Genomic DNA, 43054 nt, shown 5'->3' on the forward strand with positions numbered 1-43054 from the left:
TTGAAATCTTGAACATGGCGCCAACTCCTGAATGGTGTTGCAGGGAGACTAGGACGCATGCATCCCTTCTCGCCACTCAAGAATCTTTTGACCATGATCACCGGGCTGCCTCGCGCGATTGCAAAAGTCGTACGAGGGCTGTTCAGTGCTTGGCGTGCCAGTCGTCGCCGTGCTTGCGGTAGCTTCTCTTGACCGCGGCCCAGGCCACCCTGAAGGCCAGGGTCTCGCGCTGCTCGCCGCGGTCGGCGTACTCGTCGAAGGCCGAGTTGAAGGCCTCGCGAAAAATGTCCTGCGCATGGCGAGGAAGGTGCTCGCGCACCGCGGCGGGGAGTTCCTGGTTGCTGGCGTAGGGCATCGCGCACTCCGGCACGCCGGCCGCGGCGGAGCAGCCGCCCGATGAAACAAGTGGTTACGATGCTAGCCCTCGCGCAGCGCCGGGACAAGAGGAATCCCGGTCGCGCGCAGGGAGGATGTGGAGGCCGCGAACGAATCGGCCTGGCCTTGCTGCAGCCTGAAGCGGGCCATCGCCTGCTGCAGGCCGGCGGCCTGCGCGCTCATCTGCTCGGCCGTGGCGGCCAGTTGCTCCGAGGCGGAGGCGCTTTGCTGGGTGGCGGCGCTGACCTGGGCCACCGCCTGGTTGATCTGCCCGATGCCCAGCGCCTGTTCGTCGCTGGCGGCATGGATCTCCTGCACCAGCTCGGAGGTCTTGAGAATTGCCGGCACCATTTGTTGCAGCAACTCGCCGGCGCCGGTCGCCTGGCGCACCGAGCCGCCGGCGAGTTCGCCGATCTCGCGCGCGGCCACCTGCGCGCGCTCGGCCAGCTTGCGCACCTCGGCGGCCACCACCGCGAAGCCCTTGCCGTGTTCGCCGGCGCGCGCTGCCTCGATGGCCGCGTTCAGCGCCAGCATGTTGGTCTGGTAGGCGATGTCGTCGACGATGCCGATGCGCTCGGCGATGGCCTGCATGTCGGCCACCGTGCGCTGCACCGCGTCGCCCCCGTCGCGCGCCTGCTGCGCGGCCAGCTGCGCGATGCCGGCCGTCACGCGGGCGTTGTCGGCGCTTTGCCGCACAGAGGCCGCCGATTGCTCCAGCGTGGCCGAGGTCTGCTCGATCGACGCCGCCTGTTCGGAGGCCCCCTGCGACAGCGACTGCGAGGTGCTGGACACCTGGGCGGAAGCGGCCGAGAGCTGGTTCGCGCCGGCCCGCACGGAGTCGATGGTCTGGGTCAGGCTGTCGACCATGGCGCCCAGCGCGCTCAGCAGTTGCCCCGTCTCGTCGCGCGCGCCCGCGGCCACGCGTACCGTGAGGTCGCCGGCGGCGACGCGGCCCGCCACCTGCACCGCCTGGGCCAGCGGGCGCGTGATCGCACGCACCAGCAGCAGGGTCAGGCCCAGGCCCAGCAGCAAGGCCGCTGCGCCGGCACCCGCGCCGACGCTCCACGCGCGCCGCGACGCGCCGTCCACGCGATGCAATACCTGCGCGTTGACCTGCTGCTGGTCGTGCATCAGGCCCAGCAGCCGGGCGCGGGTGTCGCGCCACGCGGGCGTCTCCTTCGCGTTGAGAAGTTGTACCGCCTGCGCCTGCTGCGTGGCGGCCAGCGCGACCACCTGGGCGGTCAGGCCCAGGTCCATGGCGTGCGAGGCGGCGACCCGCACGAGCACGCCGCTGCGCTGCGCATCCGCGCGCGCCAGTTCGCGCGCCCGCGCCAGCGCGTCGGCGAACCTGGCCTGGCCGGCCCGCAGGTTGGCGTAGGCCTTGCGGTTGGCGGGGTCGAGAACGATGTTGCGCAGGGCCTGTCCGCTTTGCAGGCCCTGCGCATACATGGTCTGCAAGGCCTGCCCGTAGGCGACCTCGTTGCGGATGTAGTCGCCGAAGGCGGCGCGCACCTGGCTCATGCCGGCCAGGCTCACGCCCAGCGCAACCAGGAACAGCAAGGACATGCCGCCGCTGGCGACGAGCAATTTGGTGCGGATCTTCAAGTTCCTGTACATGGCAGTCGAGGCTGGCACGCGGCCGGGATCACGAAGACTCCAACTCTATTACATATTTACTTTCTTATATATACATTGTCGGGTTTTCACGGAATCGGCGACGCGGCGCGGGGCGCCCTTCAGGCGCCGTAGCCGCGCAGCGCCTCCTCGGCGACCGGGGGCACGCTCCAGGACACACCGCGGCGCAGCAGGTCGTCGAAGTCCTCGGCGGCCAGCGGCCGGCCGAAATGCCAGCCCTGGAAGGCGTCGCAGCGGTGGCGGCGCAGGAACTCGAGCTGGGCCTCGGTCTCCACGCCCTCGGCCACCACCTCCAGCCCGAGGCCCTTGGCCATCGCCAGGATGGTCTGCACCACCATGGCGTCGTTGCGCACCTCCGGCAGGTTGCGCACGAAGGACTGGTCGATCTTCAGTTGTTCCAGCGGCAGCCGGGTCAGGTAGGACAGCGAGGAGCTTCCGGTGCCGAAGTCGTCCAGCGCGAAGCCCACGCCCGCGTCCTGCAAGGCGTCCATCTTCGCCACCGCCTCGTCGATGTTCTCCAGCATCAGGCTCTCGGTGATCTCCAGCTTGAGCCAGGAAGCCTCGACTCCGGCGTCGCGCAGGCAGCGCAGCACCGACTCGACGAAATCGCCCTGCCGGAACTGGCGCGAACTCACGTTGACGGCCAGGCGCATCGGGCGCTCGTGGAGCTCCACCCAGCGCCGCAGCTGCGCGCAGGCCATCTCCAGCACGCGCAGGCCCAGGGGCACGATCAGCCCGGTTTCCTCGGCCACGCCGATGAACACCCCCGGCGCGAGCAGGCCGCGCTGCGGATGGTTCCAGCGCACCAGCGCCTCGGCGCCGATCAGGTAGCCGTCGTCGTCGACCTGTGGCTGGTAGTGCAGCACCAGCTCGCCGCGCTCCAGGCCCGCGCGCAGGTCCGTCTCCAGCGCGTTGCGGGCGTTGAGCTCGGTCTGCATCTGCGGCTCGAAGAAACGCACGCTGTTGCGCCCGGCGTTCTTGGCCCTGTACATGGCCAGGTCGGCATGGCGCAGCACCGACTCCATGGTCGCGTCGCGCCCGCGAAACAGGGTAATGCCGATGCTGGCGGTGCAGTACAGCGACTGGGCCCCGAGCTGGTAGCGCCGCGCCAGTGCCTCGCGCAGGGTCTCGCCCACGCGCTCGGCGTGGCGCCCGGCGGCGATGGCGTCGCTGCCCAGGTCCTCCAGCAGCACGACGAACTCGTCGCCCCCGAAACGCGCCAGGGTATCGCCGGCGCGCAGCGCCGAGCGCATGCGCTCGGAGGCCTGCAGCAGCAGGTCGTCGCCGAAGTTGTGGCCCAGCGAGTCGTTGACCTTCTTGAAATGATCCAGGTCCAGCAGCAGCACCGCCGCATGCTCCTCGCTGCGCCGGCTGGCCGCCAGCGCGTGCTCGATGCGGTCGTGCAGCAGGCGCCGGTTGGGCAGATCGGTCAGCGGATCGAAATAGGCCAGGCGGTGGATCTCGCGCTGGGCCTCCTTCTCGCGGCTGATGTCGGACAGGGTGCCGACGTAGTGCGTGACTTCTCCGGCGCCGTTGCGCACGGCGGAGAAGGTCATCCAGGCGCTGTACAAGGAGCCGTCGCGGCGGCGGTTGACCACCTCGCCCTGCCAGTAGCCTTCCTCGCGGATCAGGCGCCATACCCGCCGGCGCAAGGCGTCGTCGCCGCCGGTGGACAGCAGCACCGTGCTCGATTCCTCGCAGGCCTGCTTCTGCGTATGCCCGGTGATCGCGGTGAAGGCCTGGTTGACGCGCTGGATGTTGCCGGCGGCGTCCAGCACTACCAGGCCTTCCTGGGACTCGAAGGCGATGGAGCTGATGCGCAGCTCGTCCTCGGCGAGCTTGCGCTCGGTGATGTCCACGACGCTGAGCACCCATTGCGCCGGCGCTTCGCCCTCCCCCGCGGCGGCGAGTTCGGCGATGTCGCATTCGGCCCAGAACCCATGCCCGTCCGCCCCCTGCAGGCGCAGTTGCAACGGCGCGGCGTCGGCCGCGACCGCATGGGCGCGGCGCCGCGCGAGGGCCGGCAGGTCCTGCTCGTGCACGATGTCGTCCAGGCTCCTGCCCACCACCTCGCCCAGCATCTGGCGGGCCTGGCGGTTGCCCTGCAGCACCGTGCCGCTTTCGCGGTCCACGCCGAGCAGGCCGCACGGCGTGCTGTCGAACAGGCTGCGGAACTTGTGCTCGGAGGCGGCCAGCGCGGCATGCGCCTGCTGCAGCTCGCGCCGGTCGCTGGCCTCCTGCAGCGCGCGGGCCAGGGCCTCGGGGATGCGCGCGACCGCGTCCTTGGCGACGAAGTCGGTGAGTCCGGCGCGCAACAACTCCACCGCGCGTTCCTCGCCGATGGAGCCCGACACCAGCAGCACGGGCAGCAGGGGATCGGCCGCGCGCACCATGCGCACGATGCGCGCGATGTCCATGCCCGGCAGGTGGTAGTCGGTGAGCACCGCGTCCCAGGGTTCCCGCAGGGCCTGCTCCAGGGCCTGGTCGTCCTCGACGTGGAGGCAGCGCCCGAGCACCCCGCGGCGTTCCAGCTGGCGGCGCAGGAGCAGGTAGTCGGCCGGGCTGTCCTCGATGATGAGTACGTCGAACAGGGGCTTCATCGCGCAGGCCCCGTCCGGCGTTCACGCTCCCCCTGGCAAGCCCCGCGCCGGCCCCTCGGGGCTGGCACCGCATGGTTGTTGTGTCGGTCCATCTTGTTCCAGGCTCGCAACGAATCGCACCCAAACGGCAAGACGGCGCAACACCCGGACAGGCATGCGCCGATGGATCCTTGGTTGATGGCCACAACTGTATACGACTCCGCTGACTTGCACCGAAGTCTCGCGGCGGCCGGGGGCCCGGGCCGAACACGCCCCGGCGCGGGCCCCGGCGCCCGGCGTGGAGCCCAAACGCCACGCGCTCAGCGCGCGGGCGCGGGCGCGGCCTCGAGCTCGAGCAGCGCGAGCTTGCGCGCCACGCCGCCGGCGTAGCCGCGCAGCGCGCCGTCGCTGCCCAGCACGCGATGGCAGGGCAGCAGCAGCAGCAGGGGGTTGGCCCCCACCGCCCGCCCCACCGCGCGCGCGTGCTCGGCGCCCAGGCCCAGGCGCGCGGCGAGTTGCGCGTAGCCCACGCGCTCGCCGTAGCCCAGGGTCTCGAGCTCGCGCCACACGCGGCGCGCGAATTCGCTTCCGCGGGGCTCCAGCGCGAACTCGAAGCGGCGCCTGCGTCCGCCGAGGTATTCATCGACCTGGCGCGCCACCTCGGCCACCAGCGGGGGCGCCGAGGCATCGGCGTCGCAGGCCAGCTGCGCCAGGGTGCCGGGCGCGGCGTCCTCGAACAGCAGCGCGCCCACGGACTGCCCGCGCAGGCCCAGCAGCATCGGCCCCAGGCGCCCGGGAATGCGCCACCAGGCCAGCGCCTGCGTGGCAGCCGGCAGGCGCCGCTGCGCCGCGCGCGCGGACGCTGCCGGGGACAGGGGCAAGGTTTCGCGGGTGTTCACGATCGGATCTCCGGGAGTCGCTGCGCATCCCCATGCGCATCGCCATGGACATTCGCAGGCGCCTTCGCCGGGACCTGCGGCCGCCGCGCGGGCGGCCGCAGGGCCGCGGCCGGCGCAGCCGCCGGCGCGGCCTGGCGCGCCAGGTACATCGCGGCGTAGGCGCGCCAGGGGCGCCAGGCCTGCGCCCGCTGCAGCAGCGCATCGGCATCGGCGCAACCCGCGGCGAGCTGCAGCGCCGGGTCCTGCGCGGGGAAGGCGTCGGGCCAGCCCAGGGCCTGCATGGCCACCCACTGCGGCGTGGCCCCATCCATGCCGGCCAGTTCCTGCAGCGCCTGCACCGTGGGCTCCAGCGGGGCCCAGGGCTGCAGGTCCAGCAGCCCGGCGCGCAGCTGCGCCGCGGCCGCCAGCAGCGCACGCGCGCCGCCCAGGGACATGCCGCAGGCGAGCAAGGCGGCCTCGTCGGCTCCGGCCAGGTCCTGGGCGCGCGGGAACAGCGCCTGCAGGCCGGGCGGCGCGCCGTCGAGGACGCCGGCCTGCGGCTGGGGCGCGAACCGGCGGGCGATGCAGGCCAGCACCGCCGGAGCGGCCGCGCCCTCGCGGCGCACCAGCGCACGCACCAGGGTCTCGAATCCGTCGGGCGCCCCGGGCACGCGCATGCCGGGGGCCCCCCGCGCCAGTTCGCCGAGGCGCTCCTGGACGGCCGCCGGGCTGGCTCCCAGGTCGAACATGCGCCGCAGGCGCGCCAGCAGCAGCGCCACGGCCGGTGCCAGGTTGACGCTGGCGCGCACCCGCAGGCAGCAGGCGCCGGCGTCGTCGCGCACCTGCACCCAGCCCTCGCAGGGGCCTCGGGGTCCGTCCAGGCGCAGCGTGCGCGCGTAGCGTCTGTCCTCCACCCGCTCGACCCCGGGCAGCGCCAGCGCGCGGGCCTGCTCCAGCCAGGCGGACCAGTCCAGCGGGGGGCGGTAGGGCAGCACCAGCTCCAGCGCGGCCTGCGCGCGCGCACTGGCGCCGCGGCGGATGCGCTGGGCGCTCAAGCCCCAGCGCTGCGCCAGCACCGCGTGGAAACGCCGCAGGCTGCGAAAACCGCAGGCCAGCGCAACCTCGGACACGGGCAGCGTGGTCTGGGTCAGGCATTGCTTGGCCAGCAGCAGGCGCTGGGTCTGCGCCAGCTCCAGCATGGACACGCCGTACTCGGCGCGGAACAGGCGCCGCAGGTGCCGGGCGCTGACCCCGACGCGCGCGGCCAGCTGCGCGGTATCGGCATGGTCCAGGAAACCCTGCTCGATGAGCAGCGCCGCGGCCTGCGCGAGCCGGCCGGGAATGTCGGGCAGGCCCCAGCCGGGGGCCAGCTCGGGGCGGCAGCGCAGGCAGGGGCGGTAGCCGGCCTTGTCGGCGGCGGCCGCGCTGGGAAAGAATTGGCAGTGCTCGGGGCGCGGCGTGCGCACCGCGCAGATCGGGCGGCAATAGACCCCGGTGCTCGACACTCCGACGAAAAACCGCCCGTCGAAGCGCCGGTCGCGCGAGCGCAGCGCGTCGAAGCATTGTTGGGGATCGAGTTCCATGACCTCACTGTAGACCCGGCGCGCCGCCTCGGCGCGCCGGATCCGGACCTGCGATCCCCGCGGCGCCGCTCAGGCGTAGCCGCCGATGCGTCCTTCGCGGAAGTCGCGCACGGCCTCGAAGATCTCCTGTTGCGTGTTCATCACGAAGGGGCCGTATTGCACGATGGGCTCGCGCAGCGGGCGTCCCGCGACCAGCAGCGCGCGCGTGTCCGCCGAAGCCTCCAGCACCACGCCGTCGGATGGCGCGTCGTTGGCCAGGATGGCCATGCGCTGCGCCGGAACCGACTGGCCCGCGATCGCCAGTTCGCCGCGGTAGACGTAGACGAAGGCGTTGTGGCCGGCATCCAGCGGCTGCTCGAAGCGGCTGCCCGCGGGCAGATGCAGGTCGAGGTACAGGGGCTGCGTGGTGTCGCGCTGCACGGCGCCGGCCACGCCGCCGCTGTGCCCGGCGAGCACCGCCACTTCCACCCCCTGCGCGGTGCGCAGGCGCGGGATGTCCTGCGCCTGCACGTCGCGGTACCAGGGATCGCGCAGCTTGTCGGCCGCCGGCAGGTTCAGCCACAGCTGGAAGCCTTCCATGACCCCGCTTTCCTGCTGGGGAATCTCGGAGTGCACGACGCCGCGCCCGGCGGTCATCCACTGCATGCCGCCGTTTTGCAGCAGGCCTTCGTTCCCCGCGCTGTCGCGGTGCAGCATGCGCCCGGCGATCATGTAGGTGATGGTCTCGAATCCCCGGTGCGGATGATCGGGAAAGCCGGCGATGTAGTCGTCCGGGTTGTCGCTGCCGAAGGCGTCGAGCATCAGGAAGGGGTCGAGGCGGCGCTGCAGATCCTGCGTGAGCACGCGGGTCAGGCGCACGCCGGCGCCGTCCGAGGTGGGCTGCCCGCGCACCAGGCGTTCCACGGTGCGCGCACGGCGCACCGGCGAGACGGCGTCGGTATCGGGCATCGGGGAGGTGTCGAGGGCTTGCATGGCGGATGACTCCAGTGGCTTCCGGCGCGCCGCGCCGGCGGGGTTGGAAGCGCGAGAAAGACTCAGGACAACACGGATTCCAGATCGGCCTGGGCCTGCGCGAGGGCCTGCTCGGCGGCCTCCGGGCCCATCGCGAAGCCCTCGGCGTAGATGAAGCGCAGGTCGGTCATGCCCAGGAAGCCGAGCACGGTCTTCAGGTACGGCACCTGGGCGTCGGCCGCGGTGTCGCGGTAGCGTCCGCCGCGCGCCAGCGCCAGGTACACGGTCTTGCCGCTCAGCAAACCCTGCGGGCCGCTCTCGGTGTAGCGGAAGGTGACGCCGGCGCGGGCGATGGCGTCGATCCAGTTCTTCAGCTGGGAGGGTACGCCGAAGTTGTACATGGGCACGCCGATCACCAGCACGTCGTGCGCCTGCACCTCCTGGATCAGCGCGTCGTCCAGCGCCACGCGCGCGGCCTGCTCGGCGCTGCGCTTGTCGGCAGGAGTGAACAGCGCGCCCAGCGCGGCCTCGTCCAACATGGGATGGGGAGTGGCCGCCAGGTCGCGCAGGCTCAGGCGGGCCTGCGGCTCACGCTGCAGCAGGCGCTGCGTGACCATGTCGGCGATACGGGTGGAATTGGCGCCTTCGCGCCGGGCGCTGGCGTTGATCTGCAGGATGTTCATGCCTACTCCGTTTCGGGGTTCAGGGCGGCGCGGCGGATTGCCGCGCGCCATGAAACGAAATCTAGGCGTTCCGCCTTTGATTTATAAGACGGCCAAATGGATAATACTGTTCCACCCATGGGACAATCCACCGACCTATCCGGCATCGAGCCCAACGATCTGCTGCTGTTCGCGCGGGTCGCCGAACTCGGCAGCCTCAGCCGCGCGGCCGCGCGCATGGGCTGGCCGAAGTCCACCGTGTCGCGGCGCCTGGCCCAGCTCGAGCGCCGCCTCGGGGAACGCCTGCTGCTGCGCACCACCCGGCGCCAGACCCTGACCGAATTCGGGCAGTTGCTGCTCGAGCACGCGCGCGTCGTGGCCTCCGAGGTGGAAGCGGTGGCCCTGCTGGGCGAGCAACGCCGGGCCGAACCCTCGGGCCGCCTGCGGGTATCGATGCCGGCGGATTTCGCCAACCTGCTGCTGGCCGACAGCCTGGCGGCCTTCGTCGCGCTGCATCCGCGCCTGAGCCTGGAGCTGGACCTGTCGCCGCGGCGCGTGGACCTGCTGGCCGAAGGCTTCGACCTGGCCGTGCGCATGGGCGAACTGCCCGACGACGCCTACCTCGCGGCGCGCGCGCTGGCACGCTTTTCCAACGGGCTGTACGCGTCGCCGGACTATCTGGCCGAGCACGGTGAACCCCGCCATCCGGATGAACTGGCCGGGCACGCCGCCGTGCATCTGCTGACCCGGCAGGGCACCGGCATGCCCTGGCTGCTGCAGCAGGGCGGACACATCTGGCAGGGCCTGCCGCCGGGCCGCGCCAGCGCGAACTCCCCCGAACTGCTGCTGCGCCTGGCCCGCGCCGGAACCGGCATCGCGGGGCTGCCCGATCCCTTCGCCCAGGCCAGCGTGCAACGGGGCCTGTTGCGCCGCGTGCTGCCGGGCTGGAGCCTGCCGCTGCATACCGCGTGGGCCGTGTTCCCCGGCCGCAACCCCATGCCGGCGCGCACGCGAGCCTTCGTGGACATGCTGCTGGCTGCCCTCGGCCCGCTGCGCGCGGGCGCCGCGCCGGGCGCCTGGCCGGGCGCCTGAGACGCGGGACAAGGTCATCAACCGCGTGCTACACACCTGGGGCGCGCATGCTCGTGCGCATGCGCGTGCCCGCCCAGGAGTTGCCCCATGTCCCTGCCGTCCCCGGCATCCCCGCCGCCCCGCCCTCCCCGATCCCCGGCGTCGCAGCGCCCGCCCTTCCCCGGCGGCCGCGCGCTCGCGGGCGCGGGCCTGGCCGGCCTGCTCGCGGTGCTGGCCTGCATCGCCTGGATCGATGCTCCGCTGGCCGTCTGGGTGCACCAGTCCGGCCTGCCGTCCCATCGCTGGCTGCTCGATCTGACCGACCTGCCCGTGGCCTACGGCGCCGCGGCGGCGCTGGTGTTGCTGCTCACGCCCTTGCGCCTGGCCGTGGGCGGCACCCCGAGGCGCGCCGAGCGCGTATTGCTGGCCATGAGCGTGTCGCTGGCGCTGGCCTCGCTGCTCAAGCAGGTGCTGAAGGTGGTGTTCGGAAGGGCGTGGCCCGAGACCTGGATCGGCGGCAACCTGTCGCTGATCCACGACCACTACTACGCCTTTCGCTGGTTCCAGCTCGGCCATGGCTACCAGTCCTTCCCCTCCGGGCACAGCAGCCTGGCCTTCGGCGCGATGAGCGTGCTGTGGCTGGCCTGCCCCCGGCTGCGCGGGCCGGCGGCACTGGCCTGCCTGCTGCCGGTGATCGGCCTGCTGGGCATGGACTACCACTTCCTGGGCGACCTGCTGGCCGGTGCGTTGCTGGGCAGCGCCTGCGGCCTGTACGTGTGGCGCGCGGCGCTGCGCCTGAGGTCCTGAGGCGGCCGCGCCGGGCAAGGTGCGCTGTGCGTATCCCGGGAATCCTTTGCTCCAGGACAAGGCATCACGGATTTGGCACGCCGCGCGCGCGGGAATGCGCCTAGCCTTCGGGGCAAGAGCGGCCCTGCCCGCCGGGCGCCCCGGCGCCCACCCCGCCTTGCCGATGCCTCGCCGACGACTCGCCATGCTCCCGACCACCCCACCAGCCTCCCCGGAGTCCTCCGCCTCCCCCGCCTCCCCCGCCTCCCCCGCCGCCCCCGCATCCCCCGCTCCACCCGAGCGCTCCGCCGGCGAGGCCGACCCCGCACGGGAAAGCATCGAGCAGACCCTGGCGCGCCTGCAGGCCACGCGCAAGGGCCTGAGCGTCAGCGAGGCGCGCCGCCGCCTGGAGCGCTTCGGCCCCAACGCGCTGCCGCGCCCCCACGTCAGCGCGCTGTTGCGCCTGCTCGGCTATTTCTGGGGCCCGATCCCGTGGATGATCGAGGCGGCAGCGCTGTTGTCGGCACTGGTGCGCCACTGGCCGGACTTCGGCATCATCGTCACCCTGCTGGTGTTCAACGCGGCCGTGGGCTTCTGGCAGGAATCCAAGGCGTCCAGCGCGCTGGACGCGCTGAACCGGCAGTTGGCGCTGCGCTGCCGCGCCCTGCGCGACGGCGCCTGGTGCGAGCTCGACCCGGCGCAGCTGGTGCCCGGCGACGTGGTGCGGGTGCGCCTGGGCGACATCGTGCCCGCGGACCTCAAGCTGATCGAGGGCGACTTTCTCAGCGTCGACCAGTCGGCGCTGACCGGCGAGTCGCTGCCGGTGGATCGGCGCGTGGGAGATCTCGTGTACTCGGGCTCCATCGCCCGTCAGGGCGAGATGCTCGGCGTGGTGCACGCCACCGGGCCGCAAAGCTATCTCGGGCGTACCGCCGCGCTGGTGGCCAAGGCGGGCGCCGTGTCGCATTTCCAGAAGGCCGTGCTGTCGATCGGGGACTACCTGATCTATCTCAGCCTGGGCCTGGTCGCGCTGCTGGTGCTGGTCGAGTTGCAGCGCGGCATGCCGTGGATGGAACTGCTGCAGTTCGCGCTGATCCTCACCGTGGCCTCGATCCCGGTGGCCATGCCGGCCGTGCTGTCGGTGACCATGGCGCTGGGGGCGCTGGCCTTGTCCAAGGACAAGGCCATCGTCGCGCGACTGGAGTCGATCGAGGAGATGGCCGCGGTCGACGTGCTGTGCACCGACAAGACCGGCACGCTGACCCGCAACCGTCTGGGCCTGGGCGAACCGCTCGTGCTGGCCGCCGCCGACGCCGCGGCCTTGAACCTGCACGCCGCGCAGTCCAGCCGCGCCGGCGACGGCGACGCCATCGACGAGGCGATCCACGCCGCCCAGCCGGAGCTTCCCGCCGGCTGGAGCCCGCAGCATTTCCAGCCCTTCGACCCGGTCGGCAAGCGCAGCGAGGGCGACTGGCGTGACCCGCAGGGCGCGGCCTGGAGCTTCAGCAAGGGCGCGCCCCAGGTCATGCTGGACCTGTGCGCGGTGGATGCGCCCACCCGCTCCCGCGCGCAGGACTGGATCGACCGCCAGGCCGCGCGCGGCCTGCGCACCCTGGGCGTGGCCAGCCGCCGCGGCGACGAGGCCTGGCGCCTGGACGGCCTGCTGTCGCTGCTCGACCCGCCGCGGGAGGATTCGGCGCGCACCATCGCCGAGGCCCGCGCCCACGGCATCGCCGTGAAGATGGTGACGGGCGACAACCTGGCCATCGCCCGCGAGATCGGCGGGCAACTGGGCATCGGGCGCAACATCCTGCCGGCTGATGCGGTGTTCGGCGGCGACGCCGCGCAGGCCGCGGCGCTGCCGCAGCGGGTGACCGAGGCCGACGGCTTCGCGCAGGTATTCCCGGAGCACAAGTACGGCATCGTCAAGGCCCTGCAGGACGCCGGGCACCGCGTGGCCATGACCGGCGACGGGGTCAACGACGCCCCCGCGCTCAAGCAGGCCGACGTGGGCATCGCGGTGTCGGGCGCCACCGATGCGGCGCGCGCGGCCGCGGCGCTGATCCTCACCGCCCCGGGGCTGTCCACCATCGTCAAGGCGGTGGAGGAGGCGCGGCGCATCTTCGAGCGCATGAACAGCTACGCGGTGTACCGGATCACCGAGACCATCCGCATCATGGTGTTCGTCGTGCTGGCGATGCTGGTCTACGGCTTCTATCCCGTCACCGCGGTGATGATCATCCTGCTGGCCTTGTTCAACGACCTGCCGATCATGAGCATCGCCTACGACCGCACCGCCGTGGACCCGGCGCCGGTGCGCTGGGACATGCGCCGCGTGCTCACCGTCTCCACGGTCATGGGCCTGACCGGCACCGTCGGAAGCTTCCTGATGCTGTACCTGGCGCTGAACTGGCTGCACCTGCCGATTCCGCAGGTGCAGACCTACATCTTTCTCAAGATGGCGGTCGCCGGTCACCTCACGCTGTTCGTCTCCCGAACCCGCGGCGCCTACTGGCGCCGGCCGTACCCGGCGCCGCTCATGCTGTGGTCGGCGCTGCTGACCAAGCTGGCAGCCACGCTGCTGTGCGCCTGGGGCCTCGGACTGGTCGCACCCATCGGCTGGGCGGACATCGCGCTGATCTGGGGCTACTCGGTCGCCTGGTCGCTGCTCACGGACTTGGCCAAACGCGCGGTCTACCGCCGGCTCGCGCATGCCTCGCCGAGCCACCTGCGCTTTCTCGAAGGGCTCAAGCGCCCCCTCGCGCCGGGGCATCGCTATCATTGATGGACGCGCACGCGGCCCTTCGGCTCGCCGAAGCCTCCCGCGCGCCGCCCGAGTCCGCGCGGTACAAGCATCCCCGGTGACGTTCCGCTGCGAATTCTTGCAGCAGGTAACGTGCCTTCCGGGGCACAATCGAGTGTTTGCGGTGTCCCTCGACGGGCATCGGCCCGCGCCCAGCCGGGGTTCGGGGCCGGCCGTTCCCTCCTGACCCGAAGATGTCCAGCACCACGTCCACCCCCTCCGCCGTGCGCAAGCCGGCCGCGATGAGCGCGCAGGAACGTCGCTCCAGCCTGACCCTGGCGTCGATCTACGGCCTGCGCATGCTCGGGCTGTTCCTGATCATGCCGGTGTTCGCGATCTACGCGCACGGACTTCCCGGCGGCAACAACCGCTTCCTGGTCGGACTCGCGCTCGGCGGGGTGTACGGCCTGACGCAGGCGATCCTGCAGATTCCCTTCGGCATGGCCAGCGACCGCTTCGGGCGCAAGCCGGTGATGATGCTGGGCCTGCTGATCTTCGCCGTCGGCTCCTTCGTGGCGGGCATCGCGCACGACATCGACGGCATCATCGTCGGCCGCGCCATCCAGGGCGCCGGCGCCATCTCGGCGGCGATCTCGGCGATGATCGCCGACTCCACCCGGGACCACAACCGGACCAAGGCCATGGCCATGGTCGGCATGACCATCGGCGTGAGTTTCATCATCTCGCTGATCGCGGGCCCGGTGCTGTACCACCTGATCGGCGTGCCCGGCATGTTCGCGCTCACGGGCATCCTGGCGCTGGTGGCCATCGCCGTGATCAAGTGGGTGGTGCCCGACGTGCCGATGGCCGCGCGCGCGGAGGAACTCGGCGCCGGCAGTTCGCACGAGTCGGTGCTGACACCGGCGCTGCTGCGCCTGCACTTCAGCATCTTCGTGGTGAACTTCACCCAGGTGGCGATTTTCGTGGTCGTGCCCATCGCCCTGGTGCAGCACGCGGGAATCCCGCTGCAGCACCACTGGATGGTCTACCTTCCCGTGACCATCGGCTCCTTCGTGCTGGCGGTGCCGGGAATCATCATCGCCGAAAGCCGCGGCCACATGCGCGCGATGCTGCGCTCTGGCGTGGCGCTGATGGGCCTGAGCATGCTGGCGCTTTCGGTCGGCTACCGCAGCGAGGTACCGCTGATCGCCGAACTGTTCGTGTTCTTCGTCGGGTTCAACCTGATGGAGGCGCTGTTGCCCTCGCTGGTCTCGCGCATCGCCCCGGCCTCGCGCAAGGGCCTCGCGATGGGCGTGTACAACACCGCGCAATCGCTGGGCCTGGCCGCCGGCGGCGCGGTGGGCGGCGCGCTGGCCAAGCTGTGGTCCTACGAGGCCGTATTCCTGGCCTGCGCCGTGCTGTGCCTGATCTGGCTGGTGGTCGCCTGGTTCGTGCAGGCCCCGCCACGCCGCGCCGAAGCCGAAGCGTCCTGAACCCAGGGTGCCGCGCCGCGGGCGCGGCAGGCGCCACATTTCCCGTCACGCCGGCGCCGGGGTGGCGCAGCATTACCATCGTCCCGACATGTCCGACTCGAACTCCCTGCCCGAGCCCGTGGGGGCCGAAGCTCCCCAGGGTCCGCCGCGCCCGCGGGCGCCCCTGCAATCCATGGTGCGCCTGGGACGCAGCCGCGGGCGCCGGCTGTTCCTGCAGTACGGCGTGCCGTGGGGCGGCGCGCTGCTGGTCGGCCTCGTGGCCGTGCTGTACGCACGCTGGAGCGAGGATGCCTACGAGCTGTTCCTGCACTGGATCGACGGGCGCATCTGGCTGGCCTTCCTGATCACCCCGGCGATGACCATGCTGGCGGTGTTCCTGACCCGCAAATGGTTCTCCGGCAGCGAAGGCAGCGGCATCCCGCAGGTGATCGCCGCGCTGCATGCGCCGCCCGACGACACGCTGATGCGGCGCCTGTTCGGGCTGCGCGTGATCGTGGGCAAGCTGTTCGTGTCGCTGATCGGCTTTCTCGGCGGCCTGACCATCGGGCGGGAGGGCCCCACCGTGCACCTGGGCGCGGCCATCATGGCGGAAACGCGCCGCTTCTATCCGCACCAGGGCCGGCGCCTGGAACGCGCGCTGCTGCTGGCGGGCGCCGCGGCGGGCCTGTCCGGCGCCTTCAACACGCCGCTGGCCGGCGTGATCTTCGCCATCGAGGAACTGGCGCGGGATTTCGAGAGCCGCACCAACGGCGTGATGATCACCGCGGTGGTGTTCTCCGGCCTGACCTCGCTGGCGCTGGCGGGGAACTACCTGTATTTCGGCCAGATCAACGTGCCGCAGAATTTCCACGCGACCTTCATTCTTCCGGTGATCGTCGCCGCGCTGCTGTGCGGACTGGCCGGAGCCGCCTTCAACCTGGCCTTGCTGCGCTGGGAAGTCTGGATGCCCGCGCCGATGCGCCAGTGGCGGGCGCACAAGCCCGTGCTGTATGCGCTGATCATCGGCCTGTGCGTGGCTGCGCTGGGCGTGCTCACCCACGGCCAGACCTGGGGCAGCGGCTACGACCAGGCGCGCCACCTGCTGGAAGGTCAGCAGTCGGTGGGGCCCTGGTACGCGCTGACCAAATGGCTCGCGATGGTGGTCAGCTACATGAGCGGCATGCCGGGAGGCCTGTTCTCGCCGTCACTGGCCATCGGCGCCGGCCTGGCCCAGTGGGTGCACCTGCTGTTCTCCTCGGCCACGCTGCCGGCGCTGATCGCGCTGTGCATGACCGGCTACCTGGCCGCGGTGACGCAGTCGCCGCTGACCTCCTTCGTCATCGTCATGGAAATGACCAATGGCACCGGCATGGTCATCCCGATGATGGCCGTGGCGCTGATGGCCTCGCGCATCTCCAACCTGTTCACCCCACCGCTGTACGAAGCCCTGGCCGAGAAGAACTACTTCGGTCCCGGCGGAACGCCCCCGAAGCATTCCTGAGAAATGCCGCAGTCATGCCGGGCGCTGCCTGAATCTGCGATCATGGCATTTGTTCGGGAGGGTTTGCGATGAGACGACTGGACGGTGTGGAGATCGGCGCGCTGATCATCCTCATGGCGGGCATCGTGCTGGCCGTGCTGCATTGGGAGAGCGTGCAGCGCATGATCGGCTACGTGCTGCACGAGCCGGCTCCGGCCTCGGCCCCCGCGGCCCCCGCCGCGCCCCGGGTCAGCGCCAGCATCGCGTCGGCGCCGGCATCGCAGCCGGCGGCGCAGGTGCTGCGACTGCCCGCGGCCTCCGAGCCGCTGCCCGCGCTGCAGGCCAGCGACCATGCCTTCGGGCATGCGGTGGGCTCGCTGGTGGGGCGCAAGGCCTTCGCCCAATGGTGGGTTCCCGACCATCTCATCCTGCACATCGTCTCCACCATCGACAACCTGGGCCGCGCGCAGGCCCCGGTGCGCGCATGGCCGGTGCATCCGGCACCCGGGCGCATGCTGGTGAGCAAGGACGGCCAGACCCTCACGCTGGACCCGGCCAACTCCGCTCGCTATGCCCCCTACATGGCCATGGTGCGCGCGGTCGACCCGGCTCGCCTGGTGGCCGTGTACCTGCGCTTCTACCCGCTGTTCCAGCAGGCCTGGCGCGAACTGGGCTACCCCGAGGGCCAGTTCAACGACCGGCTGCTGCAGGTGATCGACAAGCTGCTGGCGGCGCCCGAGCCGCAGGGTGCCATCCTGCTCACGCAGCCGCACGTGCTGTATCAGTACGCGGACCCGGCGCTGGAATCCGCCACGGCGGGGCAGAAGATGCTCATGCGCGTCGGCCCGGCCAACGAGCGGGAGATCAAGGCCAGGCTGCGCGAGCTGCGCGCCCAGTTGCTGCTGCGCATGCAACCGGCGACCTCCGGCTCGCAGGCGCATTGATCCATCGAGCCCGGTTCCGGCCATGCGTCCAGCTTCCACCCGGCGCCGGCGCGCGACGTCCTTCCCCATGGCGCGCGGCGTGACCCTCCTCGTGGCGCTGGCCGCCTGCCTCGGCAGCGCGGCCGCGGCCTCGCTGACCCCGGCGGATCCGGTGCCAGCGCTGAGCATGGCGCCGGCACGGGGTGCGCCCTCGGCGGCGGCCGCGGTGCCGCCGCAGGCCAGGCTGCGCGTGGCCTTCGTCGACACCGCGCGCATCCTGCGCGACTCGGCCGTGGCCAAGGCCGCCTCCCGGAAACTGGCCCAGACCTTCGAGCCGCGGCGTCTCAAGCTGAACCAGCTGAGTCACCGCATCGACGCGCTGCGCGCGAAACTGGCCGACGGCGCGCCGGCCCTGAGCGACGAGCAGCGCCTGGCCGCGCAGCAGCAGCTGTCGGACCTGGGCCGGGAGTTCCGCGACGAGCAGCAGGGCTTCGCCGAGGACCTGAACGCGCAGCGCAATGCCGACGTCGGCCGCATCCTCGACCAGGCCAACGCCGTGGTCGACCGCGTGGCGCGCGAGAAGGGCTGCGAGATCGTGTTCCAGGGAGCCGTCTACGTGAATCCCCGCATCGACATCACGCAGGACGTGATCCGCGCGCTGGACACCGCGCCGCCGCGCTAGCGCGGCCGAGCCTCAGAACGGCGCGGGCTTGCCGATCCCGTAACCCTGCACGAAGTCCACGCCGATCTCGTGCAGGCAGTTGCGCGTGGCCTCGTGCTCGACGAACTCGGCCACGGTGCGGATGCCCATCACGTGCCCGACGTGGTTGATGGCCTCGACCATCGCCCGGTCGATGGGGTCGTGCAGCATGTCCTTCACGAAGGAGCCGTCGATCTTCAGGAAGTCCACGGGCAACTGCTTGAGGTAGGCGAAGGAGGACATGCCGGTTCCGAAATCGTCCAGCGCGAAGCAAAATCCCAGCGCGCGCAGACCCTCGATGAAGCGCAAGGCCTGCTGGAATTGCGAGATCACCGCGGTCTCGGTGATCTCGAAACACACCCGCGAGGGTTCCACGCCCCGCAGCTCGCACTGGTCGAGCACGAACTGCAGGAAGCGTTCGTCGCTCAGGCTGGCCGCCGACAGGTTGATCGCGCACAGCGCCGGCCCGGCGTCGCCTGCCGCGCCCAACTGCTCGAAGGCGCTGCCGACCACCCAGCGGTCGATCGCGGTGCTCATGCTGAAGCGCTCGGCGGCAGGCAGGAAGGCCATGGGCGAGACCACCTGGCCGTCGTCGTCGAGCATGCGCAACAGGAGCTCCAGGTGGCGCGGGCCGTCGGCTCCGGGAGCCGCCGGGGCGATGGGCTGTGCGTACAGGCACAGGCGGTCGCGGTCGAGCGCGTCCTGGATGCGCGCCACCCAGTGCAGCATGCCCTCGCGCTGCGCCAGCTCGGCGTCGCCCGGGCGGTGCAGGTGCACGCGGTTGCGGCCGTGCTCCTTGGCCAGGCCGCAAGCGGCCTCCGCGGCGCTCAGCGCGCCCGAGGCCTCGCGCCAGGAGGCGTCGAGCTCGATCACGCCGAGACTGGCGGCCACTGGAAAGCTGCGACCGCCGTGATCGAAGCGCAGTTCTCCCAGCGCTTGGCGCAACATCTCGGCGATGCGCAACGCGTCCTCGGCACCGCAGCCGCACAGCAGCACGCCGAACTCGTCGCCGCCCAGGCGCGCCACCGCGTCGCGGCCGCGCAATCGGCCTTCGAGCAGGCCGGCGACCTGGCGCAGCAAGGCGTCGCCCGCCGCATGCCCGCAACTTTCGTTGACCACGCGGAACTGGTCCAGGTCCAGGAACAGCAGCGCATCGCAGGCCGCGGCTCCGGCCTGCTGCGCACACTCCAGGCAGCGCGCCACCCGCTGCCCGAATTCGGCCCGGTTGAGCAGGCCGGTGACCGCGTCGTGCGCCTGCTGGTAGCTCAGGCGCTGCGCCGCCTCGCGCTCGAAGCCCACGTCGCGCAGCACCAACACCGCGCCGGCGCCCTCACCGGGCGGCAGCGGCAAGGCGCTGGCCTCCACCGCCAGTTCCCGCTCGTCGCGCCGTAGCAACACGGCCCCCGGATGCAAGGCTGCAGCGCGTCCCTCGCCCAGCGCCACGTGCACCGGATGGGGCATCGCGCGCCGGCTCTGGGGATCGACGAAACGCGTGATCGCCTCGACCGGGAAGCCCTGCGCCGCACCGGCATCCTGGCCCAGCAGGCGTTCCGCCGCGGGATTGAGATAGGACACCGAGGCATCGCCGTCGGTGGCGATCACCGAATCGCGCACCGCGCCCAGCGCCGTGCGTGCCTGCGCCAACAGCGTTCCGGTACGCGCGGCGGCATGGGCCGCGCGCAGGTTCAGCCAGATGCCCAGCAGGCAGCAGGGCACGGCCAGCAGCGCGGCCGCACGCATGGCCAGATGGGCCGTCGCCAGCCAGGCCGCACCCACTGCCAGCAGCAGGCAGCCCACATACGGCCACGAGTTCCGCAGTGCGTAGGCCGTCCTGGCCCTCGCCCTTCGTCGCGCACCCCCCACATCGCCTCCTGTCGATGCCTGAGGGCCGATGCCTGACGACTCGTGCGCCCGCGGGCTCGCCCGCCTGGCCGCACATGCCGGCAGCCCCGCTGCCCTGGCGCCGTGCGCTGTAGGCCGGAAGCTTTGCGTCCCCGCCTTTCGGCGGGTTTGCCCTCAAGTGTGCAAATCGGTTCCCGCCCGTACTCCGCGGGCGGACTCGCCGCAGGACCCGGGCCGCAACCACAAAAAAACCCGTGAACACGGGCTTTCCTGCCTTGCACTGCCGGCCCCGGCCGCAAGCACGCGCAGCATAACTCCCCCGGGGCGACAGATCAACGCAGCGCGATAGGTGGCACCGCGCCGCTCAGGCGCCCTGCAGCATGTCGTCGAGAAATTCCAGCCAATGCTGCACCGGCAGCTCGCTGCCCGATTGCAGCTGCTGGATGCAGCCGATGTTGGCCGACAACACGCGCTCGGGCGCCAGCTCCGACAGGCTGCGCAGCTTGTTGTCGCGCAGCTGATGGGACAACTGCGGCTGCAGCAGCGAGTAGGTGCCCGCCGAGCCGCAGCACAGGTGGCTGTTCTCGGGCAGGGCGAGCTGGAAACCCAGCTCGCGCATCAGCGCCTCCACGCGCCCGCCCAGGCGCTGGCCATGCTGCAGGGTGCAGGGCGGATGCCAGGCCAGCAGGCCCCCGCGGGCGCCTTCGCCCAGCCTGGCCGCCAGCGCGGCGGCCTCGCCGGCGAGGAATTCCACGGGGTCGCGCGCCAGTTGCGCGATGCGCTGCGCCTTGTCGGCGTAGGCGGGGTCGGCAGCGAGTTCGCGGCCGTAGTCCTTGACCATGACCCCGCAGCCGGAGGCGTTCACCACGATGGCCTCGATCTGTCCGCCGGCCACCAGCGGCCACCAGGCGTCGACATTGCGCCGCATATCGTCCAGCGCTCCGGCATGATTCCCGTTGTGCTGGCGGATCGCGCCGCAGCAGCCGCCGCCGCTGGCGCGCAGCGCCTGCACGCCCACGGCGTCGAGTACCCGCGCCGTGGCCGCATCGATGTTCGGGGCCATCGCGGGCTGCACGCAGCCGGCGGGCACGAGCACCTTGCGCGCATGCTCGCGCGCGGGCCAGGCGCCGGCCGGGCGCGGCTGCGCGAGCTTGTCGCGCAGGCTTTCGGGCACCAGCGCGCGCAAGGCGCGGCCGGCGCGCAGCGCCGGCGCGAACAGCGGCGAGGTCAATCCCTCGCGCAAGGCCGCGCGCGCCACGCGCTCGCCCAGCGGGCGCGGCACCTGGGCGTCGACCACGCGGCGCCCGATATCGAGCAGCTGGCCGTAGGACACGCCCGAGGGGCAGGTGCTCTCGCAGGAGCGGCAGCTCAGGCAGCGGTCCAGGTGCACCTGGGTGTTGCGCGTGGCCGGGGTCCCTTCGAGTACCTGCTTGATCTGGTAGATGCGCCCGCGCGGGCCGTCGAGCTCGTCGCCCAGCAACTGGTAGGTGGGGCAGGTCGCGGTGCAGAAGCCGCAGTGCACGCAGGCGCGCAGGATCGCCTCGGCCTCGCGGCCTTCGGGGGTATCGGCGAATTCGGGAGACAGTCGGGTTTGCATGGTGACTCCGGCCGGGTTCGCGGCTGCTCAGGAAAGCCCGAAGCAGTCGGGAAACAGGCCCTGCGGGTCGAAGGATGCCTTGACGCGGCGATGGATGCCCAGCAGCACGGGCGACGGCGGCGTGAACACCGGCACCGCGGGGTCGCCGCCGCGAAAGCGCGTCGCGTGTCCGCCGGCGCGCACGGCCGCCTCGCGGATCACCGACGCGTCGGCCTCGCTGCGCAACCAACGCAAGGAGCCGCCCCACTCCACCAGCGTGCGCCCGGGCAGGCCCAGCGGCCCCGTCGTGGACGGCACCGCGATGCGCCACAGCACCTCGGACGCCTCGCCCTGCCAGCTGGGCGCGAACCAGTCCAGCTCCTGCTCGCGCAGCCCCGCCCACAGCGCTTCGGCCTGCGCCTCGTGCAGGCGCTCGCCGCCCAGGCCGGCGCAGGCCGCGTCCACCGCGGCGCGCGCGCCGCGCAGGCGCAGGTACAGGCGCTCGCGGCCGTCGTCGCCGGCGAACCAGGCGCTGGCCGAGATGGGCAGCGGCCGGGCGCACCAGCGGTTGACCTGCTCGATGGCCTGGCCCTCGCCCATCTCGAAGGCCAGCGTGGCCTGAGCGCGCGGCTGCGGCAGCACCTTCAGGGACACCTCGAGGATCGCGCCCAGCGAGCCCATGGAGCCGGCCAGCAGGCGCGAGACGTCGAAACCGGCGACGTTCTTCATCACCTGGCCGCCGAACTGCAGCACCTCCGCGCGGCCGCTGAGCAGGCTGGCGCCGAGCACGAAATCGCGCACGGCGCCCACGCTCAGGCGCCCCGGCCCCGACAGGCCGCTGGCCACCATGCCGCCCACGGTGGCGCCGCTGCCGTCGCGCGCGAAGCGCGGCGGGTCGCAGGGCAGGCACTGGCCCTGGCCGGCCAGCAGCTGCTCGAGCTCGGCCAGCGACGTGCCGGCGCGGGCGGTCACGTAGAGTTCGCTGGGCTCGTAGGCGACGATGCCGGCATGCGCGCGCATGTCCAGCACGTGCGCGCCGCGGCTGTGCGCCGGATCGGGGTCGAGCCAGCGCTTGCTGGCGCCGCCGCGGGGCAGCAGGGGCCTGCGCTCGGCCAGGGCCCGGCGCACCTGCTCCTGCAGGGCGCTGACGGTGTCGGATGCTTGCACGGGGGGTGGCGCTCGGGAAGGTTCAGAAACGCGGCAGTTCCGCGAAGGGAAGCTGGCCGCGGCGCACGTGCATGCGGCCGTACTCGGCGCAGCGCGCGTGGCTGGGAATGTTCTTGCCGGGGTTGAGGCGCTCGTCCGGGTCGAAGGCGCGGCGAAGCGCCAGGAACTGCTCGCGTTCCTCGGCGGAGAACTGCACGCACATGGAGTTGATCTTCTCCACGCCCACGCCGTGCTCGCCGGTGATCGAGCCGCCCATCTCGACGCAGGTCTCGAGGATCTTCGCGCCGAAGGCCTCGGCGCGCTCCATCTGGTCCGCCTCGTTGGCGTCGAACAGGATCAGCGGGTGCAGGTTGCCGTCGCCGGCGTGGAACACGTTGACGCAGCGCAGATCGAACTCGCGCTCCATGGCCTGGATGGCCTGCAGCATGTCGGCGATGCGCTTGCGCGGAATGGTGCCGTCCATGCAGTAGTAGTCGGGCGAGATGCGCCCGGAGGCCGGAAAGGCGTTCTTGCGCCCGCTCCAGAAGCGCAACCTCTCGGCCTCGTCGCGGCTGACGGCGATCGCCGTGGCCCCGCAGCCCTGAAGCACCGCGCTCATGTGCTCGATCTCCTCGGCCACCTCCTCGGGCGTGCCGTCGGACTCGCACAGCAGGATGGCCGCCGCCTCGCAGTCGTAGCCGGCATGCACGAAGGCCTCGACGGCGACGGTCATGGGCTTGTCCATCATCTCCAGGCCCGCCGGAATGATGCCGGCCGCGATCAGCCCGGCCACCGCGTCGCCGGCCTTGCGCAGGTCGTCGAAACTGGCCATGATGCAGCGCGCAAGCTGCGGGCGCGGAATCAGGCGCACCACCACCTCGGTGACCACCATCAGCATGCCCTCGCTGCCGATCACGGCGGCCAGCAGGTCGGGCCCGGCGCTGTCGCCGGCCAGGCTGCCCACGGTGATGGGCTCGCCCTCCACCGTGTAGCCGCGCACCTGCAGCACGTTGTGCACGGTCAGTCCGTACTTGAGGCAGTGCACGCCGCCGGAGTTCTCGGCCACGTTGCCGCCGATGGTGCAGGCGATCTGGCTGGACGGATCCGGGGCGTAGTACAGGCCATGGCGCGCCGCGGCCTCCGAGATGGCCAGGTTGCGCACCCCGCTCTGCACCAGCGCCACACGTGCCACCGGGTCGATGGACTGGATGCGGTTCAGGCGCGCCAGCGACAGCGTGACGCCGCCGGCCAGAGGCAGCGCGCCGCCCGACAGCCCGGTGCCGGCGCCGCGCGCCACCACCGGCAGGCCCAGCGCATGGCAGGCGCGCAGCACCGCGACCACCTGCTGCTCGTTCTCCGGCAGGCACACGGCCAGCGGGCGCTGGCGGTAGGCGGCCAGGCCGTCGCATTCGTAGGACGTGGTCTCGTCGTCGCGCAGCAGCAGCGCATGCGCGGGCAGTTGCCCGGCCAACGCCGCCACCAGCGCGGCGCGCGCATCGGCGGCCTGCCCCGGCGATGGCGGGGCCGCGCCCTGCGTGGCGGTGGTGACGGAACTCGTGGACATGATGGCGGTTCTCCTCGAATCCATGGCGCGTGGCGCAGTCGTCGAATTGTGCCCCAGTGGCGAAGTGGACTAGGACTGGGTCCACCAGCGCTCGCCGAACTTGCCCTGCAGCCAGTCGACGAAACGCGTCACCTTGGCCGGCACCATGTTGGGCGAGGGATAGACGGCGTGGATCTCCTGCGAGGGCAGCGACCACTGCGGCAGCAGCGCGAGCAGCCGGCCCTTGCGTACCTCGGCGTGCGCCACGTACCAGGGCAGGATGGCCACCCCCATGCCTTCGCAGGCCGCCTCCAGCAGCGTGGACAGGCTGTTCGAGCGCAGGCGCCCGCGCACCGGCACCACGGCCGCCTGATGCCCGGGCCCGGAAAAATGCCAGCGGGCGTCGCCCTGCACCGAGCTGTACACCAGCGCCTCGTGCGCGGCCAGCTCGCGCGGGTGCTCGGGCGTCCCCCGGGCCTCCAGGTACTCGGGCGCGGCCGCCGCCAGCCAGGGGTTGACCCCCAGGTAGCGCGCGCCCAGTGTGGAGTCGGCCAGCCGGCCCATGCGAATGGCCACGTCGGTGCCCTGCTCGACGAGGTCGACGTAGCGGTCGTCGACCGCCAGGTCGACCTGCAGCTGGGGATTGATGCGCATGAACTGCATCAGGCGCGGCGCCAGCACGCGCCGCCCGAAACCCACCGAGGTGCTCACCCGCAGCCCGCCCTGCACCTGCGACTGCAGCAGCGCGGCCACGCTCTGCGCCTCCTCGGCATGGTGCGCGATGAGCCGGCACTTGTCGTAGTACAGCAGCCCGATCTCGGTCGGCGACACGCCGTGCGTGGAGCGGTGCAGCAGGCGCGCGCCCAGGCGCCTTTCCATGTGCGCGATCTGCTTGGTCGCAGCCGGCTGGCCGATGCCCAGCTCGGCCGCGGCGCGGCTGAAGGATCCGAGGTCGACGACCCGGATGAACAGGCGGACGTCCTGCATGCGTTCCATGGGCGAAGTAGGCCACAGGCGCGGCACCCTGTCCATTCCACCATGGAATAAGCAATATGCCCCGCGGATCCCTTCCGGCGCGAACCCGCACTGGTCAGAATCCGCTGCGCACCCTGCCCCCTTGCAACCGGAGAATCGACCATGGCAAGAATGCTGGCCACCCAGGCCGCCGTGCTGGTGATGGAGAAGGAAGGCATCAGCCAGGCCTTCGGCGTGCCCGGCGCCGCCATCAACCCGCTGTACGCGGCGCTGCGCGAGCGCCAGTCCATCGCCCACGTGCTGGCGCGCCACGTCGAGGCGGCGTCGCACATGGCCGAGGGCTACACGCGGGCGCGCGCCGGCAACATCGGCGTGTGCATCGGCACCTCGGGGCCGGCCGGCACCGACATGATCACCGGCCTGTACTCGGCCATCGCCGACAGCATCCCCATCCTGTGCATCACCGGCCAGGCGCCGCGCGCGCGCCTGTACAAGGAAGACTTCCAGGCGGTGGACATCGAGTCCATCGCCAAGCCCGTGACCAAGTGGGCGGTCACCGTGCGCGAGCCGGCCCTGGTCCCCCGCGTATTCCAGCAGGCCTTCCACCTGATGCGCTCGGGACGCCCGGGGCCGGTGCTCATCGACCTGCCGGTGGACGTGCAGATGGCCTCCATCGAGTTCGACATCGACACCTACGAGCCGCTGCCGGTGTACAAGCCCGCGGCCACGCGCCGGCAGGTCGACAAGGCGCTGGACATGCTGCTGGAGTCGAACAAGCCGGTGATCGTGGCCGGCGGCGGCATCATCAACGCCGACGCCTCGGAACTGCTGGTCGAGTTCGCCGAACTCACCGGCGTGCCGGTGATCCCCACGCTGATGGGCTGGGGCAGCATTCCCGACGACCATGCGCTGATGGCCGGCATGTGCGGCCTGCAGACCAGCCACCGCTACGGCAACGCCACGCTGCTGGCCAGCGACTTCGTGCTGGGCATCGGCAACCGCTGGGCCAACCGCCACACCGGCTCCATCGACGTCTACACCCGCGGCCGCCGCTTCGTGCACGTGGACATCGAGCCGACGCAGATCGGCCGTGTGTTCATGCCCGACTACGGCATCGTCAGCGACGCGCGCGCCGCGCTGGAACTGTTCGTGCAGGCCGCGCGCGAACGCAAGGCCGCCGGGCAGCTCAGGAATTACGGGACCTGGGCCGCGCGCTGCGCCGAGCGCAAGCGCCTGATGCACCGCAGGAGCGACTACGACGACAAGCCCATCAAGCCCATGCGGGTGTACCAGGAGATGAACCAGGCCTTCCCGCGCGACACGGTGTACGTGTCGACGATCGGCCTGTCGCAGATCGCCGGCGCCCAGTTCCTGGGGGTGTACGGTCCGCGCCAATGGATCAACTGCGGGCAGGCCGGCCCGCTGGGCTGGACCATCCCGGCCGCGCTGGGGGTGGTGGCCGCCGACCCCACGCGCACGGTCGTGGGCCTGTCGGGCGACTACGATTTCCAGTTCCTGATCGAGGAACTGGCGGTGGGAGCGCAGTTCCGCCTGCCCTACGTGCACGTGCTGGTCAACAACAGCTACCTGGGGCTGATCCGCCAGGCGCAGCGCAACTTCGACATGGACTATTGCGTGCAGCTGGGTTTCGAGAACCAGAACATGGCCGACGACGAATCGGGCGTGCGCGGCTATGGCGTGGACCACGTCGCCGTGGTGCAGGGCCTGGGCTGCAAGGCGCTGCGCGTGACCGAGCCGGGACTCATCGGCGCGGCGCTGCGCCAGGCCCGCGAGCTGGCCCGCGAGCATCGCGTGCCGGTGGTGGTGGAGGTGATCCTGGAGCGCGTGACCAACATCTCGATGGGCACCGAGATCGACAACGTGGTGGAGTTCGAGGACATCGACTGCCGCCACCCCGAGGGACGAGCGGGCCTGGAACGGGCGGGCCTGCTCGAATGATCCCCGCATGAAGCCCCCGATCCCGCCACGACACGGAGACCCCGCGATGCCGCGATTCGCAGCCAACCTCAGCATGTTGTTCACCGAGGCTCCCTTCCTCGAACGCTTCGGGCGCGCCGCCGCCGCCGGCTTCGAGGCGGTGGAGTTCCTGTTCCCCTACGCCTGGCCGGCCGCGACCCTGCGCGAGCTGCTTGACGAGCACAAGCTGCGCCTGGTGCTGCACAACCTGCCGGCCGGCGACTGGGATGCCGGCGAGCGCGGCATCGCCTGCCTGCCCGAGCGGGTCGACGAGTTCCGCGCGGGCGTGGCCACCGCGCTGGAATACGCCCGGGTGCTGGGCGTGGGCCAGCTCAACTGCCTGGCCGGCAAGGCGCCGGCCGGGGCCGACCCGGCCGTGCTGCGCGCCACGCTGGTGGCGAACCTGCGCTACGCGGCCGCTGAACTGGAGCGCGCGGGCTGCCAGCTGCTGATCGAGCCGATCAACACCTTCGACATCCCCGGCTTCCTGGTCAACCGCAGCGACCAGGCGCTGGACATCCTCGACGAGGTCGGCGCCCCGAACGCCTTCCTGCAGTACGACATCTACCACGCCCAGCGCATGGAAGGCGAACTGGCGGCGACCCTGCGGAAGCATCTCGCGCGCATCGCGCACGTGCAGATCGCCGACAACCCCGGGCGCAACGAGCCCGGCAGCGGCGAGATTCACTACCCCTTCCTGTTCGCGCACCTGGACCGCATCGGCTACACCGGCTGGATCGGCTGCGAGTACAAGCCCGCCGCCGCCACCGAGGCCGGACTGGGCTGGATGCCGGCCGCCAGCCGCGGCGCCGGCCGCTGAGAACCCACGGAGCCCCCTTCATGAGCCAACCCGCCATTCCCTCGCAAAAGCTCGGCTTCATCGGCCTGGGCATCATGGGCGCACCGATGGCCGCCCATCTCGCGTCCGCCGGACACCAGCTGTTCGTGCATACCCGCGGCAAGGTTGCGCAGCTGATCGCCGACAGCACCGCGGTGCGCTGCGACAACGCGCTGGACGTGGCCCGCAGGGCCGACGTGGTGTTCGTCATGGTGCCCGACACCCCCGACGTGCAGGCCGTGCTGTTCGGGCCGGCCGGCGTCGCCGAGGGCCTGAGCCCGGGCAAGGTGGTGGTGGACATGAGTTCCATCTCCCCCATCGCCACCAAGGAGTTCGCCGCCCGCATCCGCGCGCTGGGCTGCGACTACCTCGACGCACCGGTGTCCGGCGGCGAAGTGGGCGCGAAGAACGCCACGCTGTCCATCATGGTGGGCGGCGAGCCGGCGGTGTTCGAGCGCGTGCGCCCCTTGTTCGAGCTGATGGGCAAGAACATCACCCTGGTCGGCGCCAATGGCGACGGCCAGACCGCGAAGGTGGCCAACCAGATCATCGTCGCGCTGAACATCGAGGCGGTCTCCGAGGCCCTGCTGTTCGCCGCGCGCGCCGGCGCCGATCCGGCGCGGGTGCGCCAGGCGCTGATGGGCGGCTTCGCCTCGTCGAAGATCCTCGAGGTGCACGGCGAGCGCATGGTCAAGCGCACGTTCGACCCGGGCTTCCGCATCGAGCTGCACCAGAAGGACCTGAACCTGGCGCTGGCCAGCGCGCGCGCGCTGGGAGTGTCGCTGCCCAACACGGCCACCGCGCAGGAGCTGTTCAACGCCTGCGCCGCCCATGGCGGACGCGCCTGGGATCACTCCGCCATGGTGCGCGCGCTGGAAAAGCTGGCAAACTTCGAGATCGGCCAGACGCCGCCGGCGCAGGCCTGAACCCGAAAGCCCCACCCGCATGCCCACGCCGCGCCCGCAAGACAACCCGAAGTCCCAGGATCCCGCCGCCTTGCTGCGGCGCATGTTCGACGCCGCGGTAGCCAGCGCGCAGCCGGCGCTGTGCGTGCCGCCGCATCTGCCCCGGGCACCGCGCGGGCGCGTGGTGGTGATCGGCGCCGGCAAGGCCTCGGCAGCCATGGCGCAGGCGGTGGAGGCGCATTGGCAGGGCCCGCTGGAGGGCCTGGTGGTCACCCGCTACGGCTACGCGGCGCCCTGCCGGCACATCGAGATCGTCGAGGCCGCGCACCCGGTTCCCGACGAGGCCGGGCTGCGCGCCGCGCAACGCATGCTCGAACTCGTGCGCGGGCTCGGCCCCGACGACCTGGTGCTGTGCCTGATCTCCGGCGGCGGCTCCGCGCTGCTGCCGCTGCCCCTGCCGGGGCTGGAACTGGCCGACGAGCAGGCGCTCAACCGCGAGCTCCTGCGTTGCGGCGCCGGCATCGGCGAGATGAACTGCGTGCGCCGGCACCTGTCGGGCATCAAGGGAGGCCGCCTGGCCGCCGCCTGCCACCCGGCGCGCGTGCTGACCCTGGCGATTTCCGACGTGCCCGGCGACGACCCGGTGGACATCGCCTCCGGCCCCACCGTGGGCGACCCCAGCAGCTGCGCCGACGCGCTGGACATCGTGCGACGCCACGGCGTGCAGCTCGCGCCGGCCGCGCTGGAACTGCTGCGCAGCGGGCAGGGCGAATCGGTCAAGCCCGGCGACCCGCGACTGGCGCGCGCCGAGTTCCGCATGGTGGCCGCGCCGCGCCTGGCGCTGCAGGCCGCCGCCGAGGTGGCGCGCGAGGCGGGCTACGCGGTGCACCTGCTGGGCGACGCCCTCGAAGGCGAGGCGCGAGAAGTGGGCAAGTTGATGGCCGGCATGGCGCAGTACGTGGCGCGCCACGGCGAGCCCTTCGCGGCGCCCTGCGTGCTGCTGTCGGGCGGCGAGACCACGGTGACCGTGCGGGGCAAGGGCCGCGGGGGCCGCAACGTGGAATTCCTGCTCGCGCTGGGCCTGGCGCTGCGCGGCGAGCCCGGGGTGTGGGCGCTGGCCGGCGACACCGACGGCGTGGACGGCGCCGAGGACATCGCCGGCGCCCTGCTGCGGCCCGACACCCTGGAGCGCGCGCGCGCGGCGGGAATCCGCGCGGCCGACAGCCTGGACGACAACGACGGGCACGGGTTCTTCTCGGCCCTGGGCGATTCGGTGCTCACCGGGCCCACGATGACCAACGTGAACGACTTCCGCGCCATCCTGGTGCAAGGCCGCGCGGCGACGCGAAGCTGAAGGACCGCGCCCCCGGCTCACCTGGCCGGGAGCGCAGCGCGCGGGCCGCCGGTCCCGCGCCTTCTCAGACGGCGGGGCAGGCCGCGCCGGACGCGCCGCGGGCACGGCGCCTCGCGGCGCGAGCGGCCAGCAGCGCGAAGCTGCTGTCGAGCACCAGCGCGCCCGTCACCAGCAGGGCCCCCAGCACTTCGGCCGCGCCGAAGTGGTAGCCCTGCAGCGCGCCGATGGCGAAGGCCGTCACCGGCACCAGGTTGATGAACAGCACGCCGGCGGTGGGGCCGATGCGGGCGATGCCGGCGTTCCAGCCCAGCACGGCGACGAAGGCCGCCAGCAGCACCAGATAGGCCATGCCCCAGGCGCTGGCGCGCAGGTCCTGCGCGTCCGGCACGCGCAAGTGGCCGCCGGCCATGCCGGCCAGCGCGATGGCCGCGATGCTCAGCGCTCCCAGGCCGCAGCTCAGGGCCGTGTAGCGCAGCGGCGACCAGCCCGCGAAGGACTTCGCGCCCAGCGTGTAGGCCACCCAGCACAGCGCGCCGGCCAGCACCATGGCGTCCCCCTGCGTGCCGCCGCCGTGCAGAAGCTGTCCGAGGTGCCCGCCGCTGAGCACCAGCAGCACCCCCGCCAGCGCCAGCAGGATCGACGCCAGCGTGGCGCGCGCCGGGCGCTGGCCGCGCCAGGCCCACTGCACCAGCGCGGTCATCAGGGGCATCAGGGCCACCATCACCGAGGCCTGCTCCGGCTGGGTGTGCCGCAAGCCCTCGAAGCCGAGCAGGTTGAAACCGGCGAAGCCCAGCGTGCCCAGCAACCACAGGCGCAGGCCCCGGCCTTGCAGGCTCAGCGCGGCGCGGCCTTCTCGCCAGGCCAGCGCGGCCAGGAACAGGGGGGCCGCCAGGCCGTAGCGCAGCGCGGTCAGCACGATGGGGTCCAGGTGCCCGAACAGCGACTTGCCCACCGGCAGCATGCCGCCCCAGGCGGTGCCGGCCAGGCACAGCATCAGCAAGCCCTGCAGGCGGGCCCTTTGCGGGGAATTCGAAGCCATGGCGTACTCCTTCAGCGAATCGAAGCGATGGAAGCTCATGCTAGGAGTTTCCGATTCATTGGATAATCCATAGATCTGGCACAAAATTCTTTCCATCATGGAAACAATGTCATGATCGACCTGGAAGCCTGCCGGGTGTTCGCGCGCGTGGTCGACGAACATTCCTTCTCCGCGGCCGCGCGCAGCCTGGGCATGTCGCTGCCGGCGGTGAGCAAGCACGTGGCGCGCCTGGAGCGCGAACTCGAGGCCCGGCTGCTGCACCGCACGACGCGGCGCCTGAGCCTGACGGAGGCGGGCACGGTGTTCCACGGCCACTGCCTGCGCCTGCTGGAGGACGCCCGCGCCGCGCAGGAAGGCGTGTTGCACCTGCACGACGCGCCGCGCGGGGAACTGCGCCTGAGCGCGCCGGTGAGCTTCGCCGCCACCGAACTGGCCCCGCTGCTGCCCGGCTTCCTCGCCCGCTACCCGGAGATCAGCCTGGACATCGACGCCAGCGACCGCCAGGTGGACCTGGCCGACGAAGGTTTCGACCTGGCCATCCGGCTCACCGAGCGGCCTCCCGAAGGCCTGGTGGCGCGCACGCTGCACGGGCTGCGCCGCGTGGTCTGCGCCTCGCCCGAGTACCTGCGCCGCGCCGGAGTGCCCACGCACCCGGCGGAGCTCGCGCACCACGACTGCCTCACCTACCCGCAGTTCGAGGGCGCCACGCGCTGGGATTTCGAGCGCGCGGGCGAGCGCGTGGAGATCGTCGTGCGCGGCAGGCTGCGCAGCAACCACTCCGAGCTGTTGCTGCGTTCGGGCCGCCAGGGACTGGGCCTGCTGCGCGTGCGCGACTACACGGTGCGCGAGGACCTGCAGCGCGGCAGCCTGCGCGAGGTGCTGGGCGACTGGGCCCCCGACACCGCTGCCGGCATCCACCTGCTGTACCTGCCCAATCGCCGCCTGCCGCCCAAGGCGCGGGTGTTCATCGACTACCTGCTGCAGGTCTACCGGGGAGCCGAGGCGGGGGTGTAGGGCAGGTGCCCGCGCGCCCCCACGCGCAGCTCGGGCAGCACCGCCTGCACGTCGGGGGTGGCGCGCGCGATGGCCTCGGCCGCACGCGCCTGCGCGGAGTCGCGCACGCAGCCCTGCAGTTGCACGAAGCGCCCTTGCACGAGGATCCACACCGAGCTGCCGCGCAGTTGCGGCGCGGCGCGCAGGCGCGCGCTCAAGGCGCGCGCGATGCCGGCGTCGTAGTCGAAGCTGCTGGAGTAGCGGCAGCGCCCGGCGAGGTAGCAGCTGTTGCCCTGCTCCACGCGGTGGTGCTCGGCCAGGTGCATGTCGTGCTCGGTGTAGCTGGGCGGCTGCGGGGCCGGGCATGCGCCCGCGGCGCGCGTGACCTGCTCGAAGGGGTCGTGGAAGGGATTGATCAACACGCGGTCGGCCGCGGCGGCCGTGGCGCCCAAGCCCAGCGTGGCGGCCGCGGCCGCCGCCCAGCGCATGTATCGAAGCCTGGCTTGCATGGCTGTTCTCCCCGGAACCCCCGGCACGAGCCCGGCCCGACTATAGGCCTTGGCGGGCCGCCGGTGCCAGCGCGCCGCCGCGCCGGGCGGCACAATGCGGGATTGGCCACGCCGCCCCGACCCACGATGGATTCCCGCCTGCCGATCGACGCCCGCGCCAGTTCGCTGATGACCCTGCTGTGCCTGATCTGGGGCCTGCAGCAGGTCGCGCTCAAGGCCTTCGGGGCCGACATCTCCCCGCTGCTGCAGATCGCCCTGCGCTCGGGCATCGCCGCGCTGCTGGTGGCCGCCCTGATGCGCCTGCAGCGCGAGCCTTTCGACTGGGCGCCATGGCGCCCTGGCCTGGCCTGCGCCGCGCTGTTCGCCAGCGAATACCTGCTGGTGGGCCAGGCGCTGCGCTACACCACGGCCTCGCACACGGTGGTGTTCCTCTACACCGCTCCGGTGTTCGCCGCGCTGGGGCTGCACCTGCGCCTGCCGGCCGAGCGCCTGTCGGGCCTGCAGTGGGCGGGCGTGGCGATGGCCTTCGGCGGCGTGGCGATGGCCTTCCTCGGGCCGGGAGCCGGGGCGGGCCTGGGCCCGGCCGGGCTGCTGGGCGACGCCATGGCGCTGGGCGGCGGAGCCTGCTGGGGTGCCACCACCGTGACCATCCGGCTCAGCCGCCTGTCGAGCACGCCGCCCACGATGACCCTGCTGTGGCAGCTGCTGGGCGCCTTCGTGCTGCTGCTGCCCGCCTCCTGGCTGCTGGGGGAGACCCACATCCGCCCCAGCACCCAGGCCTGGCTGGAACTGGGCTTCCAGGCGCTGGTGGTGTCCTTCGCCAGTTTCCTCGCCTGGTTCTGGCTGCTGCGCCATTACCTGGCCTCGCGCCTGGGCATCTTCTCGTTCATGACCCCGGTGTTCGGGGTCGCGCTGGGCGCGCTGCTGCTGCACGAGCCGCTGAGCGCGCGCTTCGTCGCCGGCGCGGCGCTGATGTTCGCCGGCATCCTGGTGGTCAGCCTGCACCGCATACTGGCGGGGCTCGGCGCACGCGTGCTGCGTGCCTGAGCCCCGCCCGCGGTTCGATTAAAGGTCCAGCACCAGCAGCTCGCTGCGCGCCCGCGACACGCAGGGCGTGAAGTGGGTGCACTGCTCCTCGGGGCCGAGGATGCAGTCCTGGTGGTCGACCTCCCCCTGCAGGTACCCCGTCTTGCAGGTGGCGCACAGCCCGGCCTCGCAGGACGTGGGCACCTCGATGCCGGCCTCGCGCAGCACCTCCACGACGCTGCGCTGCGCGGGCACCTGCAGGCGCAGCCCGCTGCTGGCGATCTGCAGCGTGAAGCCGCCCGCGGCAGGCGCGTCGGCGGCGGCCGCGGGCTTGTCCGGCGCCTTGAAATGCTCGCAATGCACGCTGCCGGCGGGCCAGACCTCGGCGGCGGCGGCGCAGGCCCGCATGAAGCCGGCCGGGCCGCAGTAGTAGACCTGCGCGCCCTCGCGGCGCTCGCGCGCCAGCAGCGCGGCGATGTCCAGGCCGCGCGAGGGATCGCCCCCGTCCAGGTGCAGGTGCAGGCGCGCCGGAGCCAGCCCCGCGCGCAATTCGTCGGCGAAGGCCACGCTGTGCTCGTCGCGCGCGCAATAGTGCAGTTCGTAGTCGGCCCCCCGCGCGTGCAACTGGTGCGCCATGGCCTTCAACGGCGTCACGCCGATGCCGCCGGCCAGCAGCAGCACGCGGCCGGCGCCGGGGCGCAGGGCGAAGTGGTTGCGCGGCTCGCTCACGCGCACCCGCGCGCCCACGCGCCAGCTGTCGTGCAGCGCGCGCGAGCCGCCCCGCCCCTGCTCGTCGCGCAGCACGCCGATGACGTAGCGGTGGCGCTCGCCCGGCGGGTTGCTCAGCGAGTACTGGCGCACCAGGCCCTCGGCCACCTGCACGTCGATGTGCGCGCCGGCCTCGAAACCCGGCAGCTCCTCGCCCCGCGGGTGCACCAGTTCGTAGGAGTGGATGTTGCGCGCCTCCAGGCGGATCTGGCGCACCAGCAGTTCGAGCTCAGGCATCGCCGCGCACCTCGCGCTCCAGCGCCTCCATGCGCTGGCGCACGAACTCCGTGCGCTGCTCGCCCTGCATGGATTCGGCCTCGATCAGGATGTTCACCACGCCGCGGGAGATCCTGCGGCGGCGCGCGATCTCTTCCTCGGTGGTGGCGGCCAGCGGCAGGTCGAAGACGTTGCCCGAGCAGAAGCTGTTGGGTGCGCCGCCGATCTCGCGCAGCCACTGCGCGAAGTTCTGCGGGCTGGCCGCGGGGTTGGTGCCACGGACGGCGTCGCGCAGCATCTTGCGGAACAGGTACAGCCCGGCGTCCAGCTTGGTGGGGTTCTCCAGCTTGTGCACGGCGATGGGGCGCTGGCTGATGATGGCCTCGTAGTCGCCAGGCGCGTACTGCGCCTGCTTGTAGTGCTCGCGCTCGCGGTGGTTGGAGGGAATCGGCGGCATGTCGTGGATGGAGTACTTGCCGAAGCGCTGCGGCCGGCGCAGCGCCACCTGCCCTTCCAGGAAGTCGATGGATTCGTAGCCGACCAGGTCCTTGTCGCCCACGCCGCGGGTGTCGATGCCCGGGCCCAGCACGCGCCAGCCGATCATCTTGCTGTTCTCGTTGTCCACCGGGACGGTCCAGCGGATGATGTTGAATCGGCTGAACAGCTTGCGCGCCTTGCCGTCCTCCGAGGTGTAGGCGTGCAGGCTCAGGTTGGGCAGCACCTGGTGCTGCACGCGCACGAACATGTGCTGGTCGTCCGAGCGGCGCGCGCCGGCGCAGGCCAGGCTGCGGCCCTGCTGCACCGGAATGAACTGCATGTCGGGCGCCACTTCCATCGACGCCGCGCCGACCTCGTCGAAGGTGGTGCCTTGGAAATGCCCGCCCACCACGTTCTTGCCGGCATGCAGCGCGGCGGTGTGGAAGTTGTCGGCGGCGTTGTCCTGCACCTGCAGCCAGTTGCAATGCTGGAAGTTGCTGAAGGGCACCAGTTCGTCACCGGGCATCACCGTGAAGTTGCCCTCCCACTCGGGGAAGGGAGGCTCCTCCTCGGGCGGGCCCATGTAGGCGAACACCAGGCCGTTGCGCTCGAAGGCCTTGTAGGCGCCCTGGCGGATGGAGCAGGCGTACTTCTCGGCCTCGGCCTCCTCGCCCTTCGGGAAGGGCACGTGCAGGCAACTGCCGTCCACGTCGAACACCATGCCGTGGTAGCAGCAGCGGATGCCGCGCTCCTGGATGGCGCCGTACTCCAGCGAGGCGCCTCGGTGCGCGCAGTGCGCATGCAGCAGGCCGACGCGCCCGCTGCCGTCGCGGAAGGCCACCAGTTCCTCGCCCAGGATCTTCAGGAACCGAGGCGTGTCCGTGAGTTCCATGGACATGCACACCGGGTGCCAGAAACGCCGCATGTATTCGCCCAGCGGCGTGCCGGGATCGGTCTCGGTGATCTCCGGATCATGCTCGGGCGTGCGGTTGGTGTAGTAGCCCCCGTAGGGGATCAGTTTTTTCACGGCGGGCACCGCGCCGGCGGTGGCACCGCCCTTTTCCATCTTGTCCGAGGGACAGCTCATGCATCACTCCAGCTGGGAAACCTTGGGAGAACCTGGGAGGCGCGCGGGAGCTCCGCGCGCCGCGATGATCCGACTTCTGCGTTCTGAACTCTGTATACAAAGATATCGGGATTCCGGCATGTCAGACACTCGGGTAAACCCGTGGGCGGCACAAGGCACAATGCAGCCCGGGCCCGGGCATTGACGCCCGGCGCCGCGCGGTCCTAGCCTGTACCGCGCACCTTCCCGCGTGCCGCCGCGCGCATCGCCCGCCCCTCCATGAGCCTCGCCCTCGCCCGCCTTCCGTCCCGTACCGACTACGTCGAAGAGGTCTATCGCGTGCTGCTCGACGCGATCAGCGACGGCAGCCTGGCGCCGGGCGAACGCCTGACCCAGGAGGAGATCGCCGAGCAGCTCTCGGTGTCGCGCTCCCCGGTGCTGCAGGCCCTGCGCCTGCTGAAAAAGGACGGGCTGGTGCAGGACGCGCCCGGGCGCGGGCTGCTGGTGACGCCGCTGGACCCGCAGGCCATCGGCAAGCTCTACGAGGTGCGAGGCGCGCTGGACGCGCTGGCCGCGCGCCTGGCCGCCAGGCGCGGCACGCGCATCGACCCGGCGCTGATCGCCGCCGGACGGCGCGCCTCGCGGGGCAAGGACGTGAAGGCCCTGATCGACGCCGACGTGGCCTTCCACCATGCGCTGTACGAGGCCTCCGGCAACCCCCTGATCGCGCAAAGCGCGCAGACCCACTGGGTGCACCTGCGGCGCGTGATGGGCGCGGTGCTGCAGGCGTCCGGCTCACGCGACGCCATCTGGGACGAGCACCAGGCCATCGCCGAGGCCGTGAAGGCCGGCGACGCCGAGCTCGCCGCGCAGCTGGTCGAACAGCACACCGACAACGCCCGCCGCAACCTGCTGGAGCGCCTCGGCGAAGTCCTCGCCGAGCGCAGCGCCTAGCGAGCGAAGCGAGCGTGGGGGCCGTCCATCAGCCGGCGCCGGGCCGCCCCAAGGCGGCTGAGCCCCCTCGGGGGGCAGCGAGCGAAGCGAGCGTGGGGGCCGTCCATCAGCCGGCGCCGGGCCGCCCCAAGCCGGCTGAGCCCCCCTGGGGGGCAGCGAGCGAAGCGAGCGTGGGGGCCCCGTCCATCAGCCGGCGCCGGGCCGCCCCAAGCCGGCTGAGCCCCCCTGGGGGGCAGCGAGCGAAGCGAGCGTGGGGGCCGTCCATCAATCGAACATGTCGGGCTGGGTTCGGCTGATCTGTTCCCAGATGGGCTGGAAATGCAGCCAGCCGATGTACTCGCTGCCCACGTGCTCGCGGCTGTAGCGCGCGCGCTCCGGACTCACCAGGCGCGGCTTGTGGCCGCTGGCGTCGATCATCAGCTGCTGCTGGCAGCAGCGCTCCAGCGCGATGAACCAGAAGGCCGCCGACTCGATGCTGTGGCGGCTGGCGGTGAGCAGGCCGTGGTTCTGGTGGATGGCTGCCTTCACGCCCTTGAAGGCATGCGCCACCTTGTGCCCGGCCTTGACCTCCACGGCCACCTGCCCCGCTTCGTCGCCGATCACCACGTGGTCCTCGTAGAAGGCCGCGGCGTCCTGGCTGATGGGCTCCAGCGGCCGGCCCAGCGACGCGAAGGCGGTGCCGTACACCGTGTGCGCGTGGCACATGGCGAGGATGTCCGGATGCATCTCATGCACCGCGGCGTGCAGCACGAAGCCGGCGCGGTTGATGGCGTGGCGTCCCTCGACCACCTTGCCCTCGTGGTCGGCGAGGATCAGGTTGGACACCTTCACCTGCGAGAAATGCACCGCCATCGGGTTGGTCCAGTACAGCTGCGGGTGCTCGGGGTCGCGAATGGTCAGGTGCCCGGCGAAGCCGTAGTCGAAGCCCTGCAACGCGAAGGCGCGGCAGGCGGCCACCAGGCGCTGCTTCAGGTGCTCGCGGTGCGCCGCGTGGCTTTCGAAACGCGGGATCTCGGGAAACACCAGTCCGGGCTGCTCCGGCTGGTAGATCGATACACGACCCTTCAGGTCGATGTCCTGGGCGGGAGTCTGCAACACTGCGGCCATGTCGGTTCCTCGTGGTTTGGCGAAAGGCGCCGTCCCCGCAGGCATCGCGCGCGGGGCGCGGGAGACGAAAGCGGGGATGCGTCGATGCTTCGCATGGTCGCGCCGCGGCACCGCGTTGACAAACGAGGACTGTTCATGAAAGCATGAATGCCATTCATGCATCTGCAAACACGGTGAGGCGGATTCGATGCGGCGCATTCCCAATTTCGTGCTGCTGCGCGCCTTCGAGGCGGCCGCGCGGCTCGAGAGCTTCGCGCTGGCGGCGCAGGAGCTGCACCGCACGCCGTCGGCCATCAGCCACCAGATCCGCGAGCTGGAGCAGTACTTCGGCTGCCCGCTGTTCCTGCGCGCCAACCGGCGCGTGGAGCCCACGCCCCAGGCACGCCGCCTGCTGGACAGCCTGAGCCGGGTGTTCGACGTGGTGGAGGCAGCCTGCCAGGAAGTGGCGCTGGCACCGCAGGCGCAGGTGCTGGCCGTGCACTGCTCGCCCAGCCTGGCCACGCAGTGGCTGGGCCCGCGCCTGGCGGACTTCGCGCGCGCCCACGCCGACGTGGCCATCCGCCTGTCCACCGGAGCCGAGCCGCTGGATCTGTCGCGGGTGCGTGAAGTGGACGTGGCCATTTCCTACGGCCACGCGCTGGAGCGGGCCGAGCTGCAGACCTGGCCGCTGGGCACCGAGCGCATCGCGCCGCTGTGCGCACCGCGCCTGCTGCAGGACGACCCGTCCCCTCGCTCGAACCAGCGCCGGGTGGCCGAGCTGGTCTCGCGCCTGCCGCTGATCGAGTCCCAGCTCAGTCCGGTGAACTGGAGCGAGTGGTTCGGCGCCTGCGGCCTGCAGCCGCGCGCGGGCATCCGCGCCTCCTTCGACCGCGCGGCGCTGGGCATCTCCGCCGCGGTGGACGGCATGGGCGTGGTGCTGGAAAGCACTCGCCTGGCCGAACGCGAACTTCGCCGCGGCGAGCTCGTGGAGCTCGCGGCACCGGGCCTGCCGGTGTTCGAGCGCAGCCTGCACTTCCTGTCCTGCCGGCGCGGCGAGGCCGCCCAGCCGCGCATCGCCGCCTTCCGCGACTGGCTGCTCGCCCAGGCCGCCGCCGAGGGCGCCAGCGCCGCCTGATTCCGCTCGCGCAGGCCCGTTGCATGCACGGGCGCGCTTGCCCGCGGCGGCGCATGGGACATGCCGCGTGTGGGAAATGCCGGAATTCGACTCGGCCTAGGCTGCATCGCCAGCCCGCACCCGACCGAACCCGACACCATGCCCAGCCTGCTTCTTTGCCGCAACGCCACCGCTACCGATTCCCTGTGCCGGGATCTGGGCATCCCCGAAGACTGCATCCGCGACAGCCGCGGCGGCCAGCCCGAGGTGCTTCGCACCCATAGCCCCTACCTGCTCGGGGCCTGCCACGACCCCGGCGAGCACGCCGTCTGCTCCATGCTCCAGCCCCACGGCCAGTTGCTCACCGAGATGTGCTTCGATTTCGGAGCCTCGACCACGCTGGGGCTCGCGGATCTGACCGGGGATCTACGCCGCTACGGGGTGGCCGGCGTAGGAGCCGGCGCCGATCTCTACAGTGGGCGCATCGAGCAATTCGTCGACGCCGTGCGCGAGCATCAGCGCAACATGGTGGCCTACCACCGGGCCACACGCAAAGGAGCGGCGAACAACAAGGCCGCCCTGGCGGAGGCGCACGGCAAACTCGTGCAATCGGGCTCCGACCTCAACCAGCGCTTCGCTCGCGAGCTCGACGTCTCGACCCAACGCTTGCGCCCGCGCCAGCGCACGCTGATGTCCGACCGTCGCCAGATGCCCGATCTGGTGCGTCAACAACGCAGGGTCGCGCGGCTGGACGTCGGCTCCCAGATCGAGGCCCACGCCATCGTCGGCCTGAGCCGATCCACCAGGTTCGTCGGCCCGACGATGGTCATGGTGGATCTCGGCATGCGGGTGGACGATGTATTCGAGGCCTACGAGAGCGGGGACGATTGGCAGCGCAAGGCCTTTGTGGAAGCTGGAGGCTTCACGGCGAGCTTCACCGCGGGACGCCTGTTGACGGGCGCGGCCCTGGGCACGATCGAGGTGATGCTTGCCGCGACCCCTGTCGGCTGGATCGTGATCCTGGGAGTAGGGTTGGCCGCGACTGCCGCCATCGTCGCCGGGTCCAGCGGCGCGGACTATTTGGGCAAGCAAATCGCAGCGAGCCTCTACGACTTTTCCACCAACCGCGCAGCGCCGTCACCATGAATCACCTCCGCATCTTCGTGGCGGGATCCCTCTGCCTCGTTGTCTGCATGGGCGTGTACTGGACCACCTTCGCGCTGCTCAGGCTGATCACGGTGCGGCGCCTGCTCCGGGATCCTCAGACCCGCAACCGCCTGGGTCTGGACATCTTCCCTGGCTGGCAGACCCTGAACGTGGCAACAACTCTGTCCTGGCCCAGAGCGGCAGGGCGCTATTTCGACTCCCGCCCGCTGGCCATGTTCCGCGCCCACTCGCAGACCGTGTACGCGCACACGAACCTGCTGGACCGCTGCCTGGCGCGCCTGTGCTATGGCTCGCAAGTCCTGATCGTCGTGCTGCTGCTGGCCTTGGCCGCCTATGACCGGCTCGCATGAAGCCGTGGTGCGAACGGCCGCGAGCCTTGACCTGTGCGTGGAGCGCCTGCCCGCGGCGGCGCATGGGACTTCACACGTGTGGGAAATGCCGGAATTCGACTCGGCCTAGGCTGCTTCGCTAGCCCGCACCCGACCGAGCTCGACGTCTCGACCCAACGCTTGCGCCCGCGCCAACGCACGCTGATGTCCGACCGTCGCCAGATGCCCGATCTGGTGAGGAAGGAACACAAGGTCGCCCGCCTGGACGTAGGCTCCCAGATCGAGGCCCACGGCCTGGTCGACATGAGCCGGCACACCCGGCTGGTCGGCCGCACGATGGTCATCGTCGACCTCGGCCTGCGCACGGACGAGGTGTTCGAGGCCTACGAGAGCGGGGACGATTGGCAGCGCAAGGCCTTTGTGGAGACAGCCGGATTCGCGGCGAGTGTCACCGCGGGACGCCTGTTGACGGCTGCGGCCTTGGGCACGATCGAGGTAATGCTTGCTGCGACCCCTGTCGGCTGGGTCGTGATCCTGGGAGTGGGGCTGGCCGCGACCGCCACCGTCGTCGCCGGGTCCAGCATCGCGGACTATTGGGGCAAACAATTCGCACAGAGCATCTACGGCCCCTCCACAAATAGCCCAGCGCTTTCACCATGAGACGCCTCGACTTCATCACGGTAAGCGCCTTCTGCGGCATTTTCTGCTTGGGCGTGCATGTCATGACCTTCGTGCTGCTGAGGCTGGTCACGGTGCGCCGCCTGCTCCGGGACCCTCGGACCCGCTACCGTCTGGGTCTGGACATCTTCCCGGGCTGGCAGACCTGGAACGTGGCATCCACGCTGTCATGGTCCCGTGCGGCGGGGCGCTACTTCGACTCCCGCCCGCTAGCCATGTTCCGCGCCCACTCGCAGACTGTGTACGCGCACACGAGACTGCTGGACCGCTGCCTGGCGCGCCTGTGCTACGGGTCGCAAATCCTCTTCGTGGTGCTGGTGGCGGTAGCGGCCATGCATGACCGGTTCGCATGAACCCGTGGTGCGAATCGCCGCGAACCCTGACCTGTGCGTGGATCGTGGCGTATCCCCTGTACGACTGCCTCGCATGAAATCACCGCCTGCACCGGCGCGCATCGCAAACTGAGAAATGGATCATGACGGACGACCAAGCCTTCAAGCTGATTGAATTCGGGGCCTGTCTCGTCCTTCTTTGCGGTCTGGCGGCGATGACGGTCTTTGGTTGCATCACGGTGCGGCGTCTGCGCAGGCATCCCGAACTTCAGGACTTGCTGGGCTGGCGTCCGCTGCCGGGCTTCGCGACCCTCAACGCAGCCGCGGCGCTCAGCAGTTCCCGAAGTCTCGTACGCATGCACCCGATGACCCCTTTGCGCTCGCTGTCCGCGGACCCCACGGCACTGCTCCGGAACACGGCTCCGTGGGAACGCCGCCTGGCGCGTTTCGCCTATCGGACCATCCAGTTGAGTATCCCGATGGTCCTTTGGGCCGCGGACATGCTGCAGTGGGGTGCCGTGACCGGCTCGGCCATCGCCGCCGGTCATGCAGCCGTGTTCCTGCTCGGTTTGGCCATCCTGGCCAGCGCACTGACCTTCGGGGAGAGAGCCCGGCTATGGCGCATCGCGCGCTTCGGGCGCAACAGGCTCGACAGATGGTGGGACGACGTACTGGACAAGCGGCGATGAGGGAATCGAGCGGACTACGGTCGGGATCCATCGCGGGCGTGGCCATGCAAGCGGGAGCACTCTGCTGCCCGCGAGCCCGGTGAGACGGCCATGAGCAGCCTGGGCCTGCAGGCGCTGCTGCTGCGAGGATTTTTCTTCAGCTTCCTGGCCTGGGTGAGTCTGCTGCTCGTGTTCGGACTGTACACGGTACGGCCCCTGCTCCGATGTCCGCAGACGCGGGACCGGCTGGGCGTGGAGATCATCCCCGGCACGATCGTGCTGCACGTCGCCCTTGCTCTGTCCTGGCCGCGGCGCGTACTGGACTACCTGGACCGCTACGCAAACCCCATGGCCCACTTCCACGCCGCCACCATTCGCGCCCACACCACGCGCGCCGACCGCGTGCTGGGCCGCGCCTGCTATGCCGCGCATGTGCTGACCGTGCTGCTGTTCCTGGCCTGGAGGGCAGCCTGCTCGGCGGGATGAAGGAAACTGCGACAGTGGTTAGGGTCGTTTGCGCAGGAACCCGATCACCCGCAGCTGGTGGCTTGTCCATGGGCTGATCGTGCGCAGGCTGCATCGCGCTTCGCGCGGTCCGTTCTCCATGGGACTGGATTTTCTTCAAGGCATGGCGGCCC

The 43054-nt window shown here is 71.3% G+C and carries 39 protein-coding genes and 1 riboswitch (1 of these 40 only partly in view); of the genes, 21 read left to right on the forward strand and 18 right to left on the reverse strand.

The features are described 5' to 3' along the window. The 8 genes from D466_RS23935 to D466_RS0111225 form a co-directional block, all read right to left on the reverse strand. On the reverse strand, positions 1-16 hold the start of the coding sequence (locus tag D466_RS23935) for a hypothetical protein (RefSeq protein ID WP_156004210.1). It extends 788 nt beyond the left edge of the window; only the first 16 of its 804 coding nucleotides appear in the window; it begins with the start codon at positions 14-16; its stop codon lies off the left edge, out of view. A 126-nt stretch (positions 17-142) separates the two neighbouring features. Further along, positions 143-355: a ChaB family protein gene (locus D466_RS0111195; protein ID WP_018913806.1), complete on the reverse strand. Its 213-nt coding sequence runs from the start codon at positions 353-355 to the stop codon at positions 143-145. 62 nt (positions 356-417) lie between these two features. After that, the gene (locus D466_RS23335; protein ID WP_156004212.1) at positions 418-1992 is read right to left on the reverse strand and encodes a methyl-accepting chemotaxis protein; all 1575 of its coding nucleotides are present in this window, start codon (positions 1990-1992) and stop codon (positions 418-420) included. 119 nt (positions 1993-2111) lie between these two features. Next, on the reverse strand, positions 2112-4610 hold the full coding sequence (locus D466_RS21505) for an EAL domain-containing protein (RefSeq protein WP_018913808.1): 2499 nt from the start codon (positions 4608-4610) through the stop codon (positions 2112-2114). A 299-nt stretch (positions 4611-4909) separates the two neighbouring features. Continuing rightward, the gene (locus D466_RS22845; protein ID WP_018913809.1) at positions 4910-5488 is read right to left on the reverse strand and encodes a methylated-DNA--[protein]-cysteine S-methyltransferase; all 579 of its coding nucleotides are present in this window, start codon (positions 5486-5488) and stop codon (positions 4910-4912) included. Further along, positions 5485-7050, reverse strand: a complete 1566-nt coding sequence (locus D466_RS21515) for a bifunctional transcriptional activator/DNA repair enzyme AdaA (RefSeq protein WP_018913810.1) — start codon at positions 7048-7050, stop codon at positions 5485-5487. Before D466_RS21515 ends, D466_RS22845 begins: the two co-directional genes overlap by 4 nt. A gap of 69 nt (positions 7051-7119) precedes the next feature. Next, positions 7120-8022: a pirin family protein gene (locus D466_RS0111220; RefSeq protein ID WP_018913811.1), complete on the reverse strand. Its 903-nt coding sequence runs from the start codon at positions 8020-8022 to the stop codon at positions 7120-7122. A gap of 62 nt (positions 8023-8084) precedes the next feature. Further along, on the reverse strand, positions 8085-8684 hold the full coding sequence (locus D466_RS0111225; RefSeq protein WP_018913812.1) for an FMN-dependent NADH-azoreductase: 600 nt from the start codon (positions 8682-8684) through the stop codon (positions 8085-8087). Between the two features lie 117 nt (positions 8685-8801). On the opposite strand from D466_RS0111225, the gene D466_RS0111230 reads away from it, so the two are divergent. The 7 genes from D466_RS0111230 (at position 8802) to D466_RS0111260 (ending at position 17820) form a co-directional block, all read left to right on the forward strand. Then, positions 8802-9755, forward strand: a complete 954-nt coding sequence (locus tag D466_RS0111230; RefSeq protein WP_018913813.1) for a LysR family transcriptional regulator — start codon at positions 8802-8804, stop codon at positions 9753-9755. 87 nt (positions 9756-9842) lie between these two features. After that, entirely contained in the window at positions 9843-10541 is a 699-nt protein-coding gene (locus tag D466_RS22850) for a phosphatase PAP2 family protein (RefSeq protein ID WP_018913814.1), read from the forward strand. 184 nt (positions 10542-10725) lie between these two features. Continuing rightward, positions 10726-13305, forward strand: a complete 2580-nt coding sequence (locus D466_RS0111240; protein WP_018913815.1) for a plasma-membrane proton-efflux P-type ATPase — start codon at positions 10726-10728, stop codon at positions 13303-13305. A 212-nt stretch (positions 13306-13517) separates the two neighbouring features. After that, a complete protein-coding gene (locus tag D466_RS0111245) occupies positions 13518-14756 on the forward strand; it encodes an MFS transporter (protein WP_018913816.1) in 1239 nt (412 codons plus the stop codon). Between the two features lie 88 nt (positions 14757-14844). Further along, positions 14845-16236 carry a chloride channel protein gene (locus tag D466_RS0111250; protein WP_156004216.1) on the forward strand — a complete coding sequence of 464 codons (1392 nt, stop codon included), beginning with the start codon at positions 14845-14847 and terminating at the stop codon, positions 16234-16236. A gap of 68 nt (positions 16237-16304) precedes the next feature. Further along, positions 16305-17159 (forward strand): DUF3014 domain-containing protein, encoded by an 855-nt coding sequence (locus tag D466_RS0111255; RefSeq protein ID WP_026285167.1) that lies wholly within the window; start codon positions 16305-16307, stop codon positions 17157-17159. A gap of 22 nt (positions 17160-17181) precedes the next feature. Then, positions 17182-17820 carry an OmpH family outer membrane protein gene (locus tag D466_RS0111260; RefSeq protein ID WP_081629928.1) on the forward strand — a complete coding sequence of 213 codons (639 nt, stop codon included), beginning with the start codon at positions 17182-17184 and terminating at the stop codon, positions 17818-17820. Positions 17821-17832: 12 nt separating this feature from the next. Here D466_RS0111260 and D466_RS21525 read toward each other — a convergent pair whose 3' ends face one another. The 5 genes from D466_RS21525 to D466_RS0111285 all read right to left on the reverse strand — a co-directional run bounded on the left by D466_RS21525 (position 17833) and on the right by D466_RS0111285 (position 24941). Next, positions 17833-19635 carry an EAL domain-containing protein gene (locus tag D466_RS21525; RefSeq protein ID WP_018913820.1) on the reverse strand — a complete coding sequence of 601 codons (1803 nt, stop codon included), beginning with the start codon at positions 19633-19635 and terminating at the stop codon, positions 17833-17835. A gap of 142 nt (positions 19636-19777) precedes the next feature. After that, a riboswitch (cyclic di-GMP riboswitch) is annotated at positions 19778-19863 on the reverse strand. Positions 19864-20044: 181 nt separating this feature from the next. After that, positions 20045-21277 carry a glycolate oxidase subunit GlcF gene (gene glcF, locus D466_RS0111270; RefSeq protein WP_018913821.1) on the reverse strand — a complete coding sequence of 411 codons (1233 nt, stop codon included), beginning with the start codon at positions 21275-21277 and terminating at the stop codon, positions 20045-20047. A gap of 27 nt (positions 21278-21304) precedes the next feature. Next, the gene (gene glcE / locus D466_RS0111275; protein WP_018913822.1) at positions 21305-22423 is read right to left on the reverse strand and encodes a glycolate oxidase subunit GlcE; all 1119 of its coding nucleotides are present in this window, start codon (positions 22421-22423) and stop codon (positions 21305-21307) included. Positions 22424-22445: 22 nt separating this feature from the next. Next, entirely contained in the window at positions 22446-23966 is a 1521-nt protein-coding gene (locus tag D466_RS0111280; RefSeq protein WP_018913823.1) for an FAD-linked oxidase C-terminal domain-containing protein, read from the reverse strand. Positions 23967-24035: 69 nt separating this feature from the next. Continuing rightward, positions 24036-24941, reverse strand: a complete 906-nt coding sequence (locus tag D466_RS0111285) for a LysR family transcriptional regulator (protein WP_018913824.1) — start codon at positions 24939-24941, stop codon at positions 24036-24038. Positions 24942-25082: 141 nt separating this feature from the next. On the opposite strand from D466_RS0111285, the gene gcl reads away from it, so the two are divergent. From gcl to D466_RS0111305, 4 genes are read left to right on the forward strand one after another with little or no spacing between them, the layout of a single operon-like run. Next, positions 25083-26879, forward strand: a complete 1797-nt coding sequence (gene gcl, locus D466_RS0111290; protein WP_026285168.1) for a glyoxylate carboligase — start codon at positions 25083-25085, stop codon at positions 26877-26879. 46 nt (positions 26880-26925) lie between these two features. Next, on the forward strand, positions 26926-27717 hold the full coding sequence (gene hyi, locus D466_RS0111295) for a hydroxypyruvate isomerase (RefSeq protein ID WP_018913826.1): 792 nt from the start codon (positions 26926-26928) through the stop codon (positions 27715-27717). Positions 27718-27737: 20 nt separating this feature from the next. Continuing rightward, complete coding sequence (gene glxR, locus D466_RS0111300; protein ID WP_018913827.1) at positions 27738-28661, forward strand: 2-hydroxy-3-oxopropionate reductase; 924 nt, start codon at positions 27738-27740, stop codon at positions 28659-28661. 19 nt (positions 28662-28680) lie between these two features. Further along, on the forward strand, positions 28681-29994 hold the full coding sequence (locus D466_RS0111305) for a glycerate kinase (protein WP_018913828.1): 1314 nt from the start codon (positions 28681-28683) through the stop codon (positions 29992-29994). A gap of 64 nt (positions 29995-30058) precedes the next feature. Here D466_RS0111305 and D466_RS0111310 read toward each other — a convergent pair whose 3' ends face one another. Beyond that, positions 30059-31033, reverse strand: a complete 975-nt coding sequence (locus D466_RS0111310) for a DMT family transporter (protein WP_156004226.1) — start codon at positions 31031-31033, stop codon at positions 30059-30061. A 111-nt stretch (positions 31034-31144) separates the two neighbouring features. Here D466_RS0111310 and D466_RS0111315 point away from each other — a divergent pair, with 111 nt between their 5' ends. Further along, positions 31145-32047 carry a LysR family transcriptional regulator gene (locus D466_RS0111315; protein ID WP_018913830.1) on the forward strand — a complete coding sequence of 301 codons (903 nt, stop codon included), beginning with the start codon at positions 31145-31147 and terminating at the stop codon, positions 32045-32047. Here the strand turns inward: D466_RS0111315 and D466_RS0111320 are convergent. After that, positions 32020-32535, reverse strand: coding sequence for a BON domain-containing protein (locus tag D466_RS0111320; RefSeq protein WP_026285169.1), 516 nt, complete (start codon positions 32533-32535; stop codon positions 32020-32022). The two genes, D466_RS0111315 and D466_RS0111320, sit on opposite strands and share 28 nt — an antisense overlap. Before the next feature lie 126 nt (positions 32536-32661). On the opposite strand from D466_RS0111320, the gene D466_RS0111325 reads away from it, so the two are divergent. Continuing rightward, positions 32662-33582, forward strand: coding sequence for a DMT family transporter (locus tag D466_RS0111325; RefSeq protein ID WP_018913832.1), 921 nt, complete (start codon positions 32662-32664; stop codon positions 33580-33582). Between the two features lie 18 nt (positions 33583-33600). Here D466_RS0111325 and D466_RS0111330 read toward each other — a convergent pair whose 3' ends face one another. Beyond that, positions 33601-34566 carry a PDR/VanB family oxidoreductase gene (locus tag D466_RS0111330; protein WP_018913833.1) on the reverse strand — a complete coding sequence of 322 codons (966 nt, stop codon included), beginning with the start codon at positions 34564-34566 and terminating at the stop codon, positions 33601-33603. Then, positions 34559-36109: a Rieske 2Fe-2S domain-containing protein gene (locus tag D466_RS0111335; RefSeq protein ID WP_018913834.1), complete on the reverse strand. Its 1551-nt coding sequence runs from the start codon at positions 36107-36109 to the stop codon at positions 34559-34561. Before D466_RS0111335 ends, D466_RS0111330 begins: the two co-directional genes overlap by 8 nt. Positions 36110-36367: 258 nt before the next feature. On the opposite strand from D466_RS0111335, the gene D466_RS0111340 reads away from it, so the two are divergent. Then, positions 36368-37042 carry a GntR family transcriptional regulator gene (locus tag D466_RS0111340; RefSeq protein WP_018913835.1) on the forward strand — a complete coding sequence of 225 codons (675 nt, stop codon included), beginning with the start codon at positions 36368-36370 and terminating at the stop codon, positions 37040-37042. A gap of 264 nt (positions 37043-37306) precedes the next feature. Here D466_RS0111340 and D466_RS0111345 read toward each other — a convergent pair whose 3' ends face one another. Next, positions 37307-38149 carry a class II aldolase/adducin family protein gene (locus D466_RS0111345; RefSeq protein ID WP_018913836.1) on the reverse strand — a complete coding sequence of 281 codons (843 nt, stop codon included), beginning with the start codon at positions 38147-38149 and terminating at the stop codon, positions 37307-37309. Between the two features lie 187 nt (positions 38150-38336). On the opposite strand from D466_RS0111345, the gene D466_RS0111350 reads away from it, so the two are divergent. The 7 genes from D466_RS0111350 (at position 38337) to D466_RS22860 (ending at position 42902) form a co-directional block, all read left to right on the forward strand. Next, a complete protein-coding gene (locus tag D466_RS0111350) occupies positions 38337-39263 on the forward strand; it encodes a LysR substrate-binding domain-containing protein (protein ID WP_018913837.1) in 927 nt (308 codons plus the stop codon). Between the two features lie 138 nt (positions 39264-39401). Beyond that, on the forward strand, positions 39402-40388 hold the full coding sequence (locus D466_RS0111355) for a hypothetical protein (RefSeq protein ID WP_018913838.1): 987 nt from the start codon (positions 39402-39404) through the stop codon (positions 40386-40388). Next, complete coding sequence (locus D466_RS22855; protein ID WP_156004218.1) at positions 40385-40759, forward strand: hypothetical protein; 375 nt, start codon at positions 40385-40387, stop codon at positions 40757-40759. The genes D466_RS0111355 and D466_RS22855 overlap by 4 nt, the downstream gene beginning before the upstream one ends. A gap of 183 nt (positions 40760-40942) precedes the next feature. Continuing rightward, complete coding sequence (locus D466_RS21535; RefSeq protein ID WP_018913840.1) at positions 40943-41398, forward strand: hypothetical protein; 456 nt, start codon at positions 40943-40945, stop codon at positions 41396-41398. Beyond that, complete coding sequence (locus D466_RS0111370) at positions 41395-41769, forward strand: hypothetical protein (RefSeq protein WP_018913841.1); 375 nt, start codon at positions 41395-41397, stop codon at positions 41767-41769. The genes D466_RS21535 and D466_RS0111370 overlap by 4 nt, the downstream gene beginning before the upstream one ends. Before the next feature lie 122 nt (positions 41770-41891). Then, the gene (locus D466_RS0111375; RefSeq protein ID WP_018913842.1) at positions 41892-42437 is read left to right on the forward strand and encodes a hypothetical protein; all 546 of its coding nucleotides are present in this window, start codon (positions 41892-41894) and stop codon (positions 42435-42437) included. A 90-nt stretch (positions 42438-42527) separates the two neighbouring features. After that, a complete protein-coding gene (locus D466_RS22860) occupies positions 42528-42902 on the forward strand; it encodes a hypothetical protein (protein ID WP_018913843.1) in 375 nt (124 codons plus the stop codon). The last annotated feature ends 152 nt before the right edge of the window (positions 42903-43054 follow it).

The sequence above is a fragment of the Thiomonas sp. FB-6 genome (assembly GCF_000377645.1).
Classification (GTDB): Bacteria; Pseudomonadota; Gammaproteobacteria; order Burkholderiales; family Burkholderiaceae_C; genus Thiomonas_A.

Bases quoted from the DNA above. Each gene is read 5' to 3' on its own strand.
- D466_RS0111195 (WP_018913806.1), bottom strand. From the start codon at position 355: ATGCCCTACGCCAGCAACCAGGAACTCCCCGCCGCGGTGCGCGAGCAC.
- D466_RS23335 (WP_156004212.1), bottom strand. From the start codon at position 1,992: ATGTACAGGAACTTGAAGATCCGCACCAAATTGCTCGTCGCCAGCGGC.
- D466_RS21505 (WP_018913808.1), bottom strand. From the start codon at position 4,610: ATGAAGCCCCTGTTCGACGTACTCATCATCGAGGACAGCCCGGCCGAC.
- D466_RS21515 (WP_018913810.1), bottom strand. From the start codon at position 7,050: ATGGAACTCGATCCCCAACAATGCTTCGACGCGCTGCGCTCGCGCGAC.
- D466_RS0111220 (WP_018913811.1), bottom strand. From the start codon at position 8,022: ATGCAAGCCCTCGACACCTCCCCGATGCCCGATACCGACGCCGTCTCG.
- D466_RS0111225 (WP_018913812.1), bottom strand. From the start codon at position 8,684: ATGAACATCCTGCAGATCAACGCCAGCGCCCGGCGCGAAGGCGCCAAT.
- D466_RS0111230 (WP_018913813.1), top strand. From the start codon at position 8,802: ATGGGACAATCCACCGACCTATCCGGCATCGAGCCCAACGATCTGCTG.
- D466_RS22850 (WP_018913814.1), top strand. From the start codon at position 9,843: ATGTCCCTGCCGTCCCCGGCATCCCCGCCGCCCCGCCCTCCCCGATCC.
- D466_RS0111240 (WP_018913815.1), top strand. From the start codon at position 10,726: ATGCTCCCGACCACCCCACCAGCCTCCCCGGAGTCCTCCGCCTCCCCC.
- D466_RS0111245 (WP_018913816.1), top strand. From the start codon at position 13,518: ATGTCCAGCACCACGTCCACCCCCTCCGCCGTGCGCAAGCCGGCCGCG.
- D466_RS0111250 (WP_156004216.1), top strand. From the start codon at position 14,845: ATGTCCGACTCGAACTCCCTGCCCGAGCCCGTGGGGGCCGAAGCTCCC.
- D466_RS0111255 (WP_026285167.1), top strand. From the start codon at position 16,305: ATGAGACGACTGGACGGTGTGGAGATCGGCGCGCTGATCATCCTCATG.
- D466_RS0111260 (WP_081629928.1), top strand. From the start codon at position 17,182: ATGCGTCCAGCTTCCACCCGGCGCCGGCGCGCGACGTCCTTCCCCATG.
- glcF (WP_018913821.1), bottom strand. From the start codon at position 21,277: ATGCAAACCCGACTGTCTCCCGAATTCGCCGATACCCCCGAAGGCCGC.
- D466_RS0111280 (WP_018913823.1), bottom strand. From the start codon at position 23,966: ATGTCCACGAGTTCCGTCACCACCGCCACGCAGGGCGCGGCCCCGCCA.
- D466_RS0111285 (WP_018913824.1), bottom strand. From the start codon at position 24,941: ATGGAACGCATGCAGGACGTCCGCCTGTTCATCCGGGTCGTCGACCTC.
- gcl (WP_026285168.1), top strand. From the start codon at position 25,083: ATGGCAAGAATGCTGGCCACCCAGGCCGCCGTGCTGGTGATGGAGAAG.
- hyi (WP_018913826.1), top strand. From the start codon at position 26,926: ATGCCGCGATTCGCAGCCAACCTCAGCATGTTGTTCACCGAGGCTCCC.
- glxR (WP_018913827.1), top strand. From the start codon at position 27,738: ATGAGCCAACCCGCCATTCCCTCGCAAAAGCTCGGCTTCATCGGCCTG.
- D466_RS0111305 (WP_018913828.1), top strand. From the start codon at position 28,681: ATGCCCACGCCGCGCCCGCAAGACAACCCGAAGTCCCAGGATCCCGCC.
- D466_RS0111310 (WP_156004226.1), bottom strand. From the start codon at position 31,033: ATGGCTTCGAATTCCCCGCAAAGGGCCCGCCTGCAGGGCTTGCTGATG.
- D466_RS0111315 (WP_018913830.1), top strand. From the start codon at position 31,145: ATGATCGACCTGGAAGCCTGCCGGGTGTTCGCGCGCGTGGTCGACGAA.
- D466_RS0111320 (WP_026285169.1), bottom strand. From the start codon at position 32,535: ATGCAAGCCAGGCTTCGATACATGCGCTGGGCGGCGGCCGCGGCCGCC.
- D466_RS0111325 (WP_018913832.1), top strand. From the start codon at position 32,662: ATGGATTCCCGCCTGCCGATCGACGCCCGCGCCAGTTCGCTGATGACC.
- D466_RS0111330 (WP_018913833.1), bottom strand. From the start codon at position 34,566: ATGCCTGAGCTCGAACTGCTGGTGCGCCAGATCCGCCTGGAGGCGCGC.
- D466_RS0111335 (WP_018913834.1), bottom strand. From the start codon at position 36,109: ATGAGCTGTCCCTCGGACAAGATGGAAAAGGGCGGTGCCACCGCCGGC.
- D466_RS0111340 (WP_018913835.1), top strand. From the start codon at position 36,368: ATGAGCCTCGCCCTCGCCCGCCTTCCGTCCCGTACCGACTACGTCGAA.
- D466_RS0111345 (WP_018913836.1), bottom strand. From the start codon at position 38,149: ATGGCCGCAGTGTTGCAGACTCCCGCCCAGGACATCGACCTGAAGGGT.
- D466_RS0111350 (WP_018913837.1), top strand. From the start codon at position 38,337: ATGCGGCGCATTCCCAATTTCGTGCTGCTGCGCGCCTTCGAGGCGGCC.
- D466_RS0111355 (WP_018913838.1), top strand. From the start codon at position 39,402: ATGCCCAGCCTGCTTCTTTGCCGCAACGCCACCGCTACCGATTCCCTG.
- D466_RS22855 (WP_156004218.1), top strand. From the start codon at position 40,385: ATGAATCACCTCCGCATCTTCGTGGCGGGATCCCTCTGCCTCGTTGTC.
- D466_RS21535 (WP_018913840.1), top strand. From the start codon at position 40,943: ATGTCCGACCGTCGCCAGATGCCCGATCTGGTGAGGAAGGAACACAAG.
- D466_RS0111370 (WP_018913841.1), top strand. From the start codon at position 41,395: ATGAGACGCCTCGACTTCATCACGGTAAGCGCCTTCTGCGGCATTTTC.
- D466_RS0111375 (WP_018913842.1), top strand. From the start codon at position 41,892: ATGACGGACGACCAAGCCTTCAAGCTGATTGAATTCGGGGCCTGTCTC.
- D466_RS22860 (WP_018913843.1), top strand. From the start codon at position 42,528: ATGAGCAGCCTGGGCCTGCAGGCGCTGCTGCTGCGAGGATTTTTCTTC.